General features: G+C 67.4%; 52 protein-coding genes and 1 pseudogene (1 of these 53 cut by a window edge). 40 read left to right on the top strand and 13 right to left on the bottom strand.

Going from position 1 to position 56152, the window contains the following annotated elements; genetic code table 11:
• Positions 1-207 carry the 3' portion of a GDCCVxC domain-containing (seleno)protein gene (locus AC1RSI_RS15120; RefSeq protein ID WP_178825352.1) on the top strand. The gene continues 12 nt to the left of window position 1, outside the view, so the window shows 207 of its 219 coding nt (coding positions 13-219); its start codon lies off the left edge, out of view; its stop codon occupies positions 205-207.
• A gap of 234 nt (positions 208-441) precedes the next feature.
• Here AC1RSI_RS15120 and AC1RSI_RS15115 read toward each other — a convergent pair whose 3' ends face one another.
• A complete protein-coding gene (locus AC1RSI_RS15115; RefSeq protein ID WP_003165015.1) occupies positions 442-864 on the bottom strand; it encodes a MerR family transcriptional regulator in 423 nt (140 codons plus the stop codon).
• Positions 865-938: 74 nt separating this feature from the next.
• On the opposite strand from AC1RSI_RS15115, the gene AC1RSI_RS15110 reads away from it, so the two are divergent.
• From AC1RSI_RS15110 to AC1RSI_RS15075, 8 genes are all read left to right on the top strand, one after another.
• Complete coding sequence (locus AC1RSI_RS15110; RefSeq protein ID WP_492322700.1) at positions 939-3080, top strand: heavy metal translocating P-type ATPase; 2142 nt, start codon at positions 939-941, stop codon at positions 3078-3080.
• The gene (locus AC1RSI_RS15105; protein ID WP_291751873.1) at positions 3077-3223 is read left to right on the top strand and encodes a hypothetical protein; all 147 of its coding nucleotides are present in this window, start codon (positions 3077-3079) and stop codon (positions 3221-3223) included. Before AC1RSI_RS15110 ends, AC1RSI_RS15105 begins: the two co-directional genes overlap by 4 nt.
• Entirely contained in the window at positions 3216-3572 is a 357-nt protein-coding gene (locus AC1RSI_RS15100) for a hypothetical protein (RefSeq protein ID WP_291751876.1), read from the top strand. Before AC1RSI_RS15105 ends, AC1RSI_RS15100 begins: the two co-directional genes overlap by 8 nt.
• 53 nt (positions 3573-3625) lie before the next feature.
• Complete coding sequence (locus tag AC1RSI_RS15095) at positions 3626-4879, top strand: TolC family protein (protein ID WP_447941562.1); 1254 nt, start codon at positions 3626-3628, stop codon at positions 4877-4879.
• Positions 4876-6057: an efflux RND transporter periplasmic adaptor subunit gene (locus AC1RSI_RS15090; RefSeq protein ID WP_291751882.1), complete on the top strand. Its 1182-nt coding sequence runs from the start codon at positions 4876-4878 to the stop codon at positions 6055-6057. The genes AC1RSI_RS15095 and AC1RSI_RS15090 overlap by 4 nt, the downstream gene beginning before the upstream one ends.
• 12 nt (positions 6058-6069) lie before the next feature.
• Entirely contained in the window at positions 6070-9291 is a 3222-nt protein-coding gene (locus AC1RSI_RS15085; RefSeq protein WP_447941561.1) for an efflux RND transporter permease subunit, read from the top strand.
• Between the two features lie 137 nt (positions 9292-9428).
• Positions 9429-10004: a methyltransferase family protein gene (locus AC1RSI_RS15080; RefSeq protein WP_291751841.1), complete on the top strand. Its 576-nt coding sequence runs from the start codon at positions 9429-9431 to the stop codon at positions 10002-10004.
• A 50-nt stretch (positions 10005-10054) separates the two neighbouring features.
• The gene (locus tag AC1RSI_RS15075) at positions 10055-10414 is read left to right on the top strand and encodes a hypothetical protein (protein WP_291751837.1); all 360 of its coding nucleotides are present in this window, start codon (positions 10055-10057) and stop codon (positions 10412-10414) included.
• Between the two features lie 90 nt (positions 10415-10504).
• On the opposite strand, the gene AC1RSI_RS15070 is transcribed toward AC1RSI_RS15075, so the two are convergent.
• Positions 10505-11314, bottom strand: coding sequence for a universal stress protein (locus AC1RSI_RS15070; RefSeq protein WP_447941559.1), 810 nt, complete (start codon positions 11312-11314; stop codon positions 10505-10507).
• Positions 11311-13149 (bottom strand): heavy metal translocating P-type ATPase, encoded by a 1839-nt coding sequence (locus tag AC1RSI_RS15065; protein WP_447941558.1) that lies wholly within the window; start codon positions 13147-13149, stop codon positions 11311-11313. The genes AC1RSI_RS15070 and AC1RSI_RS15065 overlap by 4 nt, the downstream gene beginning before the upstream one ends.
• A 123-nt stretch (positions 13150-13272) precedes the next feature.
• Between AC1RSI_RS15065 and AC1RSI_RS15060 the strand changes: the two genes are divergently transcribed.
• Complete coding sequence (locus AC1RSI_RS15060) at positions 13273-13815, top strand: hypothetical protein (RefSeq protein WP_447941557.1); 543 nt, start codon at positions 13273-13275, stop codon at positions 13813-13815.
• Positions 13816-14015: 200 nt separating this feature from the next.
• On the top strand, positions 14016-14924 hold the full coding sequence (locus AC1RSI_RS15055) for a cation diffusion facilitator family transporter (protein WP_291754404.1): 909 nt from the start codon (positions 14016-14018) through the stop codon (positions 14922-14924).
• Between the two features lie 158 nt (positions 14925-15082).
• On the opposite strand, the gene AC1RSI_RS15050 is transcribed toward AC1RSI_RS15055, so the two are convergent.
• The 3 genes from AC1RSI_RS15050 to lspA form a co-directional block, all read right to left on the bottom strand.
• Positions 15083-17026, bottom strand: a complete 1944-nt coding sequence (locus AC1RSI_RS15050) for an FTR1 family protein (protein WP_447941556.1) — start codon at positions 17024-17026, stop codon at positions 15083-15085.
• Between the two features lie 56 nt (positions 17027-17082).
• The gene (locus AC1RSI_RS15045) at positions 17083-17517 is read right to left on the bottom strand and encodes a MerR family transcriptional regulator (RefSeq protein ID WP_291754409.1); all 435 of its coding nucleotides are present in this window, start codon (positions 17515-17517) and stop codon (positions 17083-17085) included.
• 331 nt (positions 17518-17848) lie between these two features.
• Positions 17849-18349: a signal peptidase II gene (gene lspA, locus AC1RSI_RS15040; RefSeq protein ID WP_291754411.1), complete on the bottom strand. Its 501-nt coding sequence runs from the start codon at positions 18347-18349 to the stop codon at positions 17849-17851.
• Positions 18350-18772: 423 nt separating this feature from the next.
• On the opposite strand from lspA, the gene AC1RSI_RS15035 reads away from it, so the two are divergent.
• The gene (locus AC1RSI_RS15035; protein ID WP_291754417.1) at positions 18773-19372 is read left to right on the top strand and encodes a cation efflux transmembrane domain-containing protein; all 600 of its coding nucleotides are present in this window, start codon (positions 18773-18775) and stop codon (positions 19370-19372) included.
• A gap of 277 nt (positions 19373-19649) precedes the next feature.
• Here the strand turns inward: AC1RSI_RS15035 and cueR are convergent, their stop codons facing one another.
• Positions 19650-20072, bottom strand: coding sequence for a Cu(I)-responsive transcriptional regulator (gene cueR / locus AC1RSI_RS15030; RefSeq protein ID WP_291754413.1), 423 nt, complete (start codon positions 20070-20072; stop codon positions 19650-19652).
• A gap of 121 nt (positions 20073-20193) precedes the next feature.
• Positions 20194-20295: a metal-sensing transcriptional repressor gene (locus AC1RSI_RS15025; RefSeq protein WP_367118254.1), complete on the bottom strand. Its 102-nt coding sequence runs from the start codon at positions 20293-20295 to the stop codon at positions 20194-20196.
• Positions 20296-20450: 155 nt separating this feature from the next.
• Here AC1RSI_RS15025 and AC1RSI_RS15020 point away from each other — a divergent pair, with 155 nt between their 5' ends.
• The 3 genes from AC1RSI_RS15020 to copD all read left to right on the top strand — a co-directional run bounded on the left by AC1RSI_RS15020 (position 20451) and on the right by copD (position 24195).
• Positions 20451-22805: a heavy metal translocating P-type ATPase gene (locus AC1RSI_RS15020; protein ID WP_447941555.1), complete on the top strand. Its 2355-nt coding sequence runs from the start codon at positions 20451-20453 to the stop codon at positions 22803-22805.
• A 64-nt stretch (positions 22806-22869) separates the two neighbouring features.
• Entirely contained in the window at positions 22870-23265 is a 396-nt protein-coding gene (gene copC / locus AC1RSI_RS15015) for a copper homeostasis periplasmic binding protein CopC (protein WP_291752955.1), read from the top strand.
• A 3-nt stretch (positions 23266-23268) separates the two neighbouring features.
• Positions 23269-24195, top strand: coding sequence for a copper homeostasis membrane protein CopD (gene copD, locus AC1RSI_RS15010; protein WP_291752952.1), 927 nt, complete (start codon positions 23269-23271; stop codon positions 24193-24195).
• Positions 24196-24287: 92 nt separating this feature from the next.
• Here the strand turns inward: copD and petA are convergent, their stop codons facing one another.
• Together petA and AC1RSI_RS15000 are read right to left on the bottom strand one after the other, a co-directional pair.
• Complete coding sequence (gene petA / locus AC1RSI_RS15005) at positions 24288-24833, bottom strand: ubiquinol-cytochrome c reductase iron-sulfur subunit (RefSeq protein ID WP_291752950.1); 546 nt, start codon at positions 24831-24833, stop codon at positions 24288-24290.
• A 204-nt stretch (positions 24834-25037) separates the two neighbouring features.
• Positions 25038-25517: a YybH family protein gene (locus tag AC1RSI_RS15000; protein ID WP_447941554.1), complete on the bottom strand. Its 480-nt coding sequence runs from the start codon at positions 25515-25517 to the stop codon at positions 25038-25040.
• A gap of 244 nt (positions 25518-25761) precedes the next feature.
• On the opposite strand from AC1RSI_RS15000, the gene AC1RSI_RS14995 reads away from it, so the two are divergent.
• The 12 genes from AC1RSI_RS14995 to AC1RSI_RS14940 all read left to right on the top strand — a co-directional run bounded on the left by AC1RSI_RS14995 (position 25762) and on the right by AC1RSI_RS14940 (position 37742).
• A complete protein-coding gene (locus tag AC1RSI_RS14995; protein ID WP_291752946.1) occupies positions 25762-26031 on the top strand; it encodes a hypothetical protein in 270 nt (89 codons plus the stop codon).
• The gene (locus tag AC1RSI_RS14990) at positions 26031-26471 is read left to right on the top strand and encodes a periplasmic heavy metal sensor (protein ID WP_447941553.1); all 441 of its coding nucleotides are present in this window, start codon (positions 26031-26033) and stop codon (positions 26469-26471) included. The genes AC1RSI_RS14995 and AC1RSI_RS14990 overlap by 1 nt, the downstream gene beginning before the upstream one ends.
• A gap of 5 nt (positions 26472-26476) precedes the next feature.
• Positions 26477-27040, top strand: a complete 564-nt coding sequence (locus AC1RSI_RS14985) for an RNA polymerase sigma factor (RefSeq protein WP_291752942.1) — start codon at positions 26477-26479, stop codon at positions 27038-27040.
• 131 nt (positions 27041-27171) lie between these two features.
• Entirely contained in the window at positions 27172-28992 is a 1821-nt protein-coding gene (locus AC1RSI_RS14980; protein ID WP_291752939.1) for a copper resistance system multicopper oxidase, read from the top strand.
• 287 nt (positions 28993-29279) lie between these two features.
• Positions 29280-30272 carry a copper resistance protein B gene (locus tag AC1RSI_RS14975; RefSeq protein WP_447941552.1) on the top strand — a complete coding sequence of 331 codons (993 nt, stop codon included), beginning with the start codon at positions 29280-29282 and terminating at the stop codon, positions 30270-30272.
• 16 nt (positions 30273-30288) lie between these two features.
• A complete protein-coding gene (locus tag AC1RSI_RS14970; protein WP_291752935.1) occupies positions 30289-30678 on the top strand; it encodes a hypothetical protein in 390 nt (129 codons plus the stop codon).
• 14 nt (positions 30679-30692) lie between these two features.
• Positions 30693-31088: a copper resistance CopC family protein gene (locus AC1RSI_RS14965; RefSeq protein ID WP_291752933.1), complete on the top strand. Its 396-nt coding sequence runs from the start codon at positions 30693-30695 to the stop codon at positions 31086-31088.
• A gap of 106 nt (positions 31089-31194) precedes the next feature.
• The gene (locus tag AC1RSI_RS14960) at positions 31195-31560 is read left to right on the top strand and encodes a hypothetical protein (RefSeq protein ID WP_291752931.1); all 366 of its coding nucleotides are present in this window, start codon (positions 31195-31197) and stop codon (positions 31558-31560) included.
• A gap of 119 nt (positions 31561-31679) precedes the next feature.
• On the top strand, positions 31680-32936 hold the full coding sequence (locus tag AC1RSI_RS14955) for a TolC family protein (protein ID WP_291752929.1): 1257 nt from the start codon (positions 31680-31682) through the stop codon (positions 32934-32936).
• On the top strand, positions 32933-34225 hold the full coding sequence (locus AC1RSI_RS14950) for an efflux RND transporter periplasmic adaptor subunit (protein ID WP_184270757.1): 1293 nt from the start codon (positions 32933-32935) through the stop codon (positions 34223-34225). The genes AC1RSI_RS14955 and AC1RSI_RS14950 overlap by 4 nt, the downstream gene beginning before the upstream one ends.
• Positions 34222-37371, top strand: a complete 3150-nt coding sequence (locus AC1RSI_RS14945; RefSeq protein ID WP_447941551.1) for an efflux RND transporter permease subunit — start codon at positions 34222-34224, stop codon at positions 37369-37371. The genes AC1RSI_RS14950 and AC1RSI_RS14945 overlap by 4 nt, the downstream gene beginning before the upstream one ends.
• Entirely contained in the window at positions 37368-37742 is a 375-nt protein-coding gene (locus AC1RSI_RS14940) for a copper-binding protein (RefSeq protein ID WP_447941550.1), read from the top strand. The genes AC1RSI_RS14945 and AC1RSI_RS14940 overlap by 4 nt, the downstream gene beginning before the upstream one ends.
• 102 nt (positions 37743-37844) lie before the next feature.
• Here AC1RSI_RS14940 and AC1RSI_RS14935 read toward each other — a convergent pair whose 3' ends face one another.
• Positions 37845-38333 carry a DUF411 domain-containing protein gene (locus AC1RSI_RS14935; protein WP_447941549.1) on the bottom strand — a complete coding sequence of 163 codons (489 nt, stop codon included), beginning with the start codon at positions 38331-38333 and terminating at the stop codon, positions 37845-37847.
• Between the two features lie 2 nt (positions 38334-38335).
• Positions 38336-38563 (bottom strand): heavy-metal-associated domain-containing protein, encoded by a 228-nt coding sequence (locus tag AC1RSI_RS14930; protein ID WP_291754934.1) that lies wholly within the window; start codon positions 38561-38563, stop codon positions 38336-38338.
• Positions 38564-38719: 156 nt separating this feature from the next.
• Here AC1RSI_RS14930 and AC1RSI_RS14925 point away from each other — a divergent pair, with 156 nt between their 5' ends.
• The 3 genes from AC1RSI_RS14925 (at position 38720) to AC1RSI_RS14915 (ending at position 42501) form a co-directional block, all read left to right on the top strand.
• Positions 38720-39175: a DUF305 domain-containing protein gene (locus tag AC1RSI_RS14925; protein ID WP_184270742.1), complete on the top strand. Its 456-nt coding sequence runs from the start codon at positions 38720-38722 to the stop codon at positions 39173-39175.
• A gap of 243 nt (positions 39176-39418) precedes the next feature.
• A complete protein-coding gene (locus AC1RSI_RS14920) occupies positions 39419-41188 on the top strand; it encodes a copper resistance system multicopper oxidase (protein WP_447941548.1) in 1770 nt (589 codons plus the stop codon).
• Positions 41185-42501 (top strand): copper resistance protein B, encoded by a 1317-nt coding sequence (locus AC1RSI_RS14915; RefSeq protein ID WP_447941547.1) that lies wholly within the window; start codon positions 41185-41187, stop codon positions 42499-42501. The genes AC1RSI_RS14920 and AC1RSI_RS14915 overlap by 4 nt, the downstream gene beginning before the upstream one ends.
• 101 nt (positions 42502-42602) lie before the next feature.
• On the opposite strand, the gene AC1RSI_RS14910 is transcribed toward AC1RSI_RS14915, so the two are convergent.
• Positions 42603-42803 (bottom strand): hypothetical protein, encoded by a 201-nt coding sequence (locus tag AC1RSI_RS14910; RefSeq protein WP_447941546.1) that lies wholly within the window; start codon positions 42801-42803, stop codon positions 42603-42605.
• A gap of 427 nt (positions 42804-43230) precedes the next feature.
• On the opposite strand from AC1RSI_RS14910, the gene AC1RSI_RS14905 reads away from it, so the two are divergent.
• From AC1RSI_RS14905 to AC1RSI_RS14860, 10 genes and pseudogenes are all read left to right on the top strand, one after another.
• On the top strand, positions 43231-43887 hold the full coding sequence (locus AC1RSI_RS14905; protein WP_291752333.1) for a JAB domain-containing protein: 657 nt from the start codon (positions 43231-43233) through the stop codon (positions 43885-43887).
• A 7-nt stretch (positions 43888-43894) separates the two neighbouring features.
• Positions 43895-44797, top strand: a complete 903-nt coding sequence (locus AC1RSI_RS14900; protein WP_291752336.1) for a toprim domain-containing protein — start codon at positions 43895-43897, stop codon at positions 44795-44797.
• 51 nt (positions 44798-44848) lie between these two features.
• Complete coding sequence (locus AC1RSI_RS14895) at positions 44849-46912, top strand: ParB N-terminal domain-containing protein (RefSeq protein ID WP_291752338.1); 2064 nt, start codon at positions 44849-44851, stop codon at positions 46910-46912.
• Positions 46913-47066: 154 nt separating this feature from the next.
• Entirely contained in the window at positions 47067-51329 is a 4263-nt protein-coding gene (locus AC1RSI_RS14890) for a strawberry notch-like NTP hydrolase domain-containing protein (protein WP_447941545.1), read from the top strand.
• Between the two features lie 119 nt (positions 51330-51448).
• Positions 51449-51856, top strand: coding sequence for a single-stranded DNA-binding protein (locus tag AC1RSI_RS14885; RefSeq protein WP_291753043.1), 408 nt, complete (start codon positions 51449-51451; stop codon positions 51854-51856).
• Positions 51857-51888: 32 nt separating this feature from the next.
• Positions 51889-52308 (top strand): single-stranded DNA-binding protein, encoded by a 420-nt coding sequence (locus tag AC1RSI_RS14880; protein WP_291753045.1) that lies wholly within the window; start codon positions 51889-51891, stop codon positions 52306-52308.
• A 133-nt stretch (positions 52309-52441) separates the two neighbouring features.
• On the top strand, positions 52442-52942 hold the full coding sequence (locus AC1RSI_RS14875) for a GcrA family cell cycle regulator (RefSeq protein WP_291753047.1): 501 nt from the start codon (positions 52442-52444) through the stop codon (positions 52940-52942).
• Between the two features lie 326 nt (positions 52943-53268).
• Entirely contained in the window at positions 53269-54216 is a 948-nt protein-coding gene (locus AC1RSI_RS14870; RefSeq protein ID WP_291753048.1) for a DUF2493 domain-containing protein, read from the top strand.
• Between the two features lie 329 nt (positions 54217-54545).
• The gene (locus AC1RSI_RS14865; protein WP_447941544.1) at positions 54546-55787 is read left to right on the top strand and encodes a DUF3363 domain-containing protein; all 1242 of its coding nucleotides are present in this window, start codon (positions 54546-54548) and stop codon (positions 55785-55787) included.
• 109 nt (positions 55788-55896) lie between these two features.
• Positions 55897-56079: pseudogene (locus AC1RSI_RS14860) on the top strand (IS5/IS1182 family transposase); the annotation flags it as partial.
• Positions 56080-56152 lie beyond the last annotated feature (73 nt).

Below are 56152 nucleotides of genomic sequence, written 5' to 3'. Positions count from 1 at the left end.
GTCCTGCTCCAGTCCACGCTGACCTGTCCGCATTGCGGTCATGTCGCGACTGAAACCATGCCCACCGACGCCTGCATCTGGTTCTACGACTGCCTCGGCTGCGGCGTGAAGCTGAAGCCCTTGCCCGGCGATTGCTGCGTCTTCTGTTCCTACGCCGATGTGCCCTGTCCGCCGATCCAGGAGGATGGCAAGGGCTGCTGCGGCTAGGAATATTGCATCTGACCGAAGCCCCGCGTCGCCAGGCCAGGTGAACGCGGGGCGTCGATCTTTCGTCCATCGTAAGATGGCCGCCGGCGCTAGGCCGACCTGATGGCGATGGCGGACAGGTCGTTGGCCGCATCGATCGGCACGCCCGACGCCTTTCACTCGGAATATCGGGCCGCCATTTGACTGGCATGGGCACGGGTCAAGGCGGTTGCCTCGGACGGTAGCAAGCAGAGCCTAGTGTCTGTCGTGCAAGCAGCCGCTATGGTCACCTAGAACTTCAATCACTCGGCATTTTTCAGCCGATTCTTGAATGCAGTGCGTCATGCGGGCGACCTCGGCCCGCAAGGCGGTGAGGCGCGCGATCTTGTGGTCGATATCGGCAAGATGGGAGCGGGCGATGCTGTCGGCCGATTGACAGGGTCGACTCGGGTCTCCAGCCAGCGCCAAAAGTTCGCGGATCGGTTCGATCTCGAAGCCGAGTTCGCGCGCGTGTCGAATGAACCGCAGGCGTCTCAGATCGTCTGCATCGTAGAGGCGCCGGTTCCCCTCCGAGCGAGGCGGCGACGGCAGGAGCTGAATCTGCTCATAGTAGCGGATCGTCGGCGCCTTGATCCCGCTCGCCTTGGACGCCTGGCCGATTGTCACGCCCTGGCTCATTTTAACGCTTGCTCCTCTAGTCGCTAGAGGAAGTAGCGTCGCCGGGCATTCGTAACAAGGAGCCCCTCGCCACAATGGAAAACCTGGAAAGCCGATATCGCGTGACCGGTATGGATTGCGCAAGCTGCGGCTCCAAGGTCGACGCTGCGGTGCGGAAGCTGCCAGGCGTCACAGATGTCGCTGTGGCGGTCTCCTCGGGTGTTCTGAAGGTTCAGCACGGCGCCGATTTTGCGGGGGAGGGCGTGCTTCGTCAGGTTCGCAACCTGGGCTACGGCGTCGAGGTCCTCGCGCCGCTGCAGCCTTCGGCGGGTTCGACGATGGCCCCTCCCGGTGACGACCACCGGGCGGCCAGCGGTCCATGGTGGTGGACCCGCAAGGCCAAGCTTACAGCGGCTTGCGGCGTCGCCCTGGTCGCGGCCTACATTTTCGGCGCCCTGTTCCCGGCGATGGAGCGTGGAGCCTTCCTGGTCGCCCTGGCGGTAGGCCTTGCCCCAGTTGGCTGGCGTGCGATCACCGCTGCACGGTACGGGACGCCGTTCTCGATCGAGATGCTGATGACGATTGCGGCGGTCGGAGCCGTCTTCATCGGCGCTGCAGAAGAGGCCGCAGCCGTCGTCCTTCTGTTTCTGGTTGGTGAAATGCTGGAGGGCGTCGCTGCGGGGCGGGCCCGCAAGAGCATCCAGGGTTTGACCGACCTGGTGCCCAAGACCGCCCTGGTCGAGATCGATGGCCAGGTCAGCGAAGTACCGGCTGAAAGCCTTGCGCTCGGCGCCGTCATCCTTGTGAGGCCCGGCGACCGTGTGCCGGCCGACGGCGACGTCGTTGAAGGCGAGGGCGAGATCGACGAAGCCCCGGTGACGGGAGAGAGCGTCCCCAAGCGGAAAATGGCGGGCGACCCTGTCTTCGCCGGGACCATCAATGTGGGCGGCGTCCTGCGGGTCCGGGTCACAGCCGCCGCCGCTGACAACACCATAGCGCGGGTCGTGCGCCTGGTGGAGGAGGCGCAGGAATCGAAATCGCCGACTGAACGTTTCATCGACCGCTTCTCGACAATCTACACGCCCGTGGTTCTTGTCTTCGGCGCCCTGGTCGCGACCGTTCCGCCACTCATGTTCGGCGGTGCGTGGAGCGAGTGGATCTACAAAGGGCTGGCGGTCCTTCTGATCGGCTGTCCCTGCGCCCTCGTGATCTCGACGCCGGCAGCCATAGCGGCTGGTCTGTCCGCCGGCGCGCGGCGAGGCCTGTTGATGAAGGGCGGAGCCGTGCTCGAAACCCTGGGCAAGATCACCGCCGTCGCCTTTGACAAGACCGGGACGCTGACGTCGGGCAAGCCGATCGTGACCGACATCGTGGCGGGCGCGCGAACCGAGGGGGAGGTGCTTTCAATGGCGGCGGCTCTCGAAACCGGATCGAGCCACCCGCTGGCCCTGGCCATTCTCAACCGTGCGAAGGCTGACGGCGTATCCATCCCGTCGGCGTCGTCAGCCCGGGCGATCCCGGGGGAGGGCGTCGAAGGGACCGTGAGCGGCGCTCAGGTTTTCCTGGGGTCGCCACAGGCCGTCGCTCGGCGGGTCGGGCTTTCGGCGTCTCAGGATGCGGCGATCGCGGGCTTCAACGCCGAGGGCAAAACCGTTTCCGTGGTCGTGATCGACGGCCAATCGGCGGGCTTCCTGGCGATGCGGGACGAGGCGCGGCCGGACGCTACGGCGGGCCTGGCCCGGCTCGAGGCCATGAAGATTCGTGCGATTATGCTGACAGGAGACAACCGGCGCACAGCGGAAGCGGTCGCGAACGGTCTCGGCGTCGAAGTGCGGGCTGAGCTTCTGCCGCAGGACAAGCAGAGAATCGTCAAGGAACTGCAGTCCGAAGGCCTTGTCGTCGCCAAGGTCGGCGACGGCATCAATGATGCGCCGGCGCTCGCCGCCGCCGACATCGGCATCGCCATGGGGGGCGGCGCCGACGTGGCCCTGGAGACGGCTGATGCGGCGGTGCTTCATGGCCGCGTCCAGGACGTTCCCGACATGATCGACCTGTCGCGGGGGGTGATGGGCAACATCCGCCAGAACATCACCATCGCCCTGGGCTTGAAAGCGGTCTTCCTGGTCACGACGGTGATCGGCGTCACAGGCCTATGGCCGGCGATCCTCGCCGACACCGGGGCGACCGTGCTGGTGACGGCAAACGCCATGCGCCTTTTGCGGTGGAGGCCGACATGAGCTGGCACGCCCTGGCGCCATCTAGGTCGGGCTTTGAAGCCGGGCCGGGCGTGCGGTCTCCGATAGGCGGTGTTTTCGTCAAGCTTGCGATCATGGCGGCGTTGTCGGGCGCTGAAACCTTGGCGGGAACGCGCCATGTTTGAATGGTCGAACAGAACCTTCATGACGGCGGCGCTTTTCGCGCTCGTCATCGTCGTGTTCGGTTTCCTGCCGGCCGCTGACGCTGCAGCCTGTGCGCCAGAAGCGCGGGCTGCTGTTGCGGCTTCATCGCTTTCGAGCCCGCCAGACCAGGACCACGGTAAAGCCAAGGGCGGCGACCAGAACCATAGCGGTTGCGCCCATGGTCATTGTCACCACGGCTCAACGGGCATGCAGCAGGCGTCGATACCTGTTCCGGCCAGCCTCAAGAAAGCCGACGGCCCAAAAGCGCCGACGACCAACCAGATGGCGTCCCGGACGCCTGCCGGCCCGGATCGCCCTCCCAGAAGCTGACGCCAATGCCGCGCCCTCGTGCGCTCATCCGTCAGAAATCTGGGAAATGAACCATGTCTTCCTCACATCGTCGGCTGTCGCTTCTGACGGCCGGCTGCGCCGTGGTCGCGATAGCGACAGCGGCCGCTGCTCCTGCCTGGGCAGATCCAGCGCCGAGCTATGAAACCCTGCTTGAGCGCATCGGCCAGACGCCCGTCAACGTCGAGGCCGGCGCGTTGCTCGACGCCGCCGAGGCGCGGGTCCGCCAGGCGCGCGTGCGTCCTAATCCCCAACTCGGCCTGACTGCCGACGGCGTCCTGGGGAGCGGTCCTTATGACGGCTACAGCAACGCCGAGACCAGTCTGGCCTTGACCCAGGATCTCGAGCTCTGGGGGCGCAGGGGCGCCAGGGTTGATGTCGCGCGCGGCGAGGCCGGAACTGCCGCTCTTCGTCGCGATCTCACCGGCGTTGACGCGGCAGGCCGTCTGGCGCTGGTCTACGCCGAAGCCGAGGCGGCCGATCGCCGCTTCCAACTGGCCAAGGAGGCCTTGACGATCACCCTGGCGGACGCTCGCGCCGCCCTGTTGCTCGTGGAGGAGGGCCGCGAACCCCTGTTGCGGGGCATCCAGGCTGAAACTGAGGCGGCGTCAGCGCGCGCGTCGCTTGATGAGGCGGGAGCCGAACGCGAGGCCGCCTTCGCCCGGTTGACGGCGACGGCCATGTTGCCGACGGTCGTCACCTCCATCGACCCGGGCGTTCTGGATCGCGCGCCCTCGGCGCCGGATCAGTCCGGAGCGACTTCGCCGGTCGTGCGCTTGGCTGAAGCGGAGCGCGACACAGCCGAGCGGCGTATCCGGGTGGAGCAGATCAATGCTCGCCCGAACGTCAGCGCCTCTGTCGGCATCACCCGTTATGAAGCCGAAGACGCCACCGCCTTGACGTTTGGCGTGAGCATGCCCTTGCCGTTGTTCGATCGAAACCGGGGAAACATCCAGGCGGCGCAGGCCGAGTTCCGGGCGGCAAACGCTCGCCTCGACGGCGCCCGTCTCGATGAAGCCGCCGACCGAAGCGCGGCCCAGGCTCGCCTCAACGCCTCCGCCAGCCGTGTGGGTGCGACGGACGCCGGCGTGACCTCGGCCGAGGAGGCCTATCGCCTTTCGCGGCTGGGCTTCGAGGCCGGACGCATCTCCCAGCTCGAACTACGCGCCTCCCGCGCCGCCCTGATCTCCGCCCGCAACGCCGCTGTGGACGCCCGCCTCGCGCGGGTCCGGGCGGAAATCGACCTCGCGCGCCTGCAAAGCCGCATCCCGTTTGGAGCCGCCCTGTGAAGACCCAGATCAAGACCAGAAAAACCTGGCTGATGGCCGGGGCCGCCGCGGCGGTCATCGTCATCGGCGGCGCGGCCTTCCTTATGACCCGCGACGATTCAGCGCCCTCGACCCCGGTTCAGGCATCCGCTGAAGCCGGCGACGACGGCGAGGCCGCCGGCGAAGCCAAAGAAGGCGTCATCACCCTGACGCCGGCGCAGATCGACGCGGCGGGCATTACCGTCATGGCGGTCGGACGCGGCGGAGGCGGGGAGACCCGACTTGCCGGACGCGTTGAGCCGATGATCGACGCCCGCGCCGCCGTGGCGGCATCCGTCGGCGGCCGGGTCGAGCGCGTCCTGGTCGCGCCGGGCCAGTCAGTGCGAGCCGGCCAGGCCCTGGCGGTGCTGGTCAGCGGTGAAGCCGCCACCTTCCGCGCCGACGCCGATGCCGCCGCGGCAGCTGCTGATGCAGCGCGGCGCGCCTATCAAAGGAACGACAGTCTTTCGTCGCAAGGGGTGGTGGCGCGTCAGGAGGTTGAAACCTCGCGCGCTCAATCGCTCAGCGCAGACGCCGCCGCGCGAGCCGCTCGCGCCCGGGCGTCGGCGGCAGGGGGCCCCAATGCATCGGGTCGCATCAGCGTCTCCAGCCCGATTTCGGGCGTGGTGACGTCGGTTCAGGTCGGTCCGGGCGGATTCGCGCCCCAAGGCGGCGTGATCGCCGAGGTCACCAATCCTGCCCGTGTGGAACTGGTGTTCAATGCGCCGCCTGCGCTGGCCGCCCAGGTTCGGGCGGGTTCGTCGTTGCGGGTGCAAGGGCCGACCGGTGAATTCGACGCCGTCGTGACGGGCGTAGCCGTGGGCGGAGCCGGCGAGAGCGGCGCGACGCTCATTCGCGCTCGACCGTCCGGCGGCGCCCTGCCGCCCGCAGGATCGCCCGTCAGCGGCGCCCTGGTGACGGGCGGAGAAGCCGACGGCGTGACCGTTCCTACCGAGGCCGTCCAGACGGTGGAGGGGGGGACCGTCGTCTTTGTCCAGGTCGAGGGCGGCTTCCGGGCCGTCCCGGTCATGGTCGGCCGTCAGGCCGGCGGCCGGACCGAAATCCTGCGCGGCCTCGCCGGCGACGAACGTATCGCCGGCGCCAAGGCCTTCCTGCTCAAGGCGGAGCTCGCCAAGGGCGAAGCCGAGCACGGCCACTAGGAGCGACGGATCATGTTTAAAGCCCTCATCGAGGCGTCCGTTCGCTTTCGCTGGTTCGTCGTCCTGGCCGTGGCCCTCGTCGCCGCCTTCGGCTTGTTCGAACTGACCAAGCTGCCGATCGACGCCGTACCCGACATCACCAACCGACAAGTTCAGATCACCACCGTGGCGCCCGCCCTGGCGCCCGAACAGATCGAAAGGCAGGTCACCTATCCACTCGAGACGGCCATGGCCGGCATTCCGGGACTGCAGAGCACTCGCTCGCTGTCTCGAAACGGCTTCAGCCAGATCACCGTCGTCTTCACCGACCAGACAGACATCTATTTCGCCCGCCAGCAGGTGGCCGAGCGGATGCGGCAGGCGTCGGACAAACTGCCCGAAGGCGTAGAGCCCAATCTGTCGGCCATAACGACCGGCCTGGGCGAGGTGCTGATGTGGACGGTCGACTATATTCCCTTCACCCCCAAGACCACGGTCGCCACCGGCAAGCCCGGCTGGCAGGCCGACGGCGCCTATCTGACGCCGGAGGGCGAGCGGCTGACCACGCCGCAGCAGCGCGCCACCTATCTGCGCACGGTCCAGGACTGGATCATCGCCCCGCAGATGCGCACCGCTCCCGGCCTGGCCGGGGTCGATGTCAACGGCGGCTATGTGAAGGAATACGCCGTCCGACCCGACGCCGCAGCCCTGACCCGTTACGGTCTGGGCATGACCGATCTGGTGCAGGCGCTGGATCGCGCCAACACCCAGGCGGGCGCCGGCTATGTCCAGCGCGCGGGCGAGGCTCTGGTGGTCCGCACTGACGCCCTGGCGACGACGATTGAGGATCTGGCCCAGGCGCCGGTGGTCAATCGCGGCGGTCTGGTGGTTCGTGTCGCCGATGTCGCCAAGGTCGAGATCGGCCAGGCGCCGCGTCTGGGCGGGGCCAGCCGCGACGGCCACGAAGCCGTCCTGGGCACCGCCCTGATGCTGGCTGGCGAAAACAGCCGGACGGTGGCTCAGGCCGCCGCCGAGCGGTTGGAGCAGGTCGGCGCCTCCCTGCCGCCAAGCGTGGTCGCCGAGCCGGTTCTGAACCGAAGCGAACTGGTCAACTCGACCATCTCCACGGTGGCGCGCAACCTGATCGAGGGCGCCCTGTTCGTCATCGTCGTCCTGTTCCTGCTGCTCGGAAACTTCCGGGCGGCGGCGATCACGGCCCTGATGATCCCGCTGTCCTTCCTGTTCGCGGTCATCGGCATGAACCGGTTCGGCATCAGCGGAAACCTGATGAGCCTGGGCGCGCTCGACTTCGGCCTGATGGTCGATGGCGGCGTGGTGGTGATCGAAAACACCCTGTTGATGCTGACCCAGAGGCGGGGTGAGCTGGGGCGTATGCTGACGCGGCATGAACGCCTCGGCGTGGCGGTGCAGTCAGCCCGCCAGATGGTCAAGCCGGCGGCCTTCGGCCAGCTCATCATCCTGCTGGTCTTCACGCCGCTGCTGATGCTGGAAGGCGTCGAGGGCAAGACCTTCGTGCCGATGGGAGCGACGGTGATGCTGGCCCTGGTCGGCGCCTTCATCTTCTCCTTCACCTTCGTGCCGGCGATGACGGCCCTGTTGGTGCGCGATCCCAAGACGGTTCATCTCGGACCGGACGGCAAGTCCGAGGAGCATGAGACCTTCATCCTGCGGTTCGCCCGCCGGTGGATCCAGCCGGCCATTAGCGCGGCGGTCGCACGTCCGAAGGTGGTCCTCATCGCTGCGCTGGCCATGCTTGGCGTGGGTTCGGTCTCCTTCATGAGCCTGGGGCGGGAGTTCATTCCCACCCTGGACGAGGGCGACATCGCCATGCAGGCTCTGCGTGTGCCTTCCGCCTCCCTGGAGCAGTCCCTGGCCATGCAGATGGCCCTGGAACGCATCGTCAATGCCCAGCCGGAGGTCGAGACTATTTTCTCGCGCACCGGGACGGCGGAGGCAGCGGTCGATCCGATGCCGGCCAATATTTCTGACGCGGTCATCATCCTGAAGGACCGCAAGGACTGGCCCAATCCGAAACTGCCCAAGGAAGACCTGATCGCACGCATTGAAGATGTCGCCAGCCAGCAGATCGGCAACAGCTTTGAGTTCAGCCAGCCGATTGAACTGCGCTTCAATGAACTGATCTCAGGCGTGCGGACCGACCTCGCCGTCATGGTCTATGGCGACGATTTCGATACCCTGCAGAAGACAGCCGAAGCGGTGGCCGCCAAGCTGCGGGCCACGCCCGGATCAGCCGATGTGCGGGTAGAGCAGGCCTCCGGCCTGCCGACCCTGACCATCAGCGTGGATCGCTTCGCGGCGGCCAACTACGGCCTGTCCGCGGCCGACGTCTCGGAGGCGGTCTCGGCCGCCGTCGGCGGCGCCGAGGCGGGGCGGATCTTCGAGGGCGATCGCCGCTTCGACGTGGTCGTGCGTTTGCCGGACGAGGCACGCAATGATCCGGCGACGCTCGCCGCCCTGCCGATCGTCTCGGGCACGGGGGTGATTGTTCCTCTGTCTTCGGTCGCCCGCATCGAGACGGCGGAAGGGCCAAACCAGATCAGCCGTGAGAACGGCAGCCGGCGCATGGTGGTCCAGGCCAATGTGCGCGGTCGTGATCTGGGTGGATTCGTGACCGACGCCCAGGCGGCGGTGGCGGAGTTGGCTCTGCCAGTCGGCTACCGTCTCGACTGGGGCGGGCAGTTCGAAAACCTGAAACGGGCCGAGCAGCGCCTGGGCCTGGTCATCCCCATCGTCTTCGTCCTGATCGGCGTCCTGCTGTTCATGGCGCTGGGCTCGTTCGCGGAGGCGGGGCTCGTCTTCGCCTGTGTGCCGCTGGCCCTGGTCGGGGGCGCGCTGGCGCTGCTGCTCAGGGGTATGCCCTTCTCGGTGTCGGCGGCGGTCGGCTTCATCGCCGTGTCCGGCGTAGCGACCCTGAATGGACTGGTGCTGATGCAGGCGATCCGGGAGCGGCTCCAGGCCGGTCTTGAGCCTGTGGCGGCGGCTATCGAAGGCGCGTCCAGTCGTCTCCGGGCGGTGCTGACCACCGCAATGGTGGCCATTGTCGGCTTCATTCCAATGGCGCTGGCGCATGGGGCGGGCGCGGAGGTTCAGAAGCCCCTGGCGACCGTCGTCATCGGCGGCCTTCTGACGGCCACGGCCCTGACGCTTCTGGTCCTGCCGACCTTTGCCGCCAAGGCGGTCAAGCATCGCAAATCGGAGGGGATCGAGGACTGAACACCCTCGCACGGGCGGACCGTGGGCGGCGATGACCGCCGCCCACGGTTCTCGTCCCGAAGCTTGCGGCCCCTTTTAAGAGCCGACGCCGGCTCTCATGTGAAAGTCTCACAATGGTCGATATCCAACGCGTCCAGTTGTGGCGCAAATACATCCTCGCCGCAGGACTCGCGGTCATGTTGGCGTGGACGGCCGCGGTTCGGGCCGTCCCTGTCCTGGAGCACCCCGTCGAACACCTCGGTCTCGTCTGCATCCTTGCGTGCATTCTGGGGCGCGCCTGGTGCTCGCTCTACATAGGCGGTCGCAAGAAGCAAGAGATCGTCGACGTCGGTCCCTATTCCATCAGCCGCAATCCGCTCTACGTGTTCAGCTTTCTCGGCGCATTCGGAGTGGGCGCTCAAACAGGCAGCCTTGTCGTAGCCGTCGTTTTCGCTGCGGCGGCCTATGTGGTCTTCCGTGTCGTGGTCGGCCGCGAGGAAGCCTTTCTGGTTCAAACCTTCGGCGCCCCCTATCAGGCCTACGTCGCCAGGACCCCGCGTTTCATGCCGAATTTGTCGCTATGGCGGGACGACGACGTGCTTTCCATCCGACCCGTTTTCTTCTTGCGAACGGTCCGGGACGGTCTGGTCTTTCTACTCGCCGTGCCGGTGTTCGAGTCCCTGGAGCTGCTGCAACGCGCCGGCGGGATCACCCCCCTGTTTCAACTGCCCTGACGGACGACTGGAGATGACTGAAATGGCGATGCGGACGAGGAGGATTTCTGATGCCCAAGCGTCGGCGTAAGGCCCGTCGGCCGATCGTTCGGCGAAGCGTGGAGCGGCGCGTTCATCCGGCGGTCGGTATCGCCCTTCTTCTGCTGGCCGTGACGGGAGCGGGGATGGGCGGATTCTTGTTGTCGTTCGTCTGGCTCGGCCTCTATCGCCTGCCGCTGCACCTCGGCTTTCCAGCGGCTCTTGTCGGGCTCGGCGCCATCTACGCCGTGATCGGAAAACGTGATCGCCATATGTTGATATGCCTCGCCATGCTGTTCCTCGTCCTGGTTGGAGGAACTGCAGCGCTATATGTCTCGAGAGACGAGGTGCGGCTCGGTCATATCGGTCGTTCCACAATGTCTATGAACTGAAGCAGCGCGGCGCGCGCCGGCCGGACCGGTCTTTTTGGCGACGGCGAAAGTCGGTGCGCTTGCTTGAACGGAGCGCCCGGCGCAACGGTCCTAGTGCGACATCAGCCACGACAGTTCGGCGTCGTTCTGAAGACCGCTCGTCATGCCGCCCCACACACGTTGGGCCAACGGGCCGCGACCGAAGGCCCCGGTGACGATCAGGTCGGCGCCGAGACGGCGAGCTTCGGCGAGAAGGTCTGCGGCGCCCGTGGAGCCTGCTGTCGCCGGGATATGGTTGACGGCGGCCGTCACATCGTGCCGCTTCAGATGTGCCGCGACGTCTCCAAGCGAGCTCGGGTCGACCTCGTCCCCGGCCCCGACCACGGTCACGACCTGAGCGCGCTGGAGCAGCGGCAGAGCGTCATGCAAGGCGCGTCTCGCCTGGGGCGCGTCTTTCCAGCCGATGACCGCATTGGAAAATCCGCGGCTTTTGGCCGCCTGTCCGAAACGCAGGACGGGGCCGCCGCCGTGGATGGCGAGCTCCCCTGCGTTGGGAAGCACGCAATCGACCGGCGGCGCCGACGAAGTGACGAGCATATCCGCAGTGAGCAGGTGATGGCGCAACAGAGAGGCGGGCTCCGCCACGCCGGAAATCCATTCGGCGGTTTTCGAGCCGGAGCCGAAGACCTGAAGAAAGGCGTCCTGGGCGGCAGCGAGCGCGGCGTCCATGTTACGGGTGTCTTCGAGGACCGAGAGGGGGTTGCTCGCCAGAGCCGTCCTGAGCGCCGACGTGCGGGGCCAGGCGAAGCAGACCGCTTTCAGGCGGGCGTCGAACCCCGCGGCCAGATCGCGAGCATATTCCAGGAACTGGACGAGATCGTCCCTCGGCGTCGCATCGACGATGATGTCGCGGAAAGTCATGGCAGTTCTCCCGTCCTGTCCCTGTATGCCAGCAATCGCAGGGCGTTGAACACGACCAAAAGGGTGGATCCCTCATGCATGGCGACGGCGGGGCCGATGCCCAGGCCGAATATCGTCGCCGGGACGAGCACCGCCACGACCCCCAGGCTGACGAAGACGTTCTGCAGGATGATCGACCGGGTTCTACGACTGAGACCCACTGCAAAGGGGAGATGGGCCAGGTCGTCGGCCATCAGGGCGACGTCAGCGGTCTCGAGCGCTACGTCCGAACCCGCGGCGCCCATGGCTATGCCCACGGTGGCGTTGGCCATGGCCGGCGCGTCATTGACGCCGTCGCCGACCATGGCGACCTTGGCTTCAGCACGGAGTCTGTGGATCGCCTCGACCTTGTCTTCGGGCATCAGATCGCCCCAGGCCTCGTCGAGCCCGACCTCGCGCGCCACCGCGTCGGCGACTTTCTGATGGTCGCCCGAGATCATGATCATGCGACGAATGCCCAATTTTCGGAGCTGCGCGAGCGCGATCCTGGCGGCCTCGCGCGGCGTGTCCATCAGGCCGATGGCGCCAAGGTCCCGGTCCCCCTGCCGAACGACCATGGTGGTCCTGCCATTGTCCCGCAGGGCCGCGATCGCTTCCTGCATCGGACGAGAGAGGGGGGCTACGCCCTCGGCGCCGAACAGTTCGGCCTTGCCGATCAGGATGGTCTGGCCGTCCAGCTGGGCCGCGACGCCGCGACCCGTCAAACTGTCGAGGTCGGAAGCCAGAGGCAAAACGATCTCGCCGAGCCGCTCACGACCGTCGCGCGTGATGGCCCGGGCCAGGGGATGATCGCTCAGGCTCTCGACAGCGACCGCCACCGTCAGCAAGGCTGCTTCCGTCACGTCGGGTGCGGGGACGACATCAGTGATGCGGGGGCGCCCCTCGGTCAGGGTGCCGGTCTTGTCGAAGGCGATGGCCGAAAGCGACCCCAGGTTTTCGAGCGGCCCGCCGCCCTTGACCAGGACGCCGCCGCGGGCCGCCCTCGCCACACCCGAAAGCACCGCGCTGGGCGTGGCGATCGCCAGCGCACAAGGGCTTGCGGCCACCAGGACCGCCATCGCGCGGTAGAAGCTGTCCCGGAAAGGTTCGTCCACCACCACCCCGGCGAACAGGAGAAGGGTCGCGAGGGCCAGCACCGAAGGCACGAAGATGCGTTCGAACCTCTCGGTGAAGCGTTGGGTCGGCGACTTCTGGGTTTCAGCTTCGCTGACCATCCGCACGACCTTGGCGAGCGCGCTGTCCGTCGAGCGCCGCGTCACTTCGATCTCGATGGCCCCGCTGCCGTTGATGGAGCCGGCGAAGACCCGATGGGCGGCGTCCACCGCATCAGGGTTGCGGCGGGCTTCGGCTTCGTCATCGACCGGGCGTTTGTCCGCCGGCATGCTCTCACCGGTGACCGGAGCCTGGTTGATGCTGCTGACGCCCTTGATGACGAAGCCGTCGGCGGGGAGGCGTGCATCGGGCTTCACGACCACGACGTCGCCGATGGCCAACTCATCGACAGGCGTCTCGAGCAGGGCACCGTCCTTTCGAACCAGGGCGGTGCGTGGGGCGAGATCCGCCAACGCCTCGATAGCGTGCCTGGCTCGCCCCATGGCGTAGTGCTCCAGCGCATGGCCGAGGCTGAAGAGGAACAACAACAAGGCGCCTTCGGCCCAGGCGCCCAAGGCTGCGGCTCCGGCGGCCGCCACCAGCATCAGGGTGTCGATCTCGAACCGCTTCAGCCGCAGGTTTTCGATCGCCTCCCTAAGGGTGAATACGCCGCCGAAAACATAGGCGCCCAGATAGGCGGCCAAGGGAACCCAAGAGGGGAGGGGGAACAGTTTTTCGATGGCGAACCCGACAATCAACAATGCGCCGCAGACAAGGGCGAAGATCAGCTCCGCGGCCCCGCCATGGGCATGGGCAGGTTCCGCTCCATGTTTCGGCTGGCCCGCTCCGTGGCCGTGATCGCGTTCGACCAGGTCCCCCGCGCGGCGCGCTGGTTTACGTCCGATGGCTCGGTCCAGTTCCGCGAGCAGAGCGGGTTCACCTGTGACTGTGCGGTCGAACTCGACGCGAACAGTTCCTCCAGCGCCGGCTTCAGCTTCGAGGACCCCGGGGACGGCCCGAAGGCGTGCGCCGATAGTTCGCGCCTGGCGTTCATGTCGACTGTCGATCCGCCAGACGGCGTGTCCGTATCGTTGGGAGATGTCAGCTCCCGCCGCCGCGGCAAATTCGCGAATACGGGCCATCGACAGGAGGGCGGGATCATAGTGGATGCAAAGTTGTGCGGGCGCCGCTTCGCTCGCCGCGACCACGTGGGCTTCATCGACCCCCTGTCGTCCGCGAATTTCCGAAAGCAAGCGGGAGACGCAGGCGTCGGCGGCGTCGGGAACCTCCGGAAGCAGCAGTGGAATATCGAGGCGGAGCTTCTCTGTCATTCTCGATCCCTTGCCCAGCGAGGCGCCCTTTTGCGTTGATCCAGATCACACCCTTGCGGTCGGCCCCGTCAACGCATGGTCGCGGCTTCTACGGCCTCGTGAAGCATAACGCGTGCGGCCGCGCCGGGATCAGGCCCTTGGTCGGCGTCAAGATCGATCATGACCGTTGCGACGCGATGCGTGTTCACCAATGATCTATCGGGCCGGACATCGACGGCGCCCCTTCCAGGAAGATCCTCATGGCCCAAGGTCATTCTCATGGCGCCGGCGCAAGCAGCAAGCGCCTGTTATGGGCGCTCGCCCTGACGTCGGCCTTCCTGATCGCCGAGGTCGTAGGGGCGGTCGTATTCAAGAGCCTGGCCCTGCTGTCGGACGCGGCGCACATGTTCACTGATGTCGCTGCGCTGGCGATCGCGTTGGCGGCGATCAAGATCGGAGAGCGTCCCGCCGACGCCGTTCGAACCTTCGGCTATCGCCGGTTCGAAATCCTCGCCGCCGCCTTCAACGCCGTCCTGCTGTTCGTGGTGGCGGGCTACGTCCTCTATGAAGGTGTTCTGCGCCTGTTTGCGCCTGAACCGGTCGGCTCCGTTGGGATGCTTGTCGTCGCCTCCCTGGGCCTGGCCGTGAACCTCGTGTCGATGCGGCTTCTGGCCTCGGGGGCGAACGCCAGTCTGAACGTGAAAGGAGCCTATCTGGAGGTTTGGGCTGACATGCTGGGCTCTGTCGGGGTGATCGGCGGGGCTGTTCTCATCATGCTGACGGGCTGGCTCTGGGTCGATCCCGTTGTCGCGATCGGCATCGGCCTCTGGGTGTTGCCGCGGACATGGATGCTCTTGAAGAACACCACCCATATCCTCCTCGAAGGCGTACCAAAGGGCCTGTCTCTTGAAAGCGTGCGTGCGACGATCGCCGCCGTCCCGGGGGTAGCGGAAGTCCATGATCTGCACCTGTGGGGCGTCAGCAGCGATGATGTGAACGGCTCGGTCCATCTGGTCCTTGCCGAAGGCCAGGTCGCTGAACAGGTTCGCCGCGCTGTTCTGGTGGAGATGAACGACGTCCACGGCATCGACCACGCCACAGTTCAGATCGAAGCAGGACCTTCCGGCAACGGGGCTGGAGCCGGTCACGGGCCCGTCGCCCATCGATGACATTGGGTCCGGGCCCGTCCTTGAAGGCCTGCTCGAGCCGCTGGAGACTTGAGCGGTCCTTTCGGTCATGGATGCGTTGCGTGGACGCGACCCTGCCGTGAAGCGACTGGCCTATGTCGTTTCACAGTGAGGCGCCCGGCCTTCCTGATCCGCCGCCCTCAGGGAGTGACCCGTTTGGCTGGGTCCTGCGACTTCTTGCCTGAGGTGCGCGCAAACCCGATTCCCAGCACGACGAGCGTCAGGAGTTGGACCCCCACGCCTTCGACGGTCGGGTAGAGGCCCAGAATCTCGATGCGCGGCGCCCAGGTGATCGGGTGGACGTCGAGCCAACCCGCTTCCTGAAGCGCCGCCACGCCCTTTCCGACCAGCACGACCGACAGGGCGGCCATGAGGATCGAGCTCAGGGAGAAGAAACGACTGATCGGTAGGCGTTTGCTATAGGCTAGGAGCGCCCAGGCCACCACCGCCAGAACCGCGACCGCCGCGAGCGCTCCGCTCAACATGCCGACGTGACCGCCCTGGCTCCAGATCGCAGCGTAGAACAGGATCGTCTCGAAGACCTCCCGATAGACGACGACGAACGCCAACAGGAAGAGGAACCAGGCTGATCGTTTCGAGAGCGCCTTGGAGAGCTTGTCGCGGATATAGGTCTGCCAGGCGTCGGCGTGCGACTTGCCATGCATCCAGATGCCGACGGAAACGAGAACAACCGCCGCAAGGAGCGATCCGAACCCTTCAGTGAGTTCGCGGCTGGCGCCGCTGATCGAGATGATGAAGGTCGCGGCCGCCCAGGTGGCGCCGCCGGCAGCCAGCGCCGCTACCCATCCGCCATGGACATAGCGAAGCACGTCCGGCCGATCAGCCTTCCTGAGGAAGGCGATCATTGCGACCACGATGAGCAGGGCCTCCAGGCCCTCACGGAGCAGGATGGTGAAGGCCCCCGCAAAGCTGGCGGCATTGTCCGCCTCATGGGGCGCGAGGGCGCGTTCTGCCGTGTCGATCAGGGCGTTCAGACGCGCGATACGGCTCGCGACCTCTTCAGCCGGCGCGCCCTTGCTGATCGAAGCGCGTAGTTCGGTCATGGCCGTCTCGACGCGCCGCATGAGGGCCCTGTCACGGGCGCCGAGCGCCGGCTCCACGGGCTCGAAGCCGTCGAGATAAGCCGACAACGCCAGGTCCGTCGCGCCCTTGCGGTCGCCTTGGCGATAGGCCGCCTCGCTCTCCGCCAGGCGTGTTCGAGCCAAGGTCAGCGTCGAGCCCGCCGGGCGAACGGTCGCCTCCGGATGGCGACGCAGATAGGCTGTCACCGCCCGCGCCCTGGTCTCGCCGATCCGCGACGCCAACTCTGCCGGCGTCGCCTGGGTGACGGCCGTCAAATCCGGGAAGGCGGCGCGGACGGAAGGATCGCTCTCCCAAATACGCCGGCCTTCGGCGGCTTCGGCGTCAGTGAAGGCGAAACGGCCGACATAGAAGGCCAGCGCCCAACGGTCCTCGCCCGGCAGATGCGAGAAGCTGGCCATCGCTGTACCGTCGAGACCCTGATCGATGACCTGGTACAGGCCGAAGACGCTGCGCTGACGGGCGCGCTCCACGTCCGCGAACGCGATCGGAGCCGGATCGAGTCCCTGCGCGCCCTCGCCGTCGGCGCGTCCGTCGGCGCCGTGGCAGACCGCGCATTGGGCGTCGTAGAGCGCTGCGCCCTTGGCCAAGTCGGGCGGGAACGACGGCGCCAGCGGGCTCGGATAGGCCGCCAGAACCGCCCCCGCCAGAGCCTTGGCCTGGCGACCGACGGCGCCCGGATCGCTCTTGCCGCGGATGGCGGTTTGCAGGGCGGCGGCGTCACGAACCAGATCGGCCTTGGCCGGGGTTGACGGCAGGGCTTCCAAGCGGGTCAGGATCTGGCCGCTGAACTCGACCATCTCGCCGTATTCGGCCGGATTGGTCACCTGACCGTTCGACACAGCGCCGGCATAGTCAACCGCCACATAGTCGAGCAATCGCCAAGCGACCTGGGCCTGGGAGGCGGACGGGGCCTGAGCGAAGGCCGGGACGACCAGTCCCAGCGTGAACAGCATGGCGAACAGGCGGAACAGAGAGCGCATGAGAAATCCAATTGTGATCGGCTCGCATTAGCATCGGAGTCCGGTGGCTGTCGTGTTTAATGCGACGCCGAATGATCGTGCAGGGCTTCGATCACCTTGCAGGCGGAGACCCGGCCGCCGGCGCATTCCGCGGTCATTCGCGAAAGTTCGCTCTGGAGGGCTTGCAGCTGGGCGATCTTCCGCCTCACCTCGGCCAGGTGACGCTCGGCGATAGCGTTCGCTTCGTCGCAGGGCAGGTCGGGATGATCGGACAGGTCCAGCAGGGAGCGGATCGAATCCAGGGCGAAGCCTAAGTGGCGCGCTTGACGGATGAACGAAAGGCGCCGCACTGCCTCGTCGTTATACATTCGCCGATCGCTGGCGGTCCGGGGCGGCGCAGGAAGCAGCCCGATCTCCTCGTAGAACCGGATGGTCGGAACCTTGACACCTGTGGCGGCCGCGAGCTTGCCGATCGGGCGCAACGGCGACGAAGCAGGAGAGGGCAGGGTCATTGCGCCACCATGGGTCGGAAGGCCAAAGAACAGAAGCGGAAAGGCCGTAGGACGGGCCAGCACGTGAGAGCCGCCGGCCGAGGCCTATAAGGACAAGGGCGAAGCCGAAGGCCGCCAGTGTCAAGGCGCCGGTGAGCGCCATGCCGGAGGCGCAGGCGGCGGCGCCCTTGGCGTCGCCGACGGCGAACATCGCCCGGCCGACGAAATAGAGCGCCGCCAGAACCGGAAGCAAGATCATTTCTCGCCCCGCAATACTGTGGCGAGGATGAGATGGGCGCCGATGGCCTAGACGGTCTGTTCGAGGGAGTTCTGAAGGAGGGATCCATGGGAACTACTGGGCCTCGGCGGCCGTACGGCTTCGCGAGGCCAGCAAAATCAGGCCGACGCCGCAGACGATGGCCGTGTCGGCGAGGTTGAACGTAGGCCAGCGGGCGTCGCCCCAGTGGAGATCGATGAAGTCCGTGACGGCGCCGAACCTCAGGCGGTCCAGCAGATTTCCGAACGCGCCGCCGACCAAGAGGCTCAGGCCCGCTGCGAGCAACGGCGTGCGGGTCCGCCAGGCCCAGGCCGACAGTACGGCTATGATCAGCAGCGAGACGACGCTCAGAGTCCACCGCCCCACGTCGCCGGAGCCGGCGAAAAGGCCGAAAGTGACGCCCGGATTGAATCCCAGTCGCAGCGCGAGGAAGGATGTGAGATCCACCGCGACGTCGAGGTGAGCGCGGGCCAGGGCCTTGGTGGCTTGGTCGATGGCGGCGACCGCCACGGCGAATCCGAGCGCCGTCGCCTGTAGTCTGAGCCCCCCAACGCCTCGGCGCTCCGTGAACACCATGATCGTGAATCCTCCTGTCGTTTCGACTTCTTGTGGATCCTCTAGGTGCTAGAGGATCAAGTCCCTTCGTCAGTGGCGCGAGAGAATGCGCATCTTCGACTTAATGCTCGAGCGGCGGGAGGATTTATCATGCGGCCGGCAGGTGGGGATCTAAGGTTGAGCATCCCAATCTTGGAACCGGCGGCCTGAGGCGGGGTTGAGGCGCACCTCGTCTAGAGCTATACGGTTGCGGGATGGGTCTGGCGGTGTGGCTGCCTAATCTGATCGCCAGAGCGGGCCTTCGTTTGCTCGGCGGCGGGGTTGATCCTGGTGCCGTTGAGGGTGGCGGTACGCCAGCGCTACCGTGCTTCATTGAGAGGCCACCACCGCCTGTATGCCAGCCGATGCTGGCGGCCGAACTTTGCTTTGGAGGGTGGATTTCGTATGATGACATCGAATGCCGAGCACGACCGTCAGCGGCGAACGCTGATCATCGTGCTGATCTTGAATGGCCTGCTGTTCGCCGGGCTCGGGCTCGGCGGATTGCTGGCGGACTCCAGCGCCTTGCTGGCCAATGCGCTCGACAATGCTTCCGACAGCCTGATCTACTGGATCAGCTTCCTGGCGGTGGGCCGCGCCCTAACCTGGAAGCGCCGTGCGGCTAGAGTTTCTGGCGTTCTTTTGCTGATTTTCGCCGCGGGCGTATTGATCGACGCCGGTCGCCGATGGTGGCTGGGAACCGAGCCGATCGGCTGGACCATGATCAGCCTGGCCGTCGTCGCGGCGGCGGTCAACCTGGTCTGCCTCCAGTTGATGCGGCGTCTGGGAGGCGGCGACGTTAACCTGCGTGCTGCCGAGACCTTCAGCTTCAACGACTTCGCGTCGAATGGCGGCATCCTCGTCGCCGGCGCGCTGGTCCTGTGGTTGAATCAATCCTGGCCTGACCTGGTGGTTGGCGTCGTCGTCGCCGGGATCGCGGCGAAGGGCGGTCTCGAGATTCTCGAGGACGCCCGGACCTCAGACGAAAGCGCCTCCAAAGGCTAGGTGTTCAGTCCATAGGTTAGGCGGGTTAGATCGCATCGGAAGCGGCGTGGTTCATTAGTCCAGGCCTTGCAGGTGGCTTCGCAGGGTGTGAGTCGGTTCAGGGTCTTAAGCCGTTAGGCGAAGTTGTAGGCGTCCAGGTGTTAAGGTTCTGGGCCGTTTATGACGGGTGTAGCGTATAGCGGCGGACGGTGGCCTCCTTGAGCGTCCCGTTCATCCGCTCGACCTGGCAGTTGGTCCAGGAGCGGCAGAACGCCGCTCATAGTGCTCCTCCCAATGCCTATGGCCCCGATGGGACGTGGTTCGCTTTCGCGGCGTGCCTAGCCAGGTCCTGGAGGATTGGGCAATCAGGCCGATCGTCGCCTGCGCAACATCGCGCTAGGGTCTCCAGGGTGTCGGCCATGGCCTGCATTTCGGCGATGCGCGCCTGAAGGTCGGCGATGCGCTGCTCGGCGACGGCCTTGACCTCCCGGCTGGGCCGCGTCCGGTCGCGCCACAGGGAGAGCAGTATGGCGATCTCCTCGACCGAGAAGCCGAGATTGCGGGCGCGGCGGATGAACCGGAGCTCGTTGACGTCGCGATCGCCGACGGCGCGATAGTTGCCGCCGGTGCGGTCCGCCGGCCGGATCAGTCCTGTGGATTCGTAATAGCGGATCATTTCGGCGGACACGCCTGTGGCTCGGGAGGCCTGGCCAATATTCACGCTGAACCTCCCGTGGTGCGGGTTTCAAGGTTCGAAGGCTTGAAGATTCTCGAGTTTCGGGTTTTGGGGCGTCTCCTGTCAACGCGCCATGAGGCATGCGGCCAGGCGGCCTTTCAGGACTTCATTGTCCGACCTGCTGCAAGGCGGCGCGCTTCGCCTGGGTCCTGACCGGTACTTCGATACAGTAGCGATCATCCGCCGCCATCCGCGTTACGCCCTGCAGCTGAGCTTCAGCGCTGTTCCGATCAGTTCAGCAGCTTGGGCTTGTTTCCGACTGCATCATCGGTCTTGATAGAAGGTTCAGCATACTCTTCCAGCGCGTCTTGAACCATATCCTTCAAGAGTTTCGGCCGGGCGGGCGCTGACAGGAGTGACGCCATGCCGACGGCCCACGACCCACGCCATAGCCATGCTCGCGGCGGCTTTTCGCATGAAGGCGGAAAGGCGATCGATCCGGTCTGCGGCATGGCCGTGGATGCCGCCGCCGCCAATCATCGCGCAGTGCACGAAGGACACGACTACGTCTTCTGCTCGGGGGGCTGTCGCACGAAGTTCGTCGCGGACCCGGCCCAATACCTGGGCGAGAGGTCGAAGGCGGCCCCGTCGGCCCGGGCGACTCCAGGGACGATCTATACCTGTCCGATGCATCCGCAGGTGCGTCAGGAGGGGCCAGGTTCCTGTCCGATCTGCGGCATGGCGCTGGAGCCCGAGACGGTCACCGCCGAGGCTGGGCCCAATCATGAACTGAAGGACTTCACGCGGCGGCTCTGGGTCGGCGCCGTCTTCACCCTGCCGGTCGCCGCGCTGGAGATGGGCGGTCACCTGACCGGACTGATGGACAGAATCCCCGGGCAGACGTCGAACTGGATCCAGTTCGCGCTGGCGACGCCGGTGGTCCTGTGGGCCGGCTGGCCCTTCTTCGTGCGCGGATGGAAGTCCCTCCTCAATCGAAGCCTCAACATGTTCACCCTGATCGCCCTCGGCGTGGGCGCAGCCTGGATCTACAGCGTCGTCGCGGTCTTGGCGCCGGGCCTGTTTCCATCGGCCATGCTGCGCATGGACGGCAGCGCGCCCGTCTATTTCGAGGCGGCGGCGGTGATCACGGTGCTCGTCCTGGTAGGCCAGGTCCTGGAGTTGCGCGCGCGTGAACAGACCTCTGGCGCGATCCGGGCCCTGCTCGATCTGACGCCCAAGACCGCCCGCCGTGTGCGCGACGACGGCGCCGACGAGGATGTGACCCTCGACCTTGTCACGGTCGGCGACCGGTTGCGCGTCCGCCCGGGTGAAAAGATTCCGGTCGATGGCGAGATCCTCGAAGGCCGCGTGGCCATCGACGAATCCCTCGTGACGGGTGAGTCGATGCCGGTCACCAAGGAGGCCGGCGCCAGGGTCATCGCCGGTTCACTGAACAAGACGGGCTCCTTCCTCATGCGCGCAGACAAGGTCGGCGCCGACACCCTTCTGGCCCAGATCGTCCAGATGGTGGCCCAGGCCCAGCGCAGCCGCGCGCCCATCCAGCGCCTTGCCGACCTGGTCTCTGGCTGGTTCGTGCCGGCCGTCGTCGGCATCGCCGCCGTCGCCGCCGTCGTCTGGGGTCTGGTCGGGCCAGACCCGCGCCTGTCCTATGCCCTGGTCGCGGCCGTGTCGGTGCTCATCATCGCCTGCCCCTGCGCCCTGGGCCTCGCCACGCCGATCTCGATCATGGTGGGGGTGGGGCGAGGCGCGCGCGCCGGCGTCCTGATCAAGAACGCCGAGGCGCTGGAGCGGTTCGAGAAGGTGGACACCCTGGTGCTCGACAAGACCGGCACCCTGACCGAGGGACGGCCGTCGGTGACGACAATCCGCGCGGTCGAAGGTTTTGACGACGTCGAGCTTCTTCGCCTGTCCGCCAGCCTCGAGCGGGGCAGCGAACATCCCCTGGCTGACGCCATCGTGCGGGCGGCGGCCGATCGCGGCCTGACGCTTTCCGAGGCTGCAGAGTTCGACAGTCCGGTCGGGCGAGGCGTCACCGGCCTGGTCGACGGCCGTCGTCTGTTCCTGGGCAATGCCCGCTACCTGACGGAGGCCGGGGTCGATGTCGCGCCCCTCGAGGCCGAGGCCGAAACTTTGCGGGAGGAGGGCGCTACGGCCATCTTCGTCGCGATCGACGGCGCCGTGGCCGGCGTCCTCGGCATCGCCGATCCGGTGAAGGCCACGACCGCTGACGCCATCCGCGACCTGAAGGCCGCAGGCCTTCGGCTGGTGATGATGACCGGCGACAACCGCACGACCGCGCAGGCCGTCGCACGCCGGCTGGGCATCGACGACGTGCGCGCCGAGGTGCTGCCCCAGGACAAGGCTTCGGTCGTGCAGCAGCTTCGGGCCGAGGGCCGCGTGGTCGCCATGGCCGGAGACGGCGTCAACGACGCCCCGGCCCTGGCCGCGGCGGACGTCGGGGTCGCCATGGGAGCCGGCTCCGATGTGGCGATCGAAAGCGCCGGGGTCACCCTGCTGGGCGGCGACCTCCAGGGCATCGTTCGGGCGCGACATCTGTCCAAAGCCGTCATGGGCAACATCCGCCAGAATCTCCTGTTCGCCTTCGGCTACAACACCCTGGGGATTCCGGTGGCGGCCGGCGTCCTGTTTCCGGTCTTCGGCCTGATGCTGTCGCCGGCGCTGGCGGCGCTTGCCATGGCCCTGTCCTCGGTCAGCGTCATCGCCAATGCGCTGCGGCTCCGCGCCGTCCGGCTCTAGACGACAGGGCCGCCTGGATCAGTCGGAGGCGATCTTGAGGGGAAGACCGCAGGCTTGCGTATTCATGAGAGAGGGGCGCTTCCTCAAGGAGACAAACGTGAACCGTTTCAAGATCGCAACCCTGGCCGGCGCGGTCGCCGCGCTTTCCGTTTTCGCGGGCCAGGCCGACGCCCACGCCCGCCTCGTCAGCGCCACGCCGGCGACCGGCGCCACGGTGGCGGCGCCGCGCACCATCAGCCTCACCTTCAGCGAGCGCATGGCGCCCGCCTTCTCCGGCTTTGACGTCGCCAACGCCCAGGGAACCGTCATTCCCGTTCAGGCCCAGGTCTCCAAGGACGGCAAGACCCTGAGCGGGTCCCCGCGCTCCGCCCTGGCCGCCGGGGCCTATACGGTCAACTGGCGCGTGGCCTCGCCCGACGGCCACCGCATGACAGGCTCCACGACCTTCATCGTGCGCTGAGCCATGCTGGAGTTCGCGGTCGTCCTTCTGAGGCTGGCGCAGTATCTGGGCGCCATGCTCCTGCTGGGCGTGCCCCTGTTCTTCGCCTTCAGGATGCCCACGTCGGACGCGGCCGTCGAGAGATGGCCGCGAAAGACCCTGCTGGCTGCGGCCTTCTTGACCGCGATCGCCTCGCTCGCGGCTCTGGTCCTGCAAACCGCCGTCATGGCGGGGTCGATGACGGAGGCGCTGAAGCCGGCCTCCCTGGCCTATATGGCGCTCGACATGGAAATCGGCCGCGCCTTTCTGGCGAGAGCGGTGATCGCGGCCCTCGCGGGGGTCCTGCTTCTCGTGCTCCGACCCGGTCGCGCCGGCTGGATCGACCTCACGGTCCTGGGGCTGATGGTTTGCGCCAGCCTGGCCTGGACCGGCCACGGCGCCGCCACCGAGGGCGCCCTGGGCGTCGTCCATCTCGCGGCGGATATCATCCACGCCGCTGCTGCGGCCATGTGGCTGGGCGCCCTGGCCGCGCTGGGCCTGTTCCTGGCCATCCCCCATGGCGACGCCGAGCGGGACCGGCTTACTCATGACGCCCTGCACGGCTTTGCCGGCATGGGTACGCTCGCGGTGGGGCTTCTGGTCGCCACGGGTCTGGTGAACACCTGGTTCCTGGTCGGTCCGGACCGGCTGGGCGCGCTGCTGACGACGCCCTACGGCCTTCTGCTGAGTGCGAAACTGGCGGTCTTTGCCGGCATGCTGGCCCTTGCCGCGTCCAATCGCTTTGTCCTGACGCCCTGTCTTCATCGCGCCCTCGAGGATGAAAGCCAGAAGCCGTCGGCGATCAGGGCTCTGCGACGCAGCCTGGTGCTGGAGACGCTTTTGGCCGTCATCCTTCTGGGGCTGGTCGCCGTGATGGGCACGCTCGCGCCGCCCGCCGCCATGATGATGTGACGTCAGCGCGCGCGACCCGGCCTGCACCGCCTTCGGCGTCCCGGGGCGAATAAAGTCCTCCCTTGCGTCGTCAGCGCGGGGGAGGACGTTTGCTAGCCGAGCTTGACCCGTGTCTCGTTCAGGAAGGTGTAGTCCAGCAGGAAAAGGTTCTTGGGCGCCGGGCCCTTCCGGATGCGGCCTGCGGTGTCGTAGTGGGAGCCGTGGCACGGGCAGAACCAGCCGCCGTAGTCGCCCGTCCCGAAGGTCGGAATACACCCCAGATGGGTGCAGACGCCGATCAGGATCAGCCATTCGGGTTTGCCGGGCTTGTGACGACTGGCGTCCGTCGCAGGGTCACGTAGCGCCGCATTGTCGTCCGCGACCGCCTCGGCGATTTCCTTGGGGGTGCGGTGGCGGATGAACACCGGCTTTCCGCGCCATTTGACCACGATCTGCTGGCCGAGCTGGACCTTGCCGTAGTCGACCTCGACCGAGGAGAGGGCCAGGGTGTCGGCGGCAGGGTTCATGGAGTTGATCAGCGGCCAGAGCGCCATGCCGACGGCGCCGACCGCCAGAGCCCCGGCGGCCACATGGATGAAGTCACGCCGATCCGTGAGGTCCGAGGAGGAGAGAACGGCCTTGCTGTCCGGATGCGGCATTCGAGCTCTTCTCCCTGAGTTCCGAGACGGGCGCGGCGAGGGCGCAACCCTTCCGGCCGCCGCGAACCTGATCCTGCAGGATCAACCGCGCGCCGGACGGGCCGGTTCCCGACCTCGGCCGCACGGGAGATGCCGGGAAAGGAGATCGCATGAGCCGCGAGAGCGCGGGGCCCATGCGCGGTTCAGGCGCTACGCAGGCGCGTGTCAGGAGGCCGGTCGCGGCGCCCGGGTTGAGGAGTGATAGCTGATAATGCGCCATTCGCCGTCACGCTGCCTCAGGACGCTCGTGGCGACGCCGCGACGTTCAACCGGTGCGCGGCCGGCCGTCTTGAAGGCGATCCGGAAACGATAGGTCTCCGTGGCGTAGGCGACGTCGCCTACGACGGTCGCCTTGGTTGCATGGTCCTGGAAGGCGAAGCTGGAGAATGCCTCAAGCTCAGGCGCCAGGTGGTGGGACAGATACTGGGAGATGGAGCCCTCCGCGCTGCCCTGCTCGAAGACCTGGGCGTCGGGCCAGAAGAAGGTTTCGGAGCGGGAGGCGCTGAGCGCCTCAAGGGCGCCGCGGTAGCCGTCCAGCACGGCGACCACTTCGGCCTCGGCGGTCGTTTGCGCCAGCGCGGGCGCTGGGATCATGACCGGGGCGGCGAGGGCGGCGACGGCGATGATCATGGAACGATAGGTCAAAGGGGTTCTCCTTGGTCGCTGTGAACGAACGGCTGGGTTCGGGCCGGTATCCGCCGGCGACGGTCGTATCCAGGCATGTGATGACCATGCTTTCGCCCCTCCCGGCGAAGACCCGCTGTAATTCCCCTACGCACGGTCTGGCTTGGTGCCCTCAAAATACGCCACAGTGGGACGACGGCTCCGTCTTGAGGGATGAGCGCCGGGTCATGCGTATCCCCAGTAAGAACGTCGAAAGGCACCGATCATGGATGAGCTTGAAAACTGGCTGAGGCGCGCGGCGTCCGGCGACGGCGTGGCGCTCGATCGGCTCGAGGAGGACGTCTGGAGCCGCGTGAAAGCGATCCAGGCGCAGCGGGCGACCGGCCGGATTCGTTTGGCCGCCGTGGCGATGGCCCTTGTGATCGGGATCGCCAACGGCGGTCTGGGCGCGACGTTCGCGCAGACGTCTTCGTCGGAGATGTCGATCTTCTCGGTGGCGGCGATGTCGCCCCTGGTGCGACTGGAAGCGGGCTGATGGCCGTCGCCTGGAAGTCCATCGCCGTGACGGTCGCGCTCGCCGCCGCGGCGAGCGGGGTCGGCGCATGGGCCGGCGCCAGCTGGGTGCTCAACAAGCAGGCGCCGCCGTCCCTGCACGAGATCGTTCACAAGGACCTCGATCTGTCGGCGCAACAACTGGCCAGGATCGAGGGGATAGAAACCCGGTTCGCGGGGCAGCGCGTCCAGCTGGAAGGTCGTGTCCAGGCCGCCAATCGCGAACTGGCCGAGGCGATCAGGATCAGCAACGGAGACAGTCGGGCGGTGCAGCCGGCCGTCGACCACTTCCATGACGCCATGGGCGGCCTGCAGCAGGCGACCATCGCCCACATCTTCGAGATGCGGACGGTGATGAACGAGGCCCAGGCCCGACGCTTCGACCGGAGCGTTGTCGAGGCGCTCACCGCCGACGTTCAATAGCGTCCGTGGACGAAAGACAAGCCCTGCAGTACCGAGCGGCCCGCGGCGATGTCGTGGCCTTCGAAACGCTTGTGCGGGACACCAAGGCGGGTCTCTACAGGTTTGTCCGCCGCTATGTCGGCGACGCCGATGAAACCTATGATCTCGTCCAGGAGGCCTATGCCGCCGCCTGGCTGGCCATCCATCGCTATGAGCCGGAACGATCCTTCGAAGCCTGGCTGAGGACGATCGCCATCAACAAATGCCGGGACTGGAGCCGTCGCCGCAATATCCGCAGGCTGTTCACGGGCTCGACCGATCTCCACTCCGCCGAGGCCCTGGCCGTTCCGGACGATGAGGCCGGCGCGGAAGACCAGTATGACGCCGCCGAACAGGCGCAGCGCCTGCATGCGGCCATCGCCGCCCTGCCGCCGAAATTGAAGGAGCCGCTGCTGCTGACGGCCATCGAGGAGCGCAGTCACGCCGAGGCCGCGGAGATCCTTGGCCTCTCCGCCAAGGCGGTGGAAATGCGGGTGGCCCGGGCTCGCCAGAAGCTTTCCCAGCATTTCCGGGTCGGCCTCGCCAACTGATCCGCTGGAACTGTGTTCGCGTTGCGGACTTGCTGCACCAGACATCTCTGAGGGGCGGGCGGTCTCGCGTGCGTATCCTATTGGAGAGCCAGGTTCGCTTTTCGGATCGAACCGGCGGTGAGGACTGTGCCATGACGCTTGATCGTCGAAGCCTGCTGCACGCCGCCGTCGCTGGCGGCGGTCTTTTGGGGATGCAAGGTTTGCTGCCGGCCTGGGCGCAGACCGGTTCTCCCGGCTTGCGAGCGGATATCCCGACCCTGACCGGGGCAAGCATTGATCTGACGGTCGGGCAGTCGCCCTTCACCGTGAATGGTCGAACGGCCACGGCGACAACGATAAACGGAATGCTCCCGGCCCCGCTCCTGCGTCTTCGCGAGGGGCAGGATGTTCGCCTGGCGGTCTCGAACCAACTGGACGAGGACACCTCGATCCACTGGCACGGCGTCCTTCTGCCCTTCCAGATGGATGGAGTGCCCGGGATCAGCTTTCCCGGCATCAAACCGCGCGAGACCTTTGTCTATGAATTCCCGGTCCGTCAGTCCGGGACCTTTTGGTATCACAGCCATTCGGGGCTGCAGGAAGCGCTCGGCCACTACGGCCCCATCGTCATCGATCCGGCGGGCGCCGATCCGGTCGCCTATGATCGCGAGCACGTCCTGGTCCTGTCGGACTGGAGCTTCATGCATCCGCATGAAATCCTGGCCAAGCTGAAGAAGAGCCCCGGCTATTTCAATCGCCATCGGACGACGCTCGCGGGCCTGCTGGACGGATCGGACGGCATGAGCCTCGCCGACCGCCGGATGTGGGGAGCCATGCGGATGGACCCGCGCGACATCCTCGACGTCAACGGCTCGACCTATACCTATCTGATCAACGGCCACGGGCCGCAGGAGAACTGGACCGGCCTGTTCCGGCCCGGCGAGCGAGTGCGTCTGCGCGTCATCAACGCCTCGGCCATGTCGATCTTCAACGTCCGCATCCCGGGTCTGGCCATGACGGTGGTCCAGGCCGACGGCGAGAATGTGCGCCCGGTCGAGACCGACGAGTTCCAGATCTCGGTCGCCGAGACCTATGACGTCATCGTCCGACCGACCGAGGACCGGGCCTACACCATCGTCTCCGAAGCCATCGACCGTTCCGGCATGGGCCGCGCCACCCTGGCGCCGCGTCTGGGCATGACGGCGGAGGTGCCGCCGCTGCGCGAGGTGCCCACCCTGACCATGAAGGACATGGGGATGGGCGACATGGGCGGCATGAGCGGAATGGAGGGGATGGGCGCCGCGCCGATGGCCGGAATGGACCATGGCTCAATGGCCGGGATGGACCACGGCGCCGCCGCCCCGGTAGGCGAGGCCATGGCTGGAATGGATCACGGGTCCATGGGCGCTATGAACATGCGCGATCCCCAGAACGCGCCGCCCAATATGGCTGTGGGCGTAGGGGTCCAGACCATATCGCCTATGCCGATGAACCGCATGGGCGAACGGCCGCAGGGCCTGGAAAAGGTCGACCACCGTGTGCTGGTCTACACGGATCTGGTCTCGCTGGCTCCGAACAAGGACAGGCGCGAGCCCAGCCGCTCCATGGAGATCCACCTGACCGGCAACATGGAACGGTTCATGTGGGGCTTCGATGGCCGCAAGTTCTCGGAACTGGTCGAGCCAATCCGCTTCGAGCGGAACGAACGCGTGCGGGTGACCCTAGTGAACGACACCATGATGGCGCACCCGATCCACCTCCATGGACATTTCTTCGAGCTCGTCACGGGCGGGCCCGACGGGCATCAGCCCCTGAAACACACCGTCAACGTCGCGCCGGGCGGCAAGGTCAGTTTCGACCTCACGGCCGACAATCCGGGAGACTGGGCCTTCCACTGCCATCTGCTGATGCACATGCACGCCGGCATGTTCAATGTCGTCACCATTCGTCCGATGGAAGGGGCGGGGTCATGATCCGTTTCTCCGTTGCACTGCTGCCTCTGATCCTGGCGGCCACGCCCGCACTGGCCCAGAGCCATGCCGGACACGGTGCGACCTCGCCGACGCCGCGCCAGACTCCGTCCCCCACGCAGGGATGCGTCGCGCCGGGTTCAACGACAGCGACGACAGGGACCGCGGGAATGAGCCAGTCTCCGGCCTCGGCCTGCCCCCCGGGAAGCGTGCCCGCTCACGCCAGCGGCGGTCATGATATGTCGGCCATGGGGCAGACCCAGCCTGCGCCGGCGAAAGCCGGACATGACATGTCCACGATGCCAATGGGTGCGGCGCCAGCAGGGCAGGCGGACCCGCATGCGGGGCACGACATGTCGACCATGGGGCAGGCCCAGCCCGCGCCGGCGACGGCCGGCCATGACATGTCTATGATGCCGATGAGTTCGGCGCCCTTGGGGCAGACGGATCCCCATGCCGGACATGACATGTCCGGCATGGCTGGAATGGCCATGCCGCCGGAGGTTCCGACGAGTGCGGACAATCCCGGACGCCCGCCCCAGGCGCCGCCTCCGGCCGCCGCGCTGGACGGGCCTCCCCATGTGGCGGACCAGATCTTCAGCGCCGAGGACATGGCGGCGGCGCGCAGGGGTCTGGTGGCTGAAAACGGCGACATTCGCGTCGGCGCGGTCATGATCGACCAGCTGGAAGCGACGTCCGTCGACGGTGAGGAGGGCTACGCCTGGGACGCCCAGGGCTGGTACGGCGGTGACATTCATCGCTTCTGGTGGAAGTCGGAAGGCGAGGGCGAGTTCGGCGGAGCGCTCGAGGAGGCTGAGCTGCAGGGGCTCTACAGCCGCGCCTTCACCCCCTATTTCGACTTCCAGACGGGCCTGCGGCAGACCTATCGGCCCGAGGGCGACCGGACTGACCTTGTCGTCGGGGTCCAGGGCCTGGCGCCCTACTGGTTTGAAGTCGACGCCGCAGCCTTCCTGTCCAACAAGGGCGAGCTGACGGCGCGCGCCGAGGCCGAATATGATCAGAGGATCACCCAGAAGCTGATCCTTCAGCCCCGCGCCGAGGTGAACCTGTCGGCGGAAAACATCCCGGAGCTGGGGATCGGATCAGGTCTGTCCACCCTGCAGGTCGGCGCACGTCTGCGGTACGAGATACGTCGAGAATTCGCGCCCTATGTCGGGGTCGAATGGACCAGGAGCTTTGGCGCCACGCGCGATTTCGCCGAAGCGCGAGGGCGAAGCGCCGAAGACACCCGAGTGGTGGTCGGCATCAGGGCCTGGTTCTAGTATTTTGGAGAATATGATGAAGATTCAAATCGCTGCGGCGCTGGCGGCTACAGGCCTGTTGGCGGCCTGTCAGCCGGCGGCCGAACAGCCCCAACCCAAGGAAGCGATCTCGGTCGCCGAGCCGGTCGCGAACACAATGGCCCCGACCGTCGCCCCGGTTACGGAGGTTGCCTCCGCGACCGCACCGACGGGGCAGGCCACGCCCGCCGGTGAGAAGGCGGCCGAACCCGTCAAGGCTACGCCTGCGCGTGAGCGCGGACGTCCGTCCCAGACCCCGAACGTGAGCCCGTCGCAAACCAAGCCCCAATCTGCGCCCATGCCGGGCCATGACATGCCGGGCCACGATATGTCGACCATGCCGGACATGCCCGGCATGGACCACTCTCCGAAACCAAGCCCGAACTAAGGAAGACAACCAAGATGCGTAATTTCATTCCCTTCGCGATCGCCGCCGCGATGCTGGTTTCCGCCGGCGCCGCTTCCGCCCAGACCGCTGATCCCCATGCGGGTCATGGCTCCATGGCGATGGCCGCGCCTGCGTCAGCCGGCGTGCAGACTTCGCCGGCCGACGGCTCGATGTCCTCGACCGCGCCGACCGCCTTCACCATCACCTTTCCCCATGCCATGACCTTGAAGTCCCTGACGCTGGCGACAGACGGCGGCCGTCCGACGGCCGTTCCCGTTCAGGCCGCCGCCGGCACGACGGCGACGGTCTCCCTGCCTGCGCTCGGAAAGGGCAATCACGTTCTGGCCTGGTCGGCCCAGGGCGCTGACGGCCACGTCATGAGCGGCGCTGCCCGCTTCATGGTCCACTAGAAACGGCCATGGCTCCGGTCGGTCCACGCCACTCATGGGCAGCCGACCGGAGCCGTTCCGGCGATCTTGACTTGTCGATGCTCAAAGCGCGTAACCTGACGCTGTGATGTGGAATCTGCTCCGCACAGTCCTGATCGTCTTGGCGCTGGCCGGATTCTTCGGCCAGTCGACGGCGCACGCCATGCCTGTCCAGGTGTTTCACAGCGCCGAAGTCGAAGCCGAAACCATGGATTGCGCCGAAGCCATGGACATGGCGGCCGACGAATCCGGCGGTCCCGGCGACTGCTGCAAGGACATGACGCCGGATTGCGTCGCCAAGATGGGCTGCGCCGCTGTCGCCGCGCCCTTGCCGCCGCTGGTCCTTATCCCGCCGCCCGTCGCGCCGCTTGTCATCGCCTTCGTGAATTTGAACATCACGCGGGAAGGGGCCGGGCCGGCTCCGCTATTTTCTCCTCCTCAACGGCAGGCCTGAACCGCCCATTGGTTTGATCGGCTGCGCCCCACGGCGGGTCCTGTCACGCCTATGGAAATCCATGCCCCGTGCGTCGCGCCGTTCATGGCCGATGCCATGCTGTTCCGAAGGAAGATTTCATGCTCCCCCGTTTCAAACCGGCGGCCAGGGCGACCCTGCTAGCGCTCGCCGCCGTCGGCCTGTCAGGCGTCGCGGCGGCCCAGGCCGAGCCCCTGACGTTCGAGGCCGCCTTGGCGCGCGCAGCCAAGGACGCGCCTGATCTGCGCGCCAGCGCCCTGGGCGTCGACGCGGCCCGGGCGGCCGTGGTCGCGGCCGGGCGGCTGCCCGATCCCAGTCTCAAATTCGGACTGGACGGCTTTCCCGTGACCGGTCCCATGGCCGGCCGGTTCAACGAAGACGACTTCACCGCCCTACGGGTCGGCGTCGAGCAGGAGTTGCCCAGCCGGGCGCGCCGTCGCGCCGAACGCCGCCTGGCCGAGGCCGCCATCGGCGTTGCAGTCGCCGACGACGCCTCGGCGCTGCGCGAGGTGCGGATCGCGGCGGGCCTGGCCTGGATCGATCTCTACTATTCAGACCGCAAGCTGGCCGCTGTGGACGACGTCCTGGCCACGCTTCAGCCGCTTTGGGAGGCTGCGCCGTCCGGGGTGGCGTCGGGCGCGGATCGTCCAGCCATGGCCCTGGCGCCGATCCAGTTGAAGGCGGCGCTGGACGATCGGCGCAGCCGTCTGATCGCCGAGAGAGAGGTCGCGCGCGCTGTGTTGACCCGATGGACCGGCGATCCCGCCCCGACCACGGACGGCGCGCCGCCATTGGATGCGCCGGATCCGTCAGCCTTGCGCATGGGCCTTGAGGTCCTGCCCATGCTCAAGGCCTACGAGGCCGAAGATCGACGGGCCCAGGCCGAGCTCGACCTGGCCAGGGCCGGACGGCGTCCGGACTGGTCGGTCGAGGCCAGCTATCAGCGGCGCGACCCGGCGTTCGGCGACATGGTTTCGGTGGGCGCCAGCGTGCGCCTGCCGCTGTTTCAGGGGCAGCGTCAGGAACCCTTGATCGCCGCGCGGTCCGCCGACGCGCGCAGGGTCGGCGCCCAGCGTGAGGCGGCGCGTCGCCAGTTGGAGGCGGACCTACGGCGCGATCTGGCCCAACACGCCACGGACCACGATCAGTGGACCCGGGCGCGCGACGTCGTCCTGCCGGCGGTCGTGCGGCAGTCCGATCTGGAGACCGCCGCCTATGCCGCCGGTCGGATCGGGCTCGCCGAAATCGTCCAGGCCTTCACCGCCGTGGCCAACGCCCGGCTGGATGCGCTGGACAAGGAGGCGGCGCTGAGGCGTCACGCCGCCGAAATCACTCTGACCTATGGGAGCGACCGATGAGCGGGTTCAGCTATAATCGTCTCGGCGTCGCCCTGGGCGCTCTGGTGCTGGTGGGGATCGGCGTCGGGACCGGCGTGGTGATCGGTCAGCGATCCGACGGCGCCGGCGCCCCCGCCGCTGACGGGGCAGGAGGCCGCAAACCGCTCTACTACTATGATCCGATGTATCCCGACCGGAAGTTCGACAAGCCGGGCCCGTCGCCTTTCATGGACATGCCCCTGGTGGCCAAATACGCCGACGAGGGCGGCGGGGCGGGCGCGGCGTCCGGCGGCCTGCGCATCGATCCGGCCCTGACCCAGAATCTGGGGGTCCGGTACGCGACGGCGCGCATGGGAACCCTGGGCGGCGACCTGAACGCCACGGCCGTGATCGACTATAATCAGCGCGACGTGGCGATCGTGCAGTCCCGGGCCGACGGCTTCGTGCAGCGGGTCTATGACCGCGCGCCCGGCGATGTCGTCGCCGCGGGCGCGCCCCTGGTCGACCTCCTGGTCCCCAGCTGGGGCGGAGCCCAGACGGAGTATCTGGCGGTGCGCCGGACCGGCGACGCCCGGCTGATCCAGGCCGCGCGCCAAAGGTTGGTGCTGATGGGCATGTCCGACAGCCTAATCGCCTCGGTCGAACGAAGCGGACGGCCGCACAGCACGATCACCATCACCAGCCCCATCGCCGGGGCGATCCGCACGCTGGCGGTCCGGTCGGGCATGAGCGTGCCGCAAGGCGCCGCCCTGGCCGAGATCAGCGGCCTGTCGACCGTCTGGCTCAACGCCGCCATCCCCGAGGCCCTGGCCGGACAACTGCGGGTCGGACAGTCCGTGGAGGCGACTCTTTCGGCCTTCCCGTCCGAACGCTTCACCGGCCGCCTGACCGCCCTGTTGCCGGAGGTGTCGGGCGACAGCCGCACCCTCACGGGCCGCATCGAGATGGCGAACCGGGGCGGGCGTCTGCGGCCGGGCATGTTCGGCCGGATCGTTTTCGGCGGGGCGACGACGCCGGCGCTGCTGGTTCCGTCCGAGGCGGTCATCCGTACGGGACAGCGCGACATCGTCATGCTGGCCTTGCCTGAGGGGCGCTATCAGCCGGCTCTGGTCCGCGTCGGGCGAGAGAGCGGCGGCCAGACGGAAATCCTGGCGGGTCTGGGCGCCGGAGAGCGGGTCATCGCTTCCGGTCAGTTTCTGATTGATTCCGAGGCCAGCCTGTCGGGCGTCGAGGCGCGGCCCATCGACGGGGCTGCGCCCCCTGCCGCACTCGCGCCCAAGCCGACAGCGAAGATGGAGCCGGGCCGATGATCGCCCAGATCATCCGAGCCTCGGTCAAGGGGCGGGTCTTCGTCCTGATGGCGGCGCTCGCCCTGCTGGTCGCGGGGCTCTGGGCGGTCAGGAACACCTCGGTCGATGCTCTTCCGGACCTGTCGGACGTCCAGGTCATCATCCGCACCAGCTACCCCGGCCAGGCCCCGCAGATCGTCGAGAACCAGGTCACCTATCCCCTGGCGACCACCATGCTGTCGGTGCCGGGCGCCAAGACCGTGCGCGGCTATTCCTTCTTCGGCGACAGCTATGTCTATGTCCTGTTCGAGGACGGAACCGACCTCTATTGGGCCCGCTCGCGGGTGCTGGAATACCTCAGCCAGGTCCAGTCCAGACTCCCCGACAGCGCCCGGCCGGCGCTGGGGCCGGACGCCACCGGCGTCGGCTGGATCTATCAATACGCCCTGGTCGACCGGACCGGGCGTCACGACCTGGCGCAGCTTCGCAGCCTGCAGGACTGGTTTCTGCGCTACGAGCTCAAGACCGTGCCGGGGGTGGCCGAGGTCGCGGCCATCGGCGGCATGGTGCGGCAGTACCAGATCGTTCTGGACCCGATCAAACTGGCTGCTTACGGCGTCATGCACCAACAGGCGGTCGAGGCCGTCCAGCGCGCCAACGGCGAAACAGGCGGCTCGGTGCTGGAGCTGGCCGAGGCCGAATACATGGTCCGGGCCAACGGCTATCTGACCGATCTGGACGACTTCCGCGCCATACCAATCCGCACTGCGGCCGGGGGCGCGCCCGTGACCCTGGGCGACGTGGCGACCATCCAGATCGGCCCGGAGATGCGGCGCAGCATCGCCGAACTGAACGGCGAGGGGGAGGTAGCCGGTGGGGTGGTGGTGCTGCGCTCGGGCGAGAACGCGCGGGCGACCATCAAGGCCGTGCGCGACAAGCTCCAGATCCTGAAGGCGGGCCTGCCGCCGGGCGTGGAAGTGGTCGCCACCTACGACCGTTCGCAACTGATCGACCGCGCCGTCTCTAATCTCAGCCGCAAGCTGATCGAGGAGTTCATCATCGTCGCGCTCGTCTGCGGCCTGTTCCTGTGGCACGCGCGTTCAGCCCTCGTCGCCATCCTGACCCTGCCGCTGGGGGTGCTGGCGGCCCTTCTGCTGATGCACGCCCAGGGGGTGAACGCCAACATCATGTCGCTGGGCGGGATCGCCATCGCCATCGGGGCCATGGTCGATGGGGCGATCGTCATGATCGAGAACGCCCACAAGCATATCGAACGATGGGAGCAGGATCATCCTGGCGAGAAGCTGGCCGGAGAGGCGCGCTGGACCGTCATTACCGAGGCGGCGGCCGAGGTCGGCCCGGCGCTGTTCCTCAGCCTCGTGATCATCACCCTGTCCTTCGTGCCGGTCTTCACGCTTCAGGCGCAGGAGGGGCGGCTGTTCGCGCCGCTCGCCTTCACCAAGAGCTACGCCATGGCGGCAGCGGCCATCCTGTCGATCACTCTGGTTCCCGTGCTGATGGGCTATCTGATCCGGGGACGAATACCCGCCGAGCAGAGCAATCCCATCAATCGCGGACTGACGCGCGCCTATCGTCATCCGCTGGACTGGGTTCTGAAACGGCCTAGGACCACCCTGGCCATCGCGGTCCTGGCCTTCGCCACCACCGCCTGGCCCTTGAGCCAGCTGGGCGGGGAGTTCCTGCCGCCTATGGACGAGGGCGACCTGCTCTACATGCCAACGGCCCTGCCGGGGCTGTCGGTCGCCAAGGCCGCCGAACTGCTGCAGCAGACGGACCGGATGATCCGTTCCGTGCCCGAGGTCGCGACCGTGTTCGGCAAGGCGGGGCGAGCCGAGACCGCGACCGACGCCGCGCCGCTGGAAATGTTCGAAACCACGATCCAGTTCAAGCCGCGCGACCAGTGGCGGCCCGGCATGACGCCGGAAAAACTTGTCGAGGAGTTGGATCGCGTCGTGCGCGCGCCGGGCCTGGCCAATCTTTGGGTGTCTCCGATCCGCAACCGCACCGACATGCTGGCGACCGGGATCAAGAGCCCGGTCGGGGTCAAGGTCTCCGGGGCCGACCTTGCCGAGATCGACCGCATCGGCGGCGAGGTGGCGAAGGTCGCCAAAACCGTGCCGGGCGTCACCTCGGCCCTGGCCGAGCGACTGACCGGGGGGCGCTATGTCGATATCGACATCGACCGGCAGGCGGCGGGCCGATACGGGCTGAACATCGCCGATGTCCAGTCGATCGTATCTAGCGCCATCGGCGGCGAGACGATCGGCCAGACGGTCGAAGGCCTGGCCCGCTATCCGATCAATGTGCGCTATCCGCGCGAACTGCGCGACAGCCTCGAGGACCTGAGGGCGCTTCCGATCCTGACGCCGTCAGGCCAGCAGATCACCCTGGGCACGGTCGCGAAGCTGGAGATCGCCGACGGCCCGCCCATGCTGAAGTCCGAGAACGGCCGCCCCTCGACCTGGGTCTATGTCGATGTGCGGGGGCGCGATCTGGCGTCCGTCGTCGCCGATCTGAAAAGGGCCGTGGCCAGGGACGTGCGTTTGAGCCAGGGCGTCGTCATTGCCTATTCGGGGCAGTACGAATATCTGGAGCGGGCGGCGAACCGGCTCAAGATCGTGGCGCCGGTCACGCTCGTGATCATCTTCATTCTGCTGTATCTGACGTTCGGTCGTTTCGATGAGGCCTTGCTGATCATGGCCACCTTGCCCTTCGCCCTGACTGGCGGAATCTGGATGCTCTACCTGCTGGGTTATCACCAGTCGGTGGCGACCGGCGTCGGCTTCATCGCCCTGGCCGGCCTGTCGGCCGAGTTTGGCGTGGTGATGCTGATCTACCTCAAGCACGCGCTGAGGGATCGGGGGCCGAACCCCGATCGCGATCAGGTGGAGGCGGCGGTCCGGGAAGGCGCGCTGCTTCGGGTGCGGCCCAAGGCCATGACCGTCGCCGTCATCATCGCCGGCCTGCTGCCGATCCTGATCGGCCATGGCGCCGGATCGGAAATCATGAGCCGCATCGCCGCGCCCGTCATCGGCGGCATGCTGACGGCGCCCCTGCTGTCCATGCTGGTGATCCCGGCCGGCTATCTTCTGCTTCGTCGTCGAAAGACGCCAAAACCCGCGTCCAACCCTGGAGATTCCAAATGAAGCACGCCCTCATGCTCTCGGCCGGTCTGGTCATCGGTCTCGCCGCCTGTAGTCAGAAGACGGAGCCCGCGCCGGTCGAGGCGCCGGCCGCCGCTCCGGCGGCCGCCGGCGACATGGCCGCCACGCCCATGGCCCCGGCCGAAGCCGTCAAGTTAGGCGCCGGATCGGGCGTGATCACGAAGGTCGATGCGGCGACGGGCTCCGTCACCATCGACCATGGTCCGATCCCGGGCGTCGGCTGGCCCGCCATGACCATGAGCTTCAAGGCGGCTCCGGCCGTTGTCGCAAAGGCCAGGGTCGGCGAGCGTATCCAGTTCGATGTGACGGTGCGCGGTCGTGAAAGCGAAGTGACTGCGATCCGGCCCCAATAGGCCGGCCGTTCCGCAGGGCGCCGGCCGAACTCGACGCCCTATCCGGTCCTCGACCCGACATAGGCCTGGCCCCGCCGAACAACCGGCGGGGCCATTTTGCTTTTAGCGACGAACCGGGGTCGCGCCTTCGAAGGTCATGAAGGGGGCGGGGGCACCGCTGCCGAAGCGCATGACGTCGTAGCGTTCGGGGGCGTAGCCGGGGGCCTCCATGCCAGGCGAGCCGGTGGGCATGCCGCCCACGCCGATGCCGCGCGAGGCGCCCGGCGATTTCAGGAAGGCGTTGACGGCGGCGGCGGGGACGTGGCCCTCGATCACCTTGCCGTCGACGACCGCCGTGTGACAGGACCAGAGCGACTGCGGCACGCCGAGGCGGGTCTTCACCGGGGCCAGGTCGTCGGTGGGGACGACGCGGATGGCGTAGCCGGCCTTGCGCATATGCTCGACCCAGCCGCCGCAGCAGCCGCAGGAATCGCTCTTGTAGACGGTCATGTCCGAGGCCTGGGCCACGGTGGGCAGGCCGTTCAGCAGGAAGCCCGCGCCGCCGAGGATGGCGACACCGGCGGCGAGGGCGGAAAGCTTGAGCTTGTTCATGGTCAGACCGCCTCGGCCGGATAGCCGGCGGCGTCAAGCGCGGTCAGCAGGGCCTGGCGGTCAGCGCTGGTCGTCACCTCGACGCGGCGGGCTTCGATGTCGGTGGTGATCTGGGCCGAGGCGTCGACCGAGTGAATGGCCTTCTCGACGCTGGCGACGCAACCGCCGCAGCGGATCTTGGGGATGTTGAGAACCTGGAGATCGGTAACCCCGGGGGCATGGGCGGACATTGGCGAACCTTTCAACAATCGACGCCTGTGGTTCTAATCCTTCCCCACATGGGAAGGTCAACGGCTGGAACCTTGATTTTTTGTATTGGTTTGCTGGGGAGCTTCAGGTGCATGTGCGCCAGAAGATTCGGATTCTTAGAGGCAGGGAGACGCGCCGTGAACAAGGGTCAATACCGCTCATTCGGGATCGAACTCATTCTCGATTTCATCGTCATGTACCTCGTCATGTACACGATGATCGCCACGCTGGATCACTTCTATTTCAATCTCAACAACGTCTACATGACGCTCATGATGGTCATGCCCATGGCCATTCTCATGCTGTGGTTCATGAGGGCCATGTATCCGTCGCGAAAGCTGAACCTGGCGATCGTCGGCGGTGCGGCGGCGGTGTTTGTTGTGGCTTTCGTCGGCATGCGGACCCAGGCGGGCGTGGGCGACAAGGAGTTTCTTCGCTCCATGATTCCCCATCATTCCGGCGCGATCCTGATGTGCGAGCAGGCTTCGATCCGCGATCCGGAAATCCTCGCTCTGTGCGACCGGATCGTGCGGGCGCAGGACGACGAGATCGCTCAGATGCAGACGATTCTTGCGCGACTTGAGGCTGGCTGACTGCGACCTGGGTTCAAGACGTCCTCGAACGGTTCGTCCTAAAAGCCGCCAGCGGAGGCAGCGAGGCGACCTGGGGTCCCGGTCGCGGAAAGCGGGAGCGGCTGCACGCCTTGAATGCGATCGCGAGCTTTTGCTTGTGTGGCGACCTGTCGCAAGGGGAAACGGATGGCGGGTGCGTAGTACCCAGTGAAGCTCACCCCGAAATCGTCGGTGCAGCTCAATCAAGGAAGGATGATCCCCTCTATGTCGAGCATGGCTCTCGATCGCAGGTCCCTGTTGCGCGGCGCGGCCGCAGGCGGCGGGCTGCTTGGCCTTTCGGGCCTGATACCGGCCTGGGCCCAGACGGGTTCGCCGGGGCTGCGCGCCGATCTGCCGACGCTGACGGGGCCGAACATCGACCTGACCGTTGGGCATTCGAACTTCACCGTCGGCGGGCGCACCGGCCATGCCTTCACCGTCAACGGCCTGTTGCCCGCGCCCCTGCTGCGGATGCGCGAAGGGCAGAACGTGCGGCTGTCGGTGACCAATACCCTGGACGAGGACACCTCGATCCACTGGCACGGCCTGCTGCTGCCGTTCCAGATGGACGGCGTTCCGGGCGTCAGCTTCCCCGGCATCAAGCCGCGCGAGACCTTCGTCTATGAGTTCCCGCTGAAGCAGTCGGGCACCTATTGGTACCACAGCCATTCGGGCCTGCAGGAGGCCATGGGCCACTATGGTCCCATCGTCATCGACCCGGCGGGCGTCGATCCGGTCGGCTATGACCGCGAGCACGTCCTGGTCCTGTCGGACTGGAGCTTCCTGCATCCGCACGACATCCTGGCCAAGCTGAAGAAGAGCCCCGGCTACTTCAACATGCAGAAGACCACCCTGGCGGGTCTGCTGGACGGGTCGGACGGGATGGATCTGGCCGAGCGCCGGATGTGGGGCGGGATGCGGATGGACCCGCGCGACATCCTCGACGTCAACGGCACCACCTATACCTATCTGATCAACGGCCACGGGCCCGAGGAGAACTGGACCGGCCTGTTCCGGCCCGGCGAGCGGGTGCGGCTGCGCGTCATCAACGCCTCGGCCATGTCGATCTTCAACGTCCGCATTCCGGGGCTGGCCATGACCGTGGTTCAGGCCGACGGCGAGCACGTGCGCCCGGTCGAGACGGACGAGTTCCAGATTTCGGTCGCCGAGACCTATGACGTCATCGTCCGTCCGACCGAGGATCGGGCCTACACCATCGTGTCGGAAGCCATCGACCGTTCAGGCATGGGCCGCGCCACCCTGGCCCCGCGCCTGGGCATGACGGCCGAGGTTCCGCCGCTTCGCAAGGTGCCGAACCTGACCATGGCCGACATGGGCATGGGGGGCATGGATCACGGCTCAATGGCGGGCATGGATCATTCCGCGCACGGCGCAGCAGGGGCCGCCGCCGCCGCGCCGATGGACCATGGCGCCATGAGCATGCGCGACCCGAACAAGGCCCCCGCCGACATGGCGGTCGGCGTCGGGGTGGACGCCATCGCGCCGGCGCCCGCCAACCGTCTGGGCGAACGGCCGCAGGGTCTGCAGGACGTCGATCACCGGGTGCTGGTCTATACCGATCTGCGCGCGCTGGAGCCGAACAAGGACACGCGTCCGCCGTCGCGTTCGATGGAAATCCATCTGACCGGCAATATGGAACGGTTCATGTGGGGCTTTGACGGCCGCAAGTTCTCGGAGCTGGTCGAGCCGATCCGGTTCGAGCTGAACGAGCGGGTCCGCGTCACCCTGGTCAACGACACCATGATGGCCCACCCGATCCACCTGCACGGCCACTTCTTCCAGCTGGTCAACGGACAGGACGGGCATCAGCCGCTGAAGCATACGGTCAATGTGGCTCCGGGCTCGAAGGTGACCTTCGACCTGACCGCCGACGCGCCCGGCGACTGGGCCTTCCACTGCCACCTGCTGATGCACATGCACGCAGGGATGTTCAACGTCGTCACGGTTCGTCCGCTGGAAGGAGCCGCCCGATGAGCCGCGCCCTGTTCGCCGCCGTCGCGGTCCTGCCCTTGATGTTGGCCGCCGGTTCCGCCGTCGCCCAAACGCACGGAGGGCACGGCGCCCACGCCGCGCCCGCGCGCCCGCCGCAAGCTCGACCGAGGCCCGCGCCCAAGCCCAAGCCTCGTGCCGCCGCGCCTCAGCCCCGACGCGTCACGCCTCCGGCCCCGGCGCCCGCTGCCGACCCTCATGCGGGTCACGCCCTGAGCCCCGCTCCGGCGGCTGCGGTCGACCCGCACGCCGGGCACGACATGAGCGGTATGCAGACGGCTCCGGCCACGGCGCCCGCTGCGGACCCTCATGCGGGCCACACCATGAGCGCCGCTCCGGCGGCTGCAGCCGACCCGCACGCCGGTCATGATATGAGCAGTATGCAGATGGCTCCGGCCACGGCGCCTGCGGCCGACCCTCATGCCGGCCATGACATGAGCGCCATGCAGACGCCCGCAGCCGATCCCCACGCCGGGCACGACATGAGCGCCATGGCGGGCGGCGCGCCGAACATCCCCACCAGCGTGGACGCCGTCGGTGGCCGGATGGTCGAGACGCCGCCGCCCGCTGCGGCCCGCGCCGCGCCCGACCATGCGGCGGACCTGTTGTTCGATCCGGCCGTCATGGCGGAGTCGAGGAAGCAACTGCTGGTCGAGAACGGCGACGTGCGCACCACGGCGGTCCTGATCGACTCGATCGAGGCCAACTTCGGCGACGGCGAGGAGGGCTACAGTTGGAACGCCCAGGGCTGGACCGGCGGCGACATCAACCGCTTCTGGTGGAAGACCGAGGGCGAGGGCGCGTTCGACGGCAAGCTGCACGACGCCGAGGTTCAGGCTCTCTATAGCCGCGCGATCGCGCCCTTCTGGGACGTTCAGGCGGGCGTGCGTCAGGACTTCCGCCCCGACGGCGATGACACGACCCATCTGACGGTCGGCGTTCAGGGCGTCGCCCCCTACTGGTTCGAGATGAGCGCCGCCGCCTTCCTGTCGACCGAGGGCGACCTGACCGCCCGCGCCGAGGCCGAGTACGACCAGCGCCTGACCCAGAAATGGATCCTGCAGCCGGCGCTGGAACTGGAAATGTCTGCCAGCGACATTCCTGAGCTCGAGATTGGTTCGGGCCTGACCTCGGTCACGGCGGGCCTTCGCCTGCGCTACGAAATCCGCAAGGAGTTCGCGCCCTACGTCGGGGTCGAGTGGAGCCGCTCGTTCGGCGACACCGCCGACTACGCCAAGGCGCGCGGCGACGATGTGGACGCGACGCGCCTGGTCGTCGGGATCAAGGCCTGGTTCTGATTGCACCAAATGGTCGGCGACGGTTGCTGGACCGTCGCCGGTTCCTACTCTGGATCCAGCGTCCCAACTCTCGGCGGACCGCGATCCTGCACGGCAGTTGGTCAGGGGCGGGCGGTCGTCGCGGCGGCGTGGTCGACGGCCTCGACCCGAAGAACCACGCCGCTCCACGCCAAGGTCGGGCCTTCGATAACCTTGTCGGACGAAGCCTCGAAATCGACTTCCGCGAAAGCGTCGTTCATCCACACCAGGATTTCGCGCGCAAGGTGCGCGGGCAGGCTGAGGGTCGCCGCATCTTCCGTCATGGAAAGCCCCCGCTTGTCCGTTACGCCTACGTGAGGTTGCGGGCGATGAGGGTCTTCTAGCGAGGGTGGCGGCCTGCTGTCCAGATGAACAATGTTTGTCAAGCCGGGCGGTCGAGGAAGTCCGGACAGCAAGGCGCGGTCGCGCTCCCGCGAAGAAGGGCCCGCAGGGGCAGATCTAGAGGGCGAAGGCCTCGCCCTGTGGAGGGCCTTCCGTGGCGAAGCCGCAGAGCTCGACGGGGCCGCCAGATCGGTCTGGGCGCAGGTCGGGCTTCAGGGCGCCTTCGTCGCAGACCTTCGATCCCGAGGCTCGCCCGCACATGGAAGAGGTTCGACGAGACCCGGCGGCCTGCGGTTCCCGCCTCGCGGCAAAGGAGGAGGAAGGGCGGCCTGGGGCGCTCCAATCGGGAGCGTCAGAACGGAGGTCGTCATGTCGACCCGCCCTGCCGCCGTCTTTCATCGCCAGCCCGAACCCTTGCCCGAGGATGCGGATCAAGTCCTTCTGGCGTCGATCTTCGAGCGCGTTCTGCCCCCTGAGGCCGGCCGCGCCGCGGCCGCGGAAATGATCGCGTCCTTCCATGGTTTGGCCGGCGTCGCTGCGGCCGACGAGGCGGCGCTGCTTCGCGCGGGCCTCGACCGCGGCGGGGTCGCAGAACTGGTCCGAGTACGCGCCATGGCCTTGGCCATGATGCGCGCTCAGGCTTGCGACCGGCCGGTCCTTTCTTCCTGGACGGCCCTGACCGCCTATCTCAGGGCGGCGCTGGCCCATGCGCCGCGCGAACAGTTTCGCACTCTATACCTCGATAAGCGCAACATCATGATGCGCGAGGAGCACCGCGCGGAGGGCACGACTGATCATGCCCCGGTTTACGTCAGGGAGGTTGTGAGGAAGGCGCTCGAGTTGTCGGCCTCGGCCATGATCCTCGTCCACAATCACCCCTCAGGCGATCCCACGCCATCGCGTCCGGACATTGAGATGACACGGCGGATCATCGACGCCGCCAAGGTCTTCGACATCCAGGTCCACGACCATGTGATCGTCGGCCGGGAGGGGACCGCCAGCTTTCGCGCCCTCGGCCTGATGTGAGGCCGCCATGACCCTGCATGCGATTGTTCGGGCCGTTGGCGGCGACCTCTACCATGGCGGCGTGCGCGCCAATATTCCGGCGCCGGGCCACAGCCGGCGCGACCGGTCGATCTCGTTGTTGCTGAGCCAGGGGCGTCTTGTCGTCCATGGATTCGGCGGCGCGGATTGGCGTACGGCGCTTCGGATGCTGCGTGAGCAGGGGCTCATTGATGCCGACGGGCGCGTCGTCAGCGATGGCTGCGCCCCGGTCGCCGCGCCGGATCGGTCCTGTCGCGTCATGACCGCGCGCGATCTCTGGGAAGGATCAGGGCCGATCACGCAGGCGAGCCTGAGCCTGACCTATCTCAAAGGACGGGGGGTGTTGAGCCAACCTGGCGGGATCAGCGACCTGCGCCATCACGCCTGCGCGCCGATATCGGTCTACCGGAAGCAATCGACGACACGACCCGCGCTGGTGGCCGGCGTTCGGGCCCCTGGCGGGGACCTCACAGCTGTCGAGTTGACCTATCTCGATCCCAACGGGCGTCGCGCGGTCGGCCTGCGCCTGTCGCGCAAGACCGTCGGGCTTGTTCCCGCGGGCGCCGCCGTGCGTCTCGCATCGGCCGCATCCGAGATGCTGGTCGCCGAAGGTGTGATCACCGCCCTTTCGGCAATCGAACGCTTCAATCTACCCGGCTGGGCGCTGATGTCCGCCGGCAATCTCGCGGCCTGGACGCCGCCGGATGGGGTTCGCCAGGTTCTGATCGCCGCCGACCGGGGCGCTGTCGGCCAGGGCGCGGCTGAGCGTCTGCGCCGCCGCCTGTCGACGGGCGGGCTGGGTGTCCGCATCCGGCTGCCTGACCCGCCGTTTGGCGACTGGAACGAGGTGGCCGCCGATGCGGCGTCGCAAAAGGAGGAGCGAGTGGGCTGAGGGGCGCCGGAGCTGTGGGGATGGGCCCCGCCGCCCGGCAGGAGACGCTTCATGACCGACCTTGTTCCCGTCATCACCCCCGCTGTCGTCGTCGAGCGCGACGAACGCACCGTCCGTTTGGGCGACGTCGGTATCGCCCGCGAGAACCTCCGCTTCAACGAGCCGCCGGACGATGACATCCCGACACTCGCGGCCACGTTGAAGGCGGCGGGCCAACTCCAGCGCCTGACCGTCCGTCCGGGGCGCGGCAAGAAGGAAGAGGCCTGGATGGCGCTCGACGGCCGTCGTCGCCGGCTGGCCCTGGGACTTCTGCTTGACGCCGGCGACATCAATGAGGACTACCCCGTCACCGTCTGTGTCGAGACCGATCCCGCGCGCCAGGCGGCGGCCGTCCTGCTCACCAACATCGCTGTGCCGGTCCATGTGGCCGATATCATCGCCGCCATCGGCCGGATGCTGAAGTCGAAGCTGACGGTCTCCTCAATCGCCCGCGCCCTCGGCTACGCCGAAATCGACATCAAGCGGCTGGCGGCACTGGCCGGCCTGCCTTCGGCGGCCCTGGTCGCGCTCAAGGCCGGACGCATGACGTTGAAACAGGCGAAGCTGCTGACCCGCCTGCCGGATAAGGCCGAGCAGGCCGAACTCGCCGAGGCGGCCCTTGATGGTCATGGCTTCCAGGACTGGCGGATCACCGAACGTCTCGACGACAGCCGGGTCACGACCCGGGATCGGCGCTGCGCCCTGGTGGATCTAGCGACCTATGGCGAGGCCGGAGGACGGACCGAGGCCGATCTGTTTGGCGAACTGGCGCCGGTCCTGCTCGATCCGGACATCCTCACAGCGATCTGGATGAAGCGCGCGCGGGGCATCGCCGCCATCTTCGAGGCCGAAGGGATTGCGGTCCATGTCACCGTCGGTCCCGAGCCGGAGCTGCCTGGGGACCTGGAGGCGCTCGGCTATGTCTACGGCGGCCGATTGCCGTCGGAGGAGATGGCTCGATATCGCGCCCAGCGCGAGGTGTTCAACGAAAGGACGGAGGCGGCGCGCCTGGCCCTGGCCGAGACCACCGACCCTGAGGTCATAGACGCCGCGATCATCGCCATGATCCGCGCCAGGGTCGCCTCCGATCAGACGGGTTGTGGCGGACGCGTCGTGACGACGATGGTGATGTGGCCGGCGTCGGACGCCGGAGTCGATATTCGCTGTTACACGCCGGAGGAGGCTGAAATCGAGGAGGCGGATGAGCCCGCCCAAACCGATGCGGCGCCTCGCGTCGCGGCGCCGCCGGCCTATGTCCCGCCCGAGGTCGAGGCTCCCGAGCCTGACACCGAGGGCGTCAATCATGTCCTGCATGCCGTGCGGACCGATGTGGCGACACGGGGCTTGATCCGGGCCCTGGCTGACGATCCCGGTGCGTCGCTGACCGCCCTGATCGCGCGCCTGTTCAACACCCTGGTGCGGCGCACGTCCATCGCGCGCTCGGACTCGGCCCTGGCCATCCTCGCCACCGGCTTCAATCCGACCGGCGGCCGGGTGATCGAGGCTCTGGACGGGGAGGTGCGCCAGCGTCTCGATGATCGCAGAGCGGCCTGGCAGGCCTCAGGCGAGACCGTCATCGCCTGGGTTCACGCCCTGCCGCACGGAGAGAAGATGGGCCTGCTGGCCGAGCTGACAGCCATCAGCCTGGACGTCCGCGAGGAGCGAACCTTCCAGATACGCCGTAGCGCCCGCGCCGAGGCGGCCGAACTGGCCGCTTTGTGCAACGCGGACATCACCCTGCACTGGACGCCTGACGGGCCCTTCCTCCAGCCCCATTCCAAGGGGTTGCTGATGGGCATGCTCGAGATGATGGGATCCGAGGACGAGCGCGCCAGGACGCTGAAGAAGAGCGAATTGGTCGACTGGGTGGTGGAACAGGCCGCCGCCCGGACCTGGGCGCCCGCCAGCCTGTCGTGGATGGCGTCATCTGAGAACGACGAAGCCGACGACGGGGGTGAAGACCGGGTAGTCGATGACGCGGACCCGCCCGCCTTGGATGACGCCGATGATGATGGAACCGGGGTCTTTGCCGTCACCCCGGCTGGCGAAGCGGCCCTCGATCCCGCCGCGGCCTGATCATCTGCATGTCTGACACGCCGCTCCGGTTCTCGCCGGGGCGGCGTGTTGTTTGAGGGCCTCAAGGATCCAAAGGCGAGGGAAGGGCGAGGCGAGGCGAGCCTGGAGGACCGAGAGGGAGGCGCCCTCCGCTCCAGGCGTCGGAGCCTCGCCCATGTCCTCGACCCGCACCCTGTCCCTGTTCGGCGATCCATCCGCCTCGGCTGTCGCCGCCAATGTCCTCGCCGCCGCCCGGGCGCTGGCGACCCATCTGGCGCGATCCCGTTCTCTCGACCGGCGTCTGGTCGCCGCCGTCATGACCACCGCCTTCGGCGCGTCTGACGCCGACGGCGCCTGGGCCTGGCGCGACGCCTATGATGCGATCGAGGCGGCGACAGTGTTGCAGATCCGCAGGCTCGCGCCCCAGGTCGGACGTCTTGAGGACGCCCCCGCCGAGATCACCGCTCTTCTGGCGGCTGTTTCGGCGCTTGGTCTGACCCACACGCGGCGAAGCGAGGAACAGGTGGCGCTCGACCAGTACTCGACGCCGCCGCAACTGGCGGCGCTGGTCGTCCTGGCCGCCCAGGTCCGGCCCGGTGACCGTGTGCTGGAGCCTTCGGCCGGAACGGGTCTGCTCGCCGCGGTCGCCGAAGCCTGCGGCGGGGTGCTGGCGCTGAACGAGATCGCGCCGGGCCGTGCCGACCTGCTGGACGGCCTGTTCCCGGCGGCGGACCGGACGCGTCATGACGGACGCCATATTCACGACCTGTCCGTCGGTGCGGGCGCCTTCGACGTCGTCATCTCCAATCCGCCGTTTTCGAATCTTGCAGATCACCTTGGGGCGAGCCTGAAGGCGCTGGCGGACAATGGTCGTCTGGCCGCGATCGTTCCGCTGACCGCCTTGACCGATGGCTCCCTGCTTCATCCCCTCAGCGACGTCGGCGTGGTGGTGGGTCGGATCGCCTTACCGTCGGGCGCCTTCACCAAACATGGGACCTCTGTGGAGACCGGCCTGCTGGTCGTCGACCGAGTCCACGCCGGCGCAGACCCCGCGCCGCTTGTGAGCGCGGATGACCTGGAGGCAGCGGCCAAGACCATCGCGGCCTTGCCGTCCCGGGTCGGCGCAAAGCCTCGCGCGCGCCTGCAGGTGACTCTGGAGGCTCTGCTGGCGCCGCGTGAGCGGGGCCTGGCTCTGCCGTCCGGCCGCCTGGCCTTCCTCGCGGGCGCGACGCCCATGGCCTATGAGGTTCAGGCCTGGGGCGGGGAGGGGCGGGATGTCGGCCTTTACCAGGCCCATGCCCTGGCGCGCATCGTCCTGGCCGATCCCCGGCCGCATCCCTCGCCCCTGGTCGAATCCGGTCCCATGGCCTCGGTCGCACCGCCCGCGCCCACCTATCGACCCGTCTTGCCGCTCGCGGTGCGGAGCGCGGCGCGGATATCCGACGCCCAGGCCGAGACCGTCATCTACGCCGGAGAAGCCCATGCGGCTCGTCTGCCCGGATGGTGGCGCCTGGACGAGGCCCCGCATCAGATGACCCTCGTCGCTGAGGACTGCGAGGACGCTGTCCAGTTGCGGCGGGGCTTCTTCCTTGGCGACGGCACGGGGTGCGGCAAGGGCCGTCAGATCGCCGCCGTTATCGCCGACAATATGAGCCAGGGCCGGGTACGGGCCTTGTGGTTGTCCCGGAACGACGCCCTGCTGGAAGACGCCCGACGCGACTGGACCGCCATCGGCGGCGGCGCCCATGACATCGTGCCGCTTTCGAGCTGGAAACAGGGCGACGCCGTTCGTCTCGACCGCGGCGCCTTGTTCACGACCTACGCCACCCTGCGCCAGCCGACGCGGGGCGGTCGCCAATCCCGGCTGGATCAGATCGTCGCCTGGCTGGGCGCCGACTTTGACGGCGTCATCGCCTTCGACGAGGCCCACGCCATGGCCAATGCCGCCGGCGGCGGCAAGGGCGCGCGGGGCGCCAAGAAGGCGTCGATGCAGGGGATGGCGGGCCTGGCCCTGCAGAACCGGCTGCCCAATGCTCGTATCCTCTATGTCTCGGCGACCGGGGCCACCACCGCCGAGAACCTCGCCTATGCCGCCCGTCTGGGCCTATGGGGCGGGCCGGAGGCGCCCTTCATGTCCAGGGCGGACTTCCTGGAGGCCATGGACCGGGGCGGGGTGGCGGCCATGGAGCTGGTCGCGCGTGAGCTCAAGGCGCTGGGGCTCTATGTGGCGCGGAGCCTGTCGTTCGAGGGCGTGGAATATGAACCGCTCGTCCATCTGCTGACGCCCGACGACATCGCCATCTGGAATGCCTGGGCCGACGCCTTCCAACTCATCCACGCCAATCTCGCCGAGGCCCTGAAAGCCACCGGCCTTAATGACGAGGAGGGCAAGGCGAAGAGCGGTCAGGCCGCCTCGGCGGTCCACTCCGCTTTCGAGGGCGCCAAGTTGCGCTTCTTCGGCCATCTGCTGGCCGGGCTGAAGGCGCCCAGTCTGGTCGCCTCCATCCGGGATGATCTCGCCAATGACCGATCGTCCGTGGTCCAGATCGTCTCGACCAATGAGGCCGTGATGGAGCGCCGTCTGGCCTCCATCCCGCCCGAGGAGTGGAACAATCTCTCGATCGACCTGACCCCGCGCGAATATGTCCTCGACTATCTGCGCGAGGCCTTTCCGATCCACCTGATGGAAGCGATCGAGGGTGAGGATGGCGCGGTGGCCATGGTCCCCGTCATGAACGAGGGCCGGCCCGCCGTCAGCCAGGAGGCGCTGGCCCGGCGCGAGGCCCTGATTGAACAGATGGCCTGTCTGCCCGCCGTGCCCGGCGTGCTCGACGCCCTGCTGGAGGCCTTTGGCACGGACGCCGTCGCCGAGATCACCGGACGGTCGCGTCGGGTCGTCGTGCGCGACGGGCGTCGCGTGGTCGAGCGGCGCGGGGCCTCCGCCGCCCGCGCCGAGACCGACGCCTTCATGGGCGCCCGCAAGCGAGTACTCGTCTTCTCCGACGCCGGGGGAACCGGACGCAGCTATCACTCGGACCTGTCGGCGGCGAACCAGCAGCGTCGTGTCCACTATCTGGTCGAGCCCGGCTGGCGCGCCGACGCCGCCATCCAGGGCCTGGGGCGCAGCCATCGCACCCATCAAGCGTCGGCGCCGCTGTTCCGGCCCGTCACCACCGACATCCAGGGCGAGAAGCGGTTCACCTCCACCATCGCCCGGCGTCTGGACTCCCTGGGGGCCCTGACGCGGGGCGAGCGCCGGACGGCCGGAGCCGGCCTGTTCCGAGCCGAGGACAATCTGGAAAGCCCCTGGGCCCGTCGTGCGCTTCTCGTCTTCTACGGCGCGCTCGCCTTCGGGGAGTTGGCGTCGATGACGCTCGAGACCTTCATGGAAAAGACCGGGATGAAACTCCTCGACGCCGATGGTGGATTGAAGCCTTCTGATGATCTGCCGCCGATCCATACCTTCCTGAATCGTCTCCTCGCCCTGCGCATCTCTGACCAGAACGCCCTGTTCGAGGACTTCGATCGCATCCTCTCGGGCATTCTCGAGCGTGCCGCCGCCTCAGGCGACCTGGATCGGGGCCTGGAGGACATCGAGGCCGAGGAGCTCGAAGTTCTGGACCAGGAGGTCATCCGGACCGACGTTTCCACGGGCGCGGAGACCGCGCTGGTGACCTTCTCGCTCAAGGTCCGGCGCGAGATCCTGCTGTCTGATGACGCGCTGGCCTGGGCCGAGGATATCGCTCATCAACTCGTCATCAACGAGAAGTCCGGGCGGGCCGCGATCGCGGAACTTGGCCTGACAACCGCCACAGACCAGGACCGGCTGGTCGCCGCCGTGCGCCTGGTCAGGCCGGATCATCGCCAGACGATGCCCGAGAAGACATTCGAGGAGTCGGCATGGAAGCCGGCGACGAGCGCCGACTGGCGTCCGGTATGGGACGCAGAGGTCGCGGGAACAGATCCGTGGCGGACGCGTGAACTCACCCTGGCGACGGGGCTGTTGTTGCCGATCTGGGGCCGGCTGCCGAACCGAGGTTGCTCTGTCCGCAGGGTGCGCGCCCCGGATGGACGTCGCTGGCTTGGCCGGGTGCTGGATGCCGTCCAGGCCCAGGCGCTGAAAGCCACGCTTGGCCTGACGGAGATTGGCGACGCCTGGGCCGACGGCGCCAAGACCGCCGCAACCCTTCTGGATCGCAGCATCCAGCTCTCGCTGGGGGGCGGGCTCTGGCTCAGGCGGGCGCGTGTGATGGACCGCTGGCGGATCGAGGTGGTGGGCGGGCGGACCGATCGCGACGCTCTGGTGGCGCTCGGGTGCTTCGTCGAGATCATCGCCTTTACGCCCCGGGTGTTCGTGCCAGTTGACCAGCCCAGGGTGGTGGAGGCCGTGCTGCGTCGCCATCCGGTGCAGACCGTCCTCGACGGGGCGGCCGCTTGAGGCAGGCCGGACGGGCGAAGGCCCGTCCGGTCAGGAGGAGGTCGGGAGGAAGGGAGGCCTCGGGTGAAGCGTGATGAGGGAGATCGGCTCCCAGCGCTTCGGATCAACAGGAGACTGATATGCAGAACATGGTGTTCACCGGCCGGCTCGCGGCGGACCCTCAGATCAGTCCGGACTTCGCCAAGGCGGTGTTCCGGTTGCTCGAGAAGCGCGGCGTGGACGCGGGCGGCAAGGACCGCATCGTCGGGGTCAACTGCGTCAGCTGGGCCAAGGGCCTCAATGAGAAGATTATCGCCCGCGCCCTGGCCAAGGGCTGCGAGGCCCTGGTCGTCGGCGCGTTTATCGACACCGCCTACACGGCCAAAGACGGGACCGAGCGCGCGGCCAAGGAACTGGTGGTGAACCGGCTGACCGTCCTCGACTGGGCCGCCGACAAGGCCGCGAACCCCGCCGAGGCCGAGGCGGACACGTCCGCGGAAACCGCCGAACCGGCGCGTCCACGCAAAGGCCGCAGCGCGGCCGCCTGAAGCTTCAAATCCTCATTTCAAGGAGACTGATCATGCAGACCCTCGTCATCGAAGGCTATCTGGCCGCTGACCCTTCCATCCTCTCGGCCCAGGGATCGGGCCGCAAGCGCGCGAGCTTTCGCGTCCTCGAGACCACCCGCTATCGGCGCGCCGATGGCGAGCAGGGGGAGCGGACGACCGGCTTCAACTGCGTCTGCTTCAACGAGGCGACGGCGGAGAACTACATCGCCCCCTATGCCCGCAAGGGCAGCCGCGTCGTCCTCCAGGGCCATGTCGAGAACGACAGCTGGACCGGAAAGGACGGCGTCGAACACTTCGACCTGCGGGTGGTGGTGGACGATATGCGGTTGAAGAACCGGCGGGATCCGGCCGCCAACCGTGAGCCGCCCGCCGGCGACGCCGGCCGGGATGCGGCGACCGGCTATGATCTGAACGACGACATCCCCTTCTGATCGCAGCCGCATTGGAAGACGGAGGGCATGGCCCGGCGCAGACGCGCCGGGCCATTGTCGCACTGGTCCCGGAAAGAGGGAGGAAGGGCGGTCGGGGGTGAGCCGAACGGGCTCGCTGACCATGAGCATCCCTATGACCGTCACCATCTGGACCGAGGAACGTATTCTTCGCCTGACCGCCTTGTGGCTGGAAGGCCGGACCGCCGCCGCTATCGCGCGCGAACTCGGCCGCGGCGTCTCGCGCTGCGCTGTCCTGGGCAAGGTCTACCGCCTGGGTCTGGCCCGCGGCCCGGAGGCCCGACGCGTGCGCCCTGCGGCGCCGCCCCGGACGAAGCGGCGGCGGGAGGTGGTCGTCGCCCCGCGACCGGCGGGACGTCCGTCCGGGCCGCAGAAGGTCAGGGCGACGGTCGCGCCCTCGAAGGCGATGATCGTGGCGCCGTCCAGCCCGACGGCGACCATCCTGTCGGTTGGCTTCGGCCAGTGCCGCTGGCCGTACGGCTGCTCCGGCGAGGCGGGGTTCGGCCTGTGCGGGCGTTCGGTCGCGCGCGGCGCCTTCTGCGCGGCCCATGCCGAGGTCGGCTATCAGAAGCGGTCCTGTACGGCCGAAAGCCTGCTGAGAATGGTCGTCGACTGAGACCTGCCGCAGCCCGCAATGCGACGGCCGATGAGGTGAAGGCGACGACGGCGTGGCCGTCGTCGCGGCGCAGGGCGGCCGCACACCCTCCGTGGTTATCGGCGCGACGGCGCCGAAAGGCGTCCTCGTCCGAAGCGGGACGAGGACATGCCCCCACACAACGACTTCCCATCCTGACACGTCACCCCGACCGTCAACGGCTTCGCCGTTTCCCTCCGCGGCCCGCAAGAGCGGACCGCTGCGGTGACTGCCGGGGACCCCGACGTGGCCAGGGATGGGGTCGTTGCGCATGGGGCGCTTCGGTATCTCAGAACTGGAATGATGCGATGCACAGCTCGAACCCCGCCTTCGTCACGGCCTTGGCGCCGAGATCAGACTCCGCCTTCGACGACCAGACCACAGCACTTGGCGATCAGCGTCCGCAACCCGCCGAGGAAGCCCTGGTCCAGCTCGGGCGAGCGCTCATGACCGAACTGCTGGACGTGATCGCGGACACGGCGCTGGAGGACTTCCAGACCCTGCTTGGCGAAGCCCTGATCGGCGCCTTCCACTCAGCCGCGGGGCGGATCGAACGGGACGCCGATCGGGCGCGCGATACGATGCGCCGGCTCGATCGCGACTTCGACGGATCGGAGGCGGCGGACGTCGAACTGCAGGAGGCGACCGCCAAGGCACGCGCCGGCGACGAGGCGACGCAGGCGGCGGAGAGGATCAGGGATGCGGCTTCCGACACCTGGACGGTTTCCACCGGCGAGGTCTGGACGGCCTGGCGGGGCAGCCGCCGGGGAAGCTTCCTGACGGCGGCGCAGCTGGAGGCCAAGCAGGCCATCCGGGCGGTTCGCGAGCGGAGGGCGGGAGACGCTTGCCACCGGGGGGCGGTCGTGGCCTTCCGGGGCGCGCCGTTGGCGGATGCGGCGGAGGATGCGGCGCGCATCTTCGACGCGCTCAACTGGGCACTGGCGGAATGGCCGGACATGGCGCTCGCGACGACCGGGGCGAGAGGCGCGGAGAAGCTGGCGATCCGATGGGCCCAGCAGAAGGGAGTGACGCTCATCCTCGCCCGGGCCGACTTCGACGCCCACGGCAAGGCCGCTCCCTTCAGAGCCAACGACGACCTGATCGCGCTCGAGCCGACCTGCTGCCTTACGCTCGCACGGTCCCTTGACGAGGCGCGGTCGGCGGACGGACGACCGTTCGGGCCTGCGCTCAACCTCGGGCAGAAGGCGATGGAGCAGGGCGTCCGGCATCTAGCGGTTCGGTTGCGAGCGCACTGAAGGGCGACCATCGCATGGGCTTTCGATCTGACCCGCTCGGCTTCGGCCGGGCGGGTTTTTTCGTGTCGTCCGGAGAGCTTGGAGGGCGGGTGGGCTCGGTGAAGGGGGCGTCGTGCGTCCTTTGCGGAGGTTTGATCAGGTGCGGGAGATGTTGACGGCGATGTCCGGAAATCTGCGAAAAGGGGGTTAGGGCAAGATAAAAGGCGGTGTTGGGGCGGCCTTCTTTTCGCTATTCTTTCGGTAGGTTAGTCGATGGATGTCGGGTTCTGGATGACTTGCGGAGAGTTGTCGGGTTCGGGCGGGTCGGCGTCGGTTACGGGAGATGCGACATGCTCATCGGCGAGGCGATCGAAGACCGGCTGTCATCGGGCGCATGGCGAGACCGCGAGAGCGTCGAGGTCCGCCTTCCCCTGTCCCTGAAGACCGATCGGGTGCCGGTCCGTACCGGCATGTTCCAGCGGCTGGCGGCGTCACGACAGTTCGCCCTGGGGGATCGTTCAGGCGTGCTCAGGGCGGCGCAGGGACGGTCTGGCAGGGCCTTCCGCATGGACGTCCGGCAGCGGGTCATCGTGAAGGCCCTGGTGTCGCGGCACGTCGGAAAGGCCGCGGCGCGGGCGGGGGCGTTGGCGGCGCATGTCGCCTATCTTGGCCGATCGGGGGCGGGCGTCGACGGGGCGCGGCCGGACTTCTTCGACCGGGTGGATGACAGCGTGGAGACGTCGCTCGAGACCCGGAGCTGGGGCGGAGATCGCCATCATTTCCGCTTCATCATCTCGCCGGAGCACGGCGACCGGATCGCCGATTTGAGGGGCTATGTGCGGGAGGTGATGGCGCGGGTTTCGGCGGACCTGGGCGAACCGGAACTGCGCTGGGTCGCGACCTGCCACTACGACACCGACCAGCCGCACGCCCATGTCCTGGTGAGGGGGCGGCGTGCGGATGGACGGGACCTGGTCATTCCCCGTGACTACATGGGCTACGGCTTCCGGGCGCGGGCCCAGGAGGTCGCGCAGGAACGGTTGGGTGACCTGTCCCGCGTCGAGGCTGAACGGCGAATTTGGAAGGAGACTGAAGCGGATCGCTTCACGGGTTTCGACCGACGCTTGCTGGCGGCGGCGGATGCGAGCGGGACGGTCGACGACGGGGTGGGCGTCAACGATGCCTGGGCGGCGCTGACCCGGGGGCGGCTCCGGCATCTGGAAGGGCTGGGCCTCGCCGTGCGGACGGGTCGGCGATACCGGCTCGATCCGGAGATGGAGATGAAGCTTCGGACGCTTCAGGCGCGCCGAGACATCATAAGGACGATGAACCAGCGTCGATTGGAGGGGGCGCGGGAGGTGCGACCGCTGGGAGCCGAGCGGGTGAGGGGCGTGGTGGTGAAGACGGGGTTCCATGATGAGGCGGGGGCGGCGCCATTCGTGGTGGTGCGGGATACCCACGGGGTTGAGCATTATGGACGGTTGAAGGTCGGGGCCCGGTCATTAGCAGTTGGGGAGGCGGCGATACTGACGCCGGGCCCTCAGGGTTTGGCAATGGCGGTCGCCGTAAAGGGGCGGCATCTGGAATTGTGAAGGCGTGGCTGAATCTAGCGGATTTCGGCCCCTTCTGACTGAGGCTGTGTAAAAACGTCTTGGTATGGAGCGAATTAGCTTAGCCTTCTGAGGTCAGCAGGAGGTGGGTATGAGCCGCTTCGTTCAGGGTGCAGATCGCCGGCAGCAGACGCTGCTTCCCGAGTGTCTTGATGACTATGTGGCCGAGGATAATCCGGTCCGGGTGGTCGATGTCTTCGTCGACGAGCTGGATCTGAAGGGGCTGGGGTTTGAGGGGATGACGCCCGCAGCGACGGGACGGCCCGCTTACCATCTGTGGACGCCCCCTTCAGCGCAAGAGTGATTTTCGGGAATTTCTGACACGTAGTCGGATGCTGCCATCTGTC

This window comes from Brevundimonas sp. GW821-FHT10E09 (genome assembly GCF_058809375.1).
The sequence above is the reverse complement of the archived record's forward strand: the minus strand, read 5'-3'. Positions and strand labels throughout refer to the sequence as shown.

Coding starts and splice junctions, on each gene's coding strand:
- AC1RSI_RS15115 (WP_003165015.1), bottom strand. CDS start 864: ATGAGCCAGGGCGTGACAATCGGCCAGGCGTCCAAGGCGAGCGGGATC.
- AC1RSI_RS15110 (WP_492322700.1), top strand. CDS start 939: ATGGAAAACCTGGAAAGCCGATATCGCGTGACCGGTATGGATTGCGCA.
- AC1RSI_RS15105 (WP_291751873.1), top strand. CDS start 3,077: ATGAGCTGGCACGCCCTGGCGCCATCTAGGTCGGGCTTTGAAGCCGGG.
- AC1RSI_RS15100 (WP_291751876.1), top strand. CDS start 3,216: ATGTTTGAATGGTCGAACAGAACCTTCATGACGGCGGCGCTTTTCGCG.
- AC1RSI_RS15095 (WP_447941562.1), top strand. CDS start 3,626: ATGTCTTCCTCACATCGTCGGCTGTCGCTTCTGACGGCCGGCTGCGCC.
- AC1RSI_RS15085 (WP_447941561.1), top strand. CDS start 6,070: ATGTTTAAAGCCCTCATCGAGGCGTCCGTTCGCTTTCGCTGGTTCGTC.
- AC1RSI_RS15075 (WP_291751837.1), top strand. CDS start 10,055: ATGCCCAAGCGTCGGCGTAAGGCCCGTCGGCCGATCGTTCGGCGAAGC.
- AC1RSI_RS15070 (WP_447941559.1), bottom strand. CDS start 11,314: ATGACTTTCCGCGACATCATCGTCGATGCGACGCCGAGGGACGATCTC.
- AC1RSI_RS15060 (WP_447941557.1), top strand. CDS start 13,273: ATGTTTCGGCTGGCCCGCTCCGTGGCCGTGATCGCGTTCGACCAGGTC.
- AC1RSI_RS15055 (WP_291754404.1), top strand. CDS start 14,016: ATGGCCCAAGGTCATTCTCATGGCGCCGGCGCAAGCAGCAAGCGCCTG.
- AC1RSI_RS15050 (WP_447941556.1), bottom strand. CDS start 17,026: ATGCGCTCTCTGTTCCGCCTGTTCGCCATGCTGTTCACGCTGGGACTG.
- AC1RSI_RS15045 (WP_291754409.1), bottom strand. CDS start 17,517: ATGACCCTGCCCTCTCCTGCTTCGTCGCCGTTGCGCCCGATCGGCAAG.
- lspA (WP_291754411.1), bottom strand. CDS start 18,349: ATGGTGTTCACGGAGCGCCGAGGCGTTGGGGGGCTCAGACTACAGGCG.
- AC1RSI_RS15035 (WP_291754417.1), top strand. CDS start 18,773: ATGATGACATCGAATGCCGAGCACGACCGTCAGCGGCGAACGCTGATC.
- AC1RSI_RS15020 (WP_447941555.1), top strand. CDS start 20,451: ATGCCGACGGCCCACGACCCACGCCATAGCCATGCTCGCGGCGGCTTT.
- copC (WP_291752955.1), top strand. CDS start 22,870: ATGAGAGAGGGGCGCTTCCTCAAGGAGACAAACGTGAACCGTTTCAAG.
- copD (WP_291752952.1), top strand. CDS start 23,269: ATGCTGGAGTTCGCGGTCGTCCTTCTGAGGCTGGCGCAGTATCTGGGC.
- petA (WP_291752950.1), bottom strand. CDS start 24,833: ATGCCGCATCCGGACAGCAAGGCCGTTCTCTCCTCCTCGGACCTCACG.
- AC1RSI_RS14995 (WP_291752946.1), top strand. CDS start 25,762: ATGGATGAGCTTGAAAACTGGCTGAGGCGCGCGGCGTCCGGCGACGGC.
- AC1RSI_RS14990 (WP_447941553.1), top strand. CDS start 26,031: ATGGCCGTCGCCTGGAAGTCCATCGCCGTGACGGTCGCGCTCGCCGCC.
- AC1RSI_RS14980 (WP_291752939.1), top strand. CDS start 27,172: ATGACGCTTGATCGTCGAAGCCTGCTGCACGCCGCCGTCGCTGGCGGC.
- AC1RSI_RS14975 (WP_447941552.1), top strand. CDS start 29,280: ATGTCCACGATGCCAATGGGTGCGGCGCCAGCAGGGCAGGCGGACCCG.
- AC1RSI_RS14970 (WP_291752935.1), top strand. CDS start 30,289: ATGAAGATTCAAATCGCTGCGGCGCTGGCGGCTACAGGCCTGTTGGCG.
- AC1RSI_RS14965 (WP_291752933.1), top strand. CDS start 30,693: ATGCGTAATTTCATTCCCTTCGCGATCGCCGCCGCGATGCTGGTTTCC.
- AC1RSI_RS14960 (WP_291752931.1), top strand. CDS start 31,195: ATGTGGAATCTGCTCCGCACAGTCCTGATCGTCTTGGCGCTGGCCGGA.
- AC1RSI_RS14955 (WP_291752929.1), top strand. CDS start 31,680: ATGCTCCCCCGTTTCAAACCGGCGGCCAGGGCGACCCTGCTAGCGCTC.
- AC1RSI_RS14950 (WP_184270757.1), top strand. CDS start 32,933: ATGAGCGGGTTCAGCTATAATCGTCTCGGCGTCGCCCTGGGCGCTCTG.
- AC1RSI_RS14945 (WP_447941551.1), top strand. CDS start 34,222: ATGATCGCCCAGATCATCCGAGCCTCGGTCAAGGGGCGGGTCTTCGTC.
- AC1RSI_RS14940 (WP_447941550.1), top strand. CDS start 37,368: ATGAAGCACGCCCTCATGCTCTCGGCCGGTCTGGTCATCGGTCTCGCC.
- AC1RSI_RS14935 (WP_447941549.1), bottom strand. CDS start 38,333: ATGAACAAGCTCAAGCTTTCCGCCCTCGCCGCCGGTGTCGCCATCCTC.
- AC1RSI_RS14930 (WP_291754934.1), bottom strand. CDS start 38,563: ATGTCCGCCCATGCCCCCGGGGTTACCGATCTCCAGGTTCTCAACATC.
- AC1RSI_RS14920 (WP_447941548.1), top strand. CDS start 39,419: ATGTCGAGCATGGCTCTCGATCGCAGGTCCCTGTTGCGCGGCGCGGCC.
- AC1RSI_RS14915 (WP_447941547.1), top strand. CDS start 41,185: ATGAGCCGCGCCCTGTTCGCCGCCGTCGCGGTCCTGCCCTTGATGTTG.
- AC1RSI_RS14910 (WP_447941546.1), bottom strand. CDS start 42,803: ATGACGGAAGATGCGGCGACCCTCAGCCTGCCCGCGCACCTTGCGCGC.
- AC1RSI_RS14905 (WP_291752333.1), top strand. CDS start 43,231: ATGTCGACCCGCCCTGCCGCCGTCTTTCATCGCCAGCCCGAACCCTTG.
- AC1RSI_RS14900 (WP_291752336.1), top strand. CDS start 43,895: ATGACCCTGCATGCGATTGTTCGGGCCGTTGGCGGCGACCTCTACCAT.
- AC1RSI_RS14895 (WP_291752338.1), top strand. CDS start 44,849: ATGACCGACCTTGTTCCCGTCATCACCCCCGCTGTCGTCGTCGAGCGC.
- AC1RSI_RS14890 (WP_447941545.1), top strand. CDS start 47,067: ATGTCCTCGACCCGCACCCTGTCCCTGTTCGGCGATCCATCCGCCTCG.
- AC1RSI_RS14885 (WP_291753043.1), top strand. CDS start 51,449: ATGCAGAACATGGTGTTCACCGGCCGGCTCGCGGCGGACCCTCAGATC.
- AC1RSI_RS14880 (WP_291753045.1), top strand. CDS start 51,889: ATGCAGACCCTCGTCATCGAAGGCTATCTGGCCGCTGACCCTTCCATC.
- AC1RSI_RS14875 (WP_291753047.1), top strand. CDS start 52,442: ATGACCGTCACCATCTGGACCGAGGAACGTATTCTTCGCCTGACCGCC.
- AC1RSI_RS14870 (WP_291753048.1), top strand. CDS start 53,269: ATGCACAGCTCGAACCCCGCCTTCGTCACGGCCTTGGCGCCGAGATCA.
- AC1RSI_RS14865 (WP_447941544.1), top strand. CDS start 54,546: ATGCTCATCGGCGAGGCGATCGAAGACCGGCTGTCATCGGGCGCATGG.